This window comes from Paenibacillus sp. FSL R7-0312 (assembly GCF_038004445.1).
Taxonomy (GTDB): Bacteria; Bacillota; Bacilli; order Paenibacillales; family Paenibacillaceae; genus Paenibacillus_AQ.
On sequence record NZ_JBBORE010000001.1, the window covers coordinates 7,088,881 to 7,146,551 of the forward strand.

The 57,671-nt window shown below is 54.4% G+C and carries 42 protein-coding genes (2 of these 42 only partly in view); 5 read left to right on the forward strand and 37 right to left on the reverse strand.

Going from position 1 to position 57,671, the window contains the following annotated elements; translation table 11 throughout:
• The 3 genes from MKX70_RS30685 to MKX70_RS30695 all read right to left on the reverse strand — a co-directional run.
• Window positions 1-1,281, reverse strand: partial view of an S-layer homology domain-containing protein gene (locus tag MKX70_RS30685; RefSeq protein WP_340841471.1) — the 5' portion only. It extends 3,630 nt beyond the left edge of the window; 1,281 of the gene's 4,911 nt are visible here — the first part of the coding sequence; it begins with the start codon at window positions 1,279-1,281; the stop codon falls past the left edge of the window.
• A 130-nt stretch (window positions 1,282-1,411) separates the two neighbouring features.
• The gene (locus MKX70_RS30690) at window positions 1,412-2,950 is read right to left on the reverse strand and encodes a response regulator (RefSeq protein ID WP_340841472.1); all 1,539 of its coding nucleotides are present in this window, start codon (window positions 2,948-2,950) and stop codon (window positions 1,412-1,414) included.
• A gap of 373 nt (window positions 2,951-3,323) precedes the next feature.
• The gene (locus tag MKX70_RS30695) at window positions 3,324-4,061 is read right to left on the reverse strand and encodes an SDR family oxidoreductase (protein ID WP_042233945.1); all 738 of its coding nucleotides are present in this window, start codon (window positions 4,059-4,061) and stop codon (window positions 3,324-3,326) included.
• Between the two features lie 161 nt (window positions 4,062-4,222).
• Between MKX70_RS30695 and MKX70_RS30700 the strand changes: the two genes are divergently transcribed.
• The gene (locus MKX70_RS30700; protein ID WP_231637804.1) at window positions 4,223-5,104 is read left to right on the forward strand and encodes an AraC family transcriptional regulator; all 882 of its coding nucleotides are present in this window, start codon (window positions 4,223-4,225) and stop codon (window positions 5,102-5,104) included.
• A gap of 66 nt (window positions 5,105-5,170) precedes the next feature.
• Here MKX70_RS30700 and MKX70_RS30705 read toward each other — a convergent pair whose 3' ends face one another.
• The 12 genes from MKX70_RS30705 to MKX70_RS30760 all read right to left on the reverse strand — a co-directional run bounded on the left by MKX70_RS30705 (window position 5,171) and on the right by MKX70_RS30760 (window position 26,328).
• Window positions 5,171-5,425, reverse strand: coding sequence for an Atu4866 domain-containing protein (locus MKX70_RS30705; protein ID WP_042233942.1), 255 nt, complete (start codon window positions 5,423-5,425; stop codon window positions 5,171-5,173).
• Between the two features lie 229 nt (window positions 5,426-5,654).
• Entirely contained in the window at window positions 5,655-7,988 is a 2,334-nt protein-coding gene (locus MKX70_RS30710) for a glycoside hydrolase family 95 protein (RefSeq protein WP_340841473.1), read from the reverse strand.
• Window positions 7,989-7,991: 3 nt separating this feature from the next.
• Window positions 7,992-10,064, reverse strand: coding sequence for an alpha-galactosidase (locus tag MKX70_RS30715; RefSeq protein ID WP_340841474.1), 2,073 nt, complete (start codon window positions 10,062-10,064; stop codon window positions 7,992-7,994).
• Window positions 10,065-10,225: 161 nt separating this feature from the next.
• A complete protein-coding gene (locus MKX70_RS30720; RefSeq protein WP_042233937.1) occupies window positions 10,226-10,759 on the reverse strand; it encodes an HAD family hydrolase in 534 nt (177 codons plus the stop codon).
• A 2-nt stretch (window positions 10,760-10,761) separates the two neighbouring features.
• On the reverse strand, window positions 10,762-12,516 hold the full coding sequence (locus MKX70_RS30725; RefSeq protein ID WP_052416111.1) for an alpha-1,3-galactosidase-related protein: 1,755 nt from the start codon (window positions 12,514-12,516) through the stop codon (window positions 10,762-10,764).
• Between the two features lie 155 nt (window positions 12,517-12,671).
• Window positions 12,672-13,901: an SGNH/GDSL hydrolase family protein gene (locus MKX70_RS30730; protein ID WP_340841475.1), complete on the reverse strand. Its 1,230-nt coding sequence runs from the start codon at window positions 13,899-13,901 to the stop codon at window positions 12,672-12,674.
• Between the two features lie 119 nt (window positions 13,902-14,020).
• A complete protein-coding gene (locus MKX70_RS30735) occupies window positions 14,021-15,700 on the reverse strand; it encodes an extracellular solute-binding protein (protein ID WP_340841476.1) in 1,680 nt (559 codons plus the stop codon).
• Between the two features lie 94 nt (window positions 15,701-15,794).
• Entirely contained in the window at window positions 15,795-16,700 is a 906-nt protein-coding gene (locus MKX70_RS30740) for a carbohydrate ABC transporter permease (protein ID WP_042233933.1), read from the reverse strand.
• Between the two features lie 15 nt (window positions 16,701-16,715).
• Window positions 16,716-17,600 carry an ABC transporter permease gene (locus tag MKX70_RS30745; RefSeq protein ID WP_042233931.1) on the reverse strand — a complete coding sequence of 295 codons (885 nt, stop codon included), beginning with the start codon at window positions 17,598-17,600 and terminating at the stop codon, window positions 16,716-16,718.
• Window positions 17,601-18,695: 1,095 nt separating this feature from the next.
• Entirely contained in the window at window positions 18,696-20,987 is a 2,292-nt protein-coding gene (locus MKX70_RS30750) for a helix-turn-helix domain-containing protein (protein ID WP_340841478.1), read from the reverse strand.
• A gap of 257 nt (window positions 20,988-21,244) precedes the next feature.
• The gene (locus tag MKX70_RS30755; protein ID WP_340841479.1) at window positions 21,245-25,210 is read right to left on the reverse strand and encodes a X2-like carbohydrate binding domain-containing protein; all 3,966 of its coding nucleotides are present in this window, start codon (window positions 25,208-25,210) and stop codon (window positions 21,245-21,247) included.
• Between the two features lie 617 nt (window positions 25,211-25,827).
• A complete protein-coding gene (locus MKX70_RS30760; protein ID WP_340841481.1) occupies window positions 25,828-26,328 on the reverse strand; it encodes a MarR family winged helix-turn-helix transcriptional regulator in 501 nt (166 codons plus the stop codon).
• Window positions 26,329-26,535: 207 nt separating this feature from the next.
• Here MKX70_RS30760 and MKX70_RS30765 point away from each other — a divergent pair, with 207 nt between their 5' ends.
• Window positions 26,536-28,170, forward strand: a complete 1,635-nt coding sequence (locus tag MKX70_RS30765; RefSeq protein WP_340841482.1) for an MDR family MFS transporter — start codon at window positions 26,536-26,538, stop codon at window positions 28,168-28,170.
• A 93-nt stretch (window positions 28,171-28,263) separates the two neighbouring features.
• Here MKX70_RS30765 and MKX70_RS30770 read toward each other — a convergent pair whose 3' ends face one another.
• Together MKX70_RS30770 and MKX70_RS30775 are read right to left on the reverse strand one after the other, a co-directional pair.
• Window positions 28,264-28,731, reverse strand: a complete 468-nt coding sequence (locus MKX70_RS30770) for a MarR family winged helix-turn-helix transcriptional regulator (protein ID WP_042233921.1) — start codon at window positions 28,729-28,731, stop codon at window positions 28,264-28,266.
• Between the two features lie 82 nt (window positions 28,732-28,813).
• Window positions 28,814-29,248 (reverse strand): MarR family winged helix-turn-helix transcriptional regulator, encoded by a 435-nt coding sequence (locus MKX70_RS30775; protein ID WP_042233920.1) that lies wholly within the window; start codon window positions 29,246-29,248, stop codon window positions 28,814-28,816.
• 126 nt (window positions 29,249-29,374) lie between these two features.
• Here MKX70_RS30775 and MKX70_RS30780 point away from each other — a divergent pair, with 126 nt between their 5' ends.
• Both MKX70_RS30780 and MKX70_RS30785 read left to right on the forward strand, forming a co-directional pair.
• Window positions 29,375-29,830, forward strand: a complete 456-nt coding sequence (locus tag MKX70_RS30780; protein ID WP_042233917.1) for a CBS domain-containing protein — start codon at window positions 29,375-29,377, stop codon at window positions 29,828-29,830.
• Between the two features lie 206 nt (window positions 29,831-30,036).
• A complete protein-coding gene (locus MKX70_RS30785) occupies window positions 30,037-31,242 on the forward strand; it encodes an ROK family protein (RefSeq protein WP_042233915.1) in 1,206 nt (401 codons plus the stop codon).
• Between the two features lie 155 nt (window positions 31,243-31,397).
• Here MKX70_RS30785 and MKX70_RS30790 read toward each other — a convergent pair whose 3' ends face one another.
• The 17 genes from MKX70_RS30790 to MKX70_RS30870 all read right to left on the reverse strand — a co-directional run bounded on the left by MKX70_RS30790 (window position 31,398) and on the right by MKX70_RS30870 (window position 53,042).
• On the reverse strand, window positions 31,398-31,910 hold the full coding sequence (locus MKX70_RS30790) for a GNAT family N-acetyltransferase (protein WP_340790236.1): 513 nt from the start codon (window positions 31,908-31,910) through the stop codon (window positions 31,398-31,400).
• A gap of 668 nt (window positions 31,911-32,578) precedes the next feature.
• A complete protein-coding gene (locus tag MKX70_RS30795) occupies window positions 32,579-35,665 on the reverse strand; it encodes a glycosyl hydrolase (RefSeq protein ID WP_340841483.1) in 3,087 nt (1,028 codons plus the stop codon).
• A 9-nt stretch (window positions 35,666-35,674) separates the two neighbouring features.
• Window positions 35,675-36,676 carry a glycoside hydrolase family 130 protein gene (locus tag MKX70_RS30800; RefSeq protein WP_042233911.1) on the reverse strand — a complete coding sequence of 334 codons (1,002 nt, stop codon included), beginning with the start codon at window positions 36,674-36,676 and terminating at the stop codon, window positions 35,675-35,677.
• Between the two features lie 50 nt (window positions 36,677-36,726).
• On the reverse strand, window positions 36,727-37,563 hold the full coding sequence (locus tag MKX70_RS30805) for a carbohydrate ABC transporter permease (protein ID WP_052416103.1): 837 nt from the start codon (window positions 37,561-37,563) through the stop codon (window positions 36,727-36,729).
• A 13-nt stretch (window positions 37,564-37,576) separates the two neighbouring features.
• Window positions 37,577-38,479 (reverse strand): carbohydrate ABC transporter permease, encoded by a 903-nt coding sequence (locus tag MKX70_RS30810; protein ID WP_042233907.1) that lies wholly within the window; start codon window positions 38,477-38,479, stop codon window positions 37,577-37,579.
• Window positions 38,480-38,586: 107 nt separating this feature from the next.
• On the reverse strand, window positions 38,587-39,969 hold the full coding sequence (locus MKX70_RS30815) for an ABC transporter substrate-binding protein (RefSeq protein WP_042233905.1): 1,383 nt from the start codon (window positions 39,967-39,969) through the stop codon (window positions 38,587-38,589).
• Between the two features lie 195 nt (window positions 39,970-40,164).
• Window positions 40,165-41,808 carry a response regulator gene (locus tag MKX70_RS30820; protein ID WP_340841484.1) on the reverse strand — a complete coding sequence of 548 codons (1,644 nt, stop codon included), beginning with the start codon at window positions 41,806-41,808 and terminating at the stop codon, window positions 40,165-40,167.
• A gap of 2 nt (window positions 41,809-41,810) precedes the next feature.
• Window positions 41,811-43,619 (reverse strand): cache domain-containing sensor histidine kinase, encoded by a 1,809-nt coding sequence (locus MKX70_RS30825; RefSeq protein WP_340841485.1) that lies wholly within the window; start codon window positions 43,617-43,619, stop codon window positions 41,811-41,813.
• A 37-nt stretch (window positions 43,620-43,656) separates the two neighbouring features.
• Window positions 43,657-43,812 carry a hypothetical protein gene (locus tag MKX70_RS30830; protein WP_156123015.1) on the reverse strand — a complete coding sequence of 52 codons (156 nt, stop codon included), beginning with the start codon at window positions 43,810-43,812 and terminating at the stop codon, window positions 43,657-43,659.
• Window positions 43,778-43,915, reverse strand: coding sequence for a hypothetical protein (locus tag MKX70_RS30835; RefSeq protein ID WP_340841486.1), 138 nt, complete (start codon window positions 43,913-43,915; stop codon window positions 43,778-43,780). The genes MKX70_RS30830 and MKX70_RS30835 overlap by 35 nt, the downstream gene beginning before the upstream one ends.
• Window positions 43,916-44,884: 969 nt before the next feature.
• On the reverse strand, window positions 44,885-45,886 hold the full coding sequence (locus MKX70_RS30840; protein WP_042233899.1) for an SGNH/GDSL hydrolase family protein: 1,002 nt from the start codon (window positions 45,884-45,886) through the stop codon (window positions 44,885-44,887).
• Complete coding sequence (locus tag MKX70_RS30845) at window positions 45,883-47,298, reverse strand: FAD-dependent oxidoreductase (protein ID WP_340789332.1); 1,416 nt, start codon at window positions 47,296-47,298, stop codon at window positions 45,883-45,885. The genes MKX70_RS30840 and MKX70_RS30845 overlap by 4 nt, the downstream gene beginning before the upstream one ends.
• Before the next feature lie 28 nt (window positions 47,299-47,326).
• Complete coding sequence (locus tag MKX70_RS30850; RefSeq protein WP_340789334.1) at window positions 47,327-48,337, reverse strand: glycoside hydrolase family 130 protein; 1,011 nt, start codon at window positions 48,335-48,337, stop codon at window positions 47,327-47,329.
• 36 nt (window positions 48,338-48,373) lie between these two features.
• Window positions 48,374-49,273 (reverse strand): carbohydrate ABC transporter permease, encoded by a 900-nt coding sequence (locus MKX70_RS30855; RefSeq protein WP_340789335.1) that lies wholly within the window; start codon window positions 49,271-49,273, stop codon window positions 48,374-48,376.
• Between the two features lie 13 nt (window positions 49,274-49,286).
• Window positions 49,287-50,186 (reverse strand): carbohydrate ABC transporter permease, encoded by a 900-nt coding sequence (locus tag MKX70_RS30860; protein ID WP_340789337.1) that lies wholly within the window; start codon window positions 50,184-50,186, stop codon window positions 49,287-49,289.
• 69 nt (window positions 50,187-50,255) lie between these two features.
• Window positions 50,256-51,674 (reverse strand): ABC transporter substrate-binding protein, encoded by a 1,419-nt coding sequence (locus MKX70_RS30865; protein WP_340789339.1) that lies wholly within the window; start codon window positions 51,672-51,674, stop codon window positions 50,256-50,258.
• A gap of 132 nt (window positions 51,675-51,806) precedes the next feature.
• Complete coding sequence (locus MKX70_RS30870; protein WP_340789341.1) at window positions 51,807-53,042, reverse strand: glycoside hydrolase family 130 protein; 1,236 nt, start codon at window positions 53,040-53,042, stop codon at window positions 51,807-51,809.
• Window positions 53,043-53,273: 231 nt separating this feature from the next.
• On the opposite strand from MKX70_RS30870, the gene MKX70_RS30875 reads away from it, so the two are divergent.
• Window positions 53,274-54,779 carry an FAD-dependent oxidoreductase gene (locus MKX70_RS30875; RefSeq protein ID WP_340789343.1) on the forward strand — a complete coding sequence of 502 codons (1,506 nt, stop codon included), beginning with the start codon at window positions 53,274-53,276 and terminating at the stop codon, window positions 54,777-54,779.
• A gap of 11 nt (window positions 54,780-54,790) precedes the next feature.
• On the opposite strand, the gene MKX70_RS30880 is transcribed toward MKX70_RS30875, so the two are convergent.
• The 3 genes in view from MKX70_RS30880 to MKX70_RS30890 are tightly spaced (each overlapping or abutting the next) and all read right to left on the reverse strand, a layout consistent with a single transcriptional unit that may run on beyond the window.
• On the reverse strand, window positions 54,791-55,618 hold the full coding sequence (locus MKX70_RS30880; protein WP_340789344.1) for an AraC family transcriptional regulator: 828 nt from the start codon (window positions 55,616-55,618) through the stop codon (window positions 54,791-54,793).
• On the reverse strand, window positions 55,615-57,252 hold the full coding sequence (locus tag MKX70_RS30885) for a response regulator (protein ID WP_340789345.1): 1,638 nt from the start codon (window positions 57,250-57,252) through the stop codon (window positions 55,615-55,617). The genes MKX70_RS30880 and MKX70_RS30885 overlap by 4 nt, the downstream gene beginning before the upstream one ends.
• Window positions 57,242-57,671 carry the final stretch of a cache domain-containing sensor histidine kinase gene (locus MKX70_RS30890; protein WP_340789347.1) on the reverse strand. The gene runs 1,325 nt beyond the window's last position, so the window shows 430 of its 1,755 coding nt (coding positions 1,326-1,755); its start codon lies beyond the right edge, outside the window; the stop codon is at window positions 57,242-57,244. Before MKX70_RS30890 ends, MKX70_RS30885 begins: the two co-directional genes overlap by 11 nt.

Here is a 57,671-nt window from a genome sequence, read left to right on the forward strand (position 1 = left end):
CTCGACGATAATCCGGTCAATATCCGGCGCATACCAATTGCCGTCGGCAAAAGTAATGGTATTCTCGCCTTCGTTCAGCGGTAGTGTAAGTTCATACATGCCTACTGTATCCCAGTCCGGAGTCTTTGGCAGTTCATAATACTGCTCGGCACCGCCGTTGGCACGGACATAGAAGCTGCGCGGATCGCCTGAAATATAGGCTACCGTGACCTGGTAATCACCTGTCATAGGGGCGGTTATCTTGTTGAAGGTCAGGGAGCTTCCGCCATTCAGATACCCTACCTTTTGCCCGCCGGAAGCCTTAGGGCTGTCCGAAACCCGGGCCTCGCCGGTCAACCCGTTACCCGGAGCTTCCGCTTCATAGCTGACCGTGAACGGAATCACTTCGATCTTGTCCATATCCGGGGAATACCAGTTATGGTCCGAGAAGGTGATCGTGTTCAGTCCCGCCTGCAGTCCCGCCTCCACATCATAAGTTCCTAACGTATTCCAGCTGGCCGTCTTCGGCAGATCAACTATCTCGTCCGGACCCTGATTCACCTGCATATAGACAGGCCGGGGATCGCCGGAAATATAAGATATCCGGATCAGATAGGTTCCGGCTGCCGGAACAGTGACGTCCGTAAACTTCAGGGAGCTGTTCTGATACAGATCCGTTACCTTTTGGCCGCCGGAGCTGATACTGCTGTCTGCCACCTTGGCATTGCCGGTTACGATATTCCCGGCTGCTTCAGCCTCAATCACTGCACCGTGCAGATTGTTCATCCAGTCGCCTTCACCTTCACCCGGACCGGTAGGCGCCAAGCCGCCGATTACGATCTTGTCGATGTCCGGTGAATACCAATTGTTGTCATCGATCAGGATGGTGTTGGCTCCGGCGTTCAAGGATAGCCTCACATCGTAAGTGCCCACCGTATCCCAGTCAGCAGTCTCAGGCGGTTCCTCGAACTGTCTGGCCCCGCCGTTGGCACTGATATTGAAGGGGCGGGAATCGCCGGAGATATAGTACACAGTGATTGTATAATCTCCCGCCGCGCTGACATTGACATTCGTAAACTGCAGGGAGCTGCCCTGATACATGCCCCCGACCTTCTTGCCGCCGGAAGCCACAGGACTGTCCGAAATCGAAGCATTCCCGTTCAAAATATTACCGTCAGCCTCGGCTTCATAGGTGTTCGCATCATCTGCGTATACCGGCCTGATGAACTGGCTCCCGCCGGCCCCCGCCAGGCAGATGATGATAAGAAACAGAAACCCTTTTTTCATAAACTGTCCAAGCATAACATCCCTCCGTTTGGTTGTCTCCATAGCTCTTGTAATCGCTTTCCAAGCTAATTGTAAAAACCGGGAGGGGAATGCACCATATCGCAATCTTACAATTCATAAGGGAAATCATCTTTCTTGCTTACGCTCACATACTTTTACGGAACTCGTTCGGAGTGACCCCCAGATTCTTCACAAACAAGGATATAAAATACGATGTGCTCTCATAGCCGACACGCTGTGCAATATCCTGAACCTTAAGCGAGCCGTCTGCCAGCAGCTCCTTCGCCTTGCCAAGCCGGATGCGTGTCAGATAATCGTGAATCGTCATACCGGTCTTATCCTTGAAAATAGACCGTAAATAGTTCGGCGACAAATACACCTGCTCCGACAGGCTGTTGATCGTAATCGGCAGATCATACTGCTGTTCAATCACGGTACGGACCTTGTGGACGAGCTTTGCATTTTTGTCCAGCAAACGCTCACCCAGCATGCTCACAGCAGTTTCCGCCGTACCCAGAATCAGATCTTCAATCTCATGCAGCGTCAGCGCATTATAGATGGAATGATACAGCTCCGCGCGCTTGAAGCCTTCAGGGGCCGGCTCGTGCAGCGCCAGCAGTTCGTCCGTCAGATTAATGGCCCAGTCGCAAATGTTTTTTTGTTTGACCCGCAGCGTGGCCAATCCCCCGAAATACCGGTGGAGCTGCTGTGCAGCCTGCCCGAAATCCAGCTGATTGATCGTATCGAACCATTCCTTCCGCTCAAATGGCGGCAGATGTTCGCTGTAGAACTGGCCACGGACCGCATCGCCATGAATGATTTTGCCCGCACCTTCATAGAAGCGCTCGTTCAGGATCACACGCGTCTGTTCATACAATTCATGGATATAGGGGAGAGTGGACTCCTGCCCGCCTACAGCAGCGGTTACTGTGAAATCCAGCGCCCTGCGCATAGCCTCAGCGAGGTCCTCCCAGGCATAGTGGCCCGGCTGCTTCGCAGCTTCCATATAGACTCCTACTTCCCCTTCCTTATAGGGTACAAAGACCGTATCCACATTCTTCATCTTGAAAAAATGACCGAGATAAGCCTCCAGCCTGCTCATCCATTCCTCCAGACTCTGCTGCTCCCCCTCTGCTTCCTTAGGATCAACGCTGAATAATGCCAAGGCATAACGGGTCGTCTCCGGCAGGCGTGCCAGCAGACTGAAGCTGTTCGCCAGTCCGGCGGCAAGTTCCGTATTTTTTTCACAGGAAAGCTCCTTGAGGATCTTGGCTTTGGCAGCCTCTATCGAACGAAGCTTCATCCGCGATTCCTCGCAGAGCTGCTTCACTTTGGTGATAACGCTCTCAATTTCACTCAGATCAAGCGGCTTCAGCAAATATCCGACAGCTCCTGCATGGAGGGCGGATTTCACATAATGGAATTCATCGTGCCCGGTTAAGAACATCACCTGAATCCAGTCATAACGTTCATTAAGGGTATGGGCAAGATCAATGCCGTTCATAATGGGCATCTGCACATCCGTAAGCACAATGTCCGGCCGGGTAGCCTCTATCTTCTCCAGGGCTTCCCTGCCATTGCCGGCTGTGCCAACGACATAGATCCCCATCTCTTCCCAGCGTATATAGTCTCTCAGCGTCTCAAGTTCAAGTGCTTCATCATCTACCAGAAAAATGCTGTACACCGGAGTCCCCCCTCTTTGCTGCCTGCTTCCACTCCAATTATATTCTTTTCCTGCCATTCAACGATGGCCCGGAACAAAGAAAGTCATTTTCAGGTATAGTTCGTTAATTAGGAGTATACCGCTTCTGCTCTAAAATCGTCGATGGAAGTCATTATCTGCGCTGCCTAGAGTTACCGGTTACTCTGGAACAAAAAGCAGCTCTTGCTGGAAATGCGAAGGGTATTACACGCAAGCCTGGCTCTCGTCATATAACAAAAAGCATTAGACTCTGTAGCGATGATTTGCCGTCGTAAGCGGCTGCAATCGCTATGCGAGTCTAATACCTTTATCCTGACAATTTGCTATATTTCTTGTTTCAAAGCTAGTATACGATTTAAGCCGGGTGCCCCGTTGGTCGCACAATCAATTCATTCACATCCACTTCCGCAGGCTGTTCAAGGACATAGGCAATGGCGCGGGCAATGCCGGAAGCCGGAAGTGGATTAGCCCGGAACGATTCCATCATCTCACGTGCTGACTCATCTGTGATAGTATCAGCTAATTCCGATTCGGTAACTCCAGGAGAAATAACTGTTGTACGAATGGTCTCCCCCATCTCCTGGCGTAGGCCCTCTGTGATTGCTCGGACCGCGAACTTGGTAGCGCAATACACCGCTGAATTTGGAAAGACGGTATAGGCACCGACAGAGGCGATATTAATGATATGACCAAAATTCTGTTTCTTCATGATCGGAATTACAGCTCCGATTCCGTGCAGTACACCACGAACATTGACATCAAGCATGAGGTTCCACTCCTCGATCTTCAATGCATCAAGCGGTGACAGCGGCATCACGCCAGCATTATTTACGAGAGCATCAAGACGTCCGAATTGATTTATGGTAAATTGGACAATCGCCTTCATCTGCTCAAAATCGGTTACATCAAGTAGCTGGTACTCCACCATACCACCCTCATTTCTGATTTCCTCCGCCAGTTTTTGCAGCCTGTCCGTCCGTCGTGCTCCGAGCACTACCTTCGCGCCGCGCTTAGCGAGCCATCTGGCGGTTGCTTCACCGATACCACTGCTGGCACCGGTAATAAGCACTACTTTCTCTTTTAATTCAGACATGCAGCATCTCTCCTTTATGAATTATTGAAATAAGCTCGTTGTTACATCTTCATTATGGCGGTAACTTCCTACCCTGAGTTAGCCGAAAGCTGCTAAAGAATTGCCTAATTCTCCAAAAAGTAATAAAGTATATTAAAGGACCTACAGAATGGAGAATACCGTTGACTGAATTGACCGAACGAATTGAACGTCTTGCCATACAGGACGGAACTATCATTACCGCCTATCACGCTCTTTCATTTGTTCGTTCTTCCGATGTGTCCGAGCCGGTTCCTGCAGTATACAAGCCATCCCTGTGTGTGATTGCCCAAGGCGCCAAGCAAGTACTGTTAGGCCCGGAAAGCTATTTTTATGATCCTGGCAGTTACTTGGTCGCATCTGTGCACCTGCCGATTACCGGTCAAGTAATTGATGCCTCTCCGGAGAAACCATACTTGTCTCTGCAGCTTCAATTCGAGATGGATCAAATACTGGATATAATTCAACAACCTTATTTCACAGAAAACACAGGACATAAATCTCATCGCGCCCTAGTTATCGGCCAGATGAGCAATTCACTTCATGAAGCCATCTTACGTCTAATTCGTTTGCTAGATACTCCAGAAGACCTGCCTGCCTTGGCCCCTTATGCAGTGCGCGAGATTATTTACCGCATGCTGCAGACCGAACAGGGGAACACCATACGGAACTTCGCTCTCTTGGGCAGCCGCGCCCAGCGAATTGTCCCCGTGATTGAACAGATTAACCGGGAGTATACAGAACCCATGCGAGTGGATAATCTTGCGAAAGCAGCTGGAATGAGCACATCGTCTTTTTTTTCCTGCTTTAAAGAAGTAACGGCCATGACCCCCCTCCAGTACCAAAAGCGACTGCGGCTTACCGAAGCCCGAAGGCTTCTCCTTGCGACAATGAGCGATGCTACAAGTGTTGCTTATCAGGTTGGCTACGAGAGTGCCACGCAGTTCAACCGTGAGTACGCCCGCTTGTTCGGTCAGCCGCCCATTAGGGATGTACGCAGATTCCTGGGAATGAATCCGCAATAAAAAAAGCACGCACATTCTCTTTCTTGAGAGTGCAGTGCTTTTTTCGCTTTTTATTGAATATTTATTCTACTCTTTCCGGTAAAAAACCATGCCCCCGTGATAGAGCACCGAATCGCGAAAATCACCGTCAGCAGTGAAGCCTGTATCATCCACATATTCGATATGATCGCCCAGAATGGTATAGCATCCCTGATAAGCATGATTTCGATTCCCGCGCGCCTCATCATAACGGCCGTTAGGCAGCAATTCATGCCGCACATAACCATCAGTAGTTTCCCACATCCCGATATACGGATGGGGAGGTGTTTTGTTGATTTTCATTTCAAACATTCCTTTCTACCATGACTTCATATTTGGTTCCGCAGTTTTATTATTCCATTCAGGTCCAATGCTGGGGTAGCCGAAATCTATGATTTTATTGCCTAATTCTCCAGCATTGGAATTGAGAAGAACAAAGGGCAACCAAAATATGCATCTTCGCTGTAGTGGATGTCTAAGGTCTTTTTAATTTAATTGAAAAGACGGGGGCAACCTTCGCCCCCCGCCTGTATCATGATAACAGCTCCAGCCGGCTGTCCAATTTGTAGCTTCCGCCTGTTTCTGCCAGGAAGGAAGTTCTTTGATCTCCCCAGCGTACCGTAACCATTCCCGGAGAGAAGGTGCGGACCTCGGCTGCTGTCAGCCGGCCGTCATGCCAGGCAACGTCCACTTCGGCATTCCCCTTGGCACGGAGGCCGGATACCGCTCCTGTGCTCCAGGCGGCCGGAAGAGCAGGCAGCAGGTGTATCTCATCGGCATGGCTTTGCAGCAGCATCTCGGCAATAACAGCCGTACCGCCGAAATTTCCGTCGATAACGAAGATATTGCTCTCCGCTCCGGCTATACCCGATTTGGAATAGGTGAACAGATTATCGAAACACAGGCCGCCGATGAGGTGGGAGATGTGCTTGTAGGCCTTCTCCCCGTCATGCAGCCTGGCAAAGCCAAGCCCGAACAAAGCCGCGGTGAACTCCACATCCTCCAGCTCATTCTGGAGCATCCGGTTCTCCAGTGTCACTCGGGCTGCCCTGCTGAGCTCCGGTGTCCGGCCGGGAGTGATCCCATTGCCGGGATATAGTGCAAACATATGGGACAGGTGCCGGTGCTCCGGCTGGGCTTCCTCATAGTCCTCCAGCCATTCCTGCAGCTGGCCCTTCTTGCCGATCTGAAGCGGCGGAAGCTTAGATATAGCTTGCCGCAGCATCCGCTGGAACGCTTCATCCCTGTCCAGCAGTTCCGCCGACATCAGGCAGAATTCAAACAGCTCCCGCACCACAATCTGATCCATGGTCGGTCCCATGGACAGCTGCTGCGCTCCTTCACCGGGATCACCGGGATAGAAGCTGTTCTCCGGCGAATTGGCCGGGCCGGTAACCAGCCATCCGTACTTGGGATGGACACACATGTAATCCAGGTAGAAGGTTGCAGCCTCTTTGAGTACAGGATAAGCCTGTTGCTCCAGGAATTTATGGTCAAGGGTATATTCATAATGCGTGATCAGATGGGTGGCGAGCCATAGTCCGCCTGTTACATTGAGTCCCCATGAAGTCTCCCAGCCCGGAAGTGTGAATCCCCAGACATTGGAGAAGACATGGGCGACCCAGCCCCCGCTGCCATACAGCTGGCTTGCGGTCGATCTTCCAGCCTGTGCCAGCTCTTCAATATAGCGCATCAGCGGAAGATGACTGTCCCCCAGATTCGTAATCTCCGTAGGGTAATAATTCATCTGTGTGTTAACGTCCAGGTGATAGTCGCAGCTCCAGCCCATCCGGCAGGCTTCACCGTCATTCCAGATGCCCTGCAAATGCAGCGGCAGCGGTGAATCCGCCCGTGAGCCGGCGATTGTCAGATAACGTCCGTACTGCAGGAACAGCGCGAACAGCTGAGGATCCTCCCCGCCGCCCCGGGCCAGGGATTGAATACGCTGATCGGTAGGGAGATCCGCCTTGTCTGAGCGGCCCAGCTGAATACTTACCTTGTCGTACTCCCGGCGGTAATCGGCAATATGCTCTTCCCTCAGCAGTTCGTACCCCTTGCCCATTGCCTGCTCCAGTGTGCAGCGGCTGTCTGATTCCCAGTCCGTATCTGTACGGCGGTAATCGGTGCTGACGGCGAAGTAAATCCGCGCTTCATCGGCTCCGGTGACTGTCAGCTTGCCGTCCCCGCTATGAATCGTACCGCCGGATACCGCCACCTTGACCAACCCTTTGGCATGGACCCCGCAAGCACCGTTGCTGTGTATACGTTCTGTTGCCTGGCTCTTGAATTCCAGCGTTTCATCATCCACGGCTGCCGCTGTGAACGACTCCGTTCCGTTCACCAGACTCAGCGTAAAGGACACTTCGCCCGGCAGACCGCTCCAGATTCTTGAAGCCACCAGATTGCCGGCATGCGAGGCAAAGACCTCACGGTGCAGCGCTGCGCTCTTGCCCTGATACACGGCTCCAGCCACCGCGTTCGTCAGATTCAGCTCCCGCCGGAAGTGCCCGGTTTCCGCTGATACCTGCTCTTGCTTCTGCTCCGCGAAATCAATCACCACCTCGCATAATCCGAGGTTCGTACCGAAATTCTGCTTCTTAGGCTGCAGATGCTGCTTGGCAAGACGGTCGCCACCGTCGTAGTCGCCGCTGAAGAAATGCTGGCGCATCTCTTCCAGCGCAGCCTTGCCCCCTCCGGAGGCAGGCACCGGGTCAGTCTGTCCCGACCAATAGGTAACCTCGCTCATGCTCCACACTTCACGGTGCGGGGCAGCCATCACTACGGCCCCTAATCTGCCGTTACCCAGAGGCAGCCCCTGAGCCCAGCCCTCCGCGGGGGCCGAATACCACAATCTATAGTCGTTCATCCCTCATTCTCCTGTCTGTCCTGTCTTTACAATCAGCTTGTAAATTTTCGATTCTGCCGGTTCCAGTGTTATTGAAAGCTCACCACCGGATACTTCTCCTTGCGTGCCTTCCCACAGATCCTGAAGAATGTAAGCCGCCTGGGCATCCAGCCCGGCGCGCGCAAGCGGGACGGATTTATGCGCATCCTGTGCATCATCGAAGTTGAAGACAGCCAGATAGAAGGCTGCCTCTTCAGCAGCTTCAAGCACGAAGACATCGGAAGCCCGCTCGCCCAGATCGCCTTCAACCGGCCGGAAGGTCTTCCCGAGACGGGCCACATCCATGATATCCTTGTTACCGAGCCATGCCTTGGCCCGGATGGCCGCTTCCTCCTTGCGGAAATCATCGCCCAGCAGCAGAACCGTACCTGCAATGACCGAAGCCGTCAGCCGGCTTCTTCCCTCATGCCATCCGGTCGGCTCCTGGTTGAAGCTCTTATACAGCACCGAATGGTCGGGATCGTTATAGCGGTATAGCGTGTTATTCATCCACCAGCCATGCGTCAGTGAGTTGAGCAGGTACTCCGTGTCCTTAAGCGTACCGAAGACGTCACAGGATACGCGGCGGCTGTGCGCGAATGCATACGGGAACAGCGGAGCGATAGACAGGTTGATGAAGAATGGTCGGCCTGCCGCTTCCGGTGAGAGCTTCTGCTGCAAGTACGACATCCCGTAATGATAAGCCGCAATCCCGGTGGTGATCTCCGGATTGTGGTGCTGTCCCTCCAGCGCACCATGCGCGAGGAAATCCAGCTTGATATACTCAAATCCCTCAGCAATGAATTTGTCCGTGAACCAGTCGATTCTCAGTACGCTGCCCGGATGCGTAGGATCAATAGCCAGACCGCCGTCCACATCGGGCAGAACCTCGCCTTCACTGTCCCGCAGAAGGATATCGGCGTACGTGTATTTGCCGTCCGTCCCTTCAACAGGCTTACCGAACTGGGCGGGACTGCCCCAGAAGGCAAAAGGCGTCCAATAGGTGCCGGGCTTATGGCCGTTGTTCCGCACCACGTTCAGCGCATCCGCCATTTCGGCCGGTGTCAGCTGGTCCCAGAAAGCATCGAAGTTGATGTACAGCGTGTCCTCATTGTGGAATCCGAGCGGCTGTACTTCCTGTTTCAGGAAATCACTGGTTGAAGTGTACAGGTCATAATCCAGGTTGCTCATCGCGGCGGACCAGCTGTTCCAGCCGGCCGGCACCCCTCCTGCCCATGGCAGCGGAGCTTCGATCCAGATGTTGGCCCGTCCGTAGGCTTCCAGACCTTCTCTGTAATCCTCATAGAAGCCCAGCCATACCAGCGGTGATTCTACACGCGTCCCCTTAACATATCCATGCGGCTGAAAGTCGCGGGTCATCTCGCCTGCGGCACCGCCGTACAGCTCCAAATCCAAGATTCCTCCGGCTTGCCCGCTTTTCACCTTAATTCCGGTTTTCCATACCTTATGGGTGAGGGAACCGAGAATTATTCCGCGGCGGCTGTCCGGCCGGAACAATGCTGTTACTTCGTAGCTCTCCGTCTGGAGCGGCGGCTTCTCCACCGTATATCTGACCCATTTGTCATTGTCATAAGGCACCCGCAGCACACTTACATCCGCCGGTCCGGACTCCCCGTCCAGGGACACTTCCCCGGATTGAAGGACTGCCATACGATTGATCCGGAGCTCCGAATCACTGGCCATTACGCTCTGCAGCAGGACAAATGCGGATTGCTCATAAATATAAAAATGCTGCTCCAGCTGCGGAAGCTCTGCCGACTCGTGCAGGACAATCAGATGAATGCCTCTGCCGAATCCGTCCTGAACAATCCCGTGCTGCTCCTTCAGCTGATGGCTCTCATAGCTTCCGGTATGATATTCCCGGCCGTTCCAGCGGTATGCGCTGCGCATCCCCCTCACTTCGGAGGAATTCCTGCTGGTGCAGGAAGCCTCCCCTGTCGCCAGATCGATGTCCAGCTCCAGCAGGCCATTATTTATACGGACCAGAACCCCTTCTTTGAGTTCTACGTGTACGCCAATTTCGCTGTCAGTTCGCATGATTTGCCTCCCTTTTATGCGTTTTGAACCTTGCAGGCGGCAGATCTCCCGGACCTGCACTCAAAGTCTGATCTCATTATAAAAACAGAACTATCCGGTTGCCATGCAGCGATCTTCCGATCTATAACGCGATCTGACGCATTTCCCCCAAGCCCCTTCAGTCAGCTTGGCCGCAGCTCCGCGACTAATCGTTCCACCAGCTCAAGCAATTGCAGCGGTTCACTGATTGTATAATCCGGTACCTCCTCTTCATCTGCGGGGACCAGGGGATAACGCGGCGTCCAGCTGAGAAACACGCTGATCATCCCCAGTGCATTGGCTCCCCTGATATCCCTACTGAGGTTATTGCCCATCATCAGAATCCGGGAATAATCGGACGGCCCCAGCCCGAGCGCATCAGCTGCCGCTCTGAACATTCTCGGATCCGGCTTCTCTACCCCAATATGCCCTGAATAGATCTTCGCCGAAAAATATTGATCCAGTCCATTCTGCGAATAGATATTGTCAAAGGACCGGACCTCTCCGTCAGCAACCAGCGCGAGCAGGTATCCCCGCTCGAAAAGCGTCCTGACCAGCATATCCGCCCCCGGAATGAGCTGTGCACAGATAACAATGCCCTCCCCGTCGCGAAGCTCCGTGCCTTCATCGATAAGCGTGTCTCCGCTGTCCAGAAAGATAACCGGCTTCTTCTGCATCTTCACTGCTCCTCCACATCAAATGAATTCCCAGAGATGTCTGCCCCGCTGCAGGCTGTCAGCCGGATTGCCTCCTCAAGACTGGAGTGCTTATCCCTGCCCTTATCCCTGCCATCTGCCGCCAAAGCAACAATATCGTTGTGCCTGAACACCAGTCCCTGCGTGCTTTTGGCACTGAGTACAGGGGCATCCATAATCTCAAAGATGTTATTCTCTATGCATATATTCCGGTGCACCGGTGCATCCCTGTCAGCTTCCTTATTCTCCGGAGCAATGTCGATGACAGGGGCTTCGCGGCTGCCGCATGCAATGAACCGGTTCCCGGTAATCGTCATATCCCTGACTGCCCCGGACTCATACCAGGACTCCGCATCGGCAGCGACCAGAATGGCGCTCATCTGCATCCGCTCAAATCCATTGTCGCTGATTACCGTATTGCGCCGGGTAGTTGCCAGAATCCCCCGGGTCGGAATCCGCGCAAAAGCATTGCCCGTGATCTCCAGCTCGGGGGTCCAGGTGACATTCTCAATGACATCGGTCCCGCCGATACCCGGCGGGACCGGCCCGTCCAGCGTCAGCATCAGTTCACGCGGATTCAGCTGAAGAACACTGGCAACCCGGCTGACAGCATAAGCTGTCAGGGAATCCGCGCGGACGAACTCAATCTCGTCCCCCGGGTGAAAAGCTAGGAAGCCATACGTTTGCGGATGCATGAACCGGACCTTCAGCGCATCCTCCGCCAGCTGCCCCACAATCCGCAGATAGGTACCGTGAACATTAATGGCATCATCGTGTGCTCCGATAAAGCGGCTGTCTTCAATCAGAATCCGCCCCTTACAGCCTGACAGATGAATGAAATCGGCGAATCCGGCTACGGTCCGTCCGGTTTCAGGACGCGGTGACACATCCAGCTGCAGGAAGCTGAGATCCCGGCTGAACTGGCCTGCGATCCCCAGCCCGTGCATGAAATGTATCCCTACGTTCAGAAACGTAACGCCGGAGCTCTCCGTGATGAAGATTCCGGCCTGATCACGGATGCCGTCCCTGACCTGCAGGACGTTCCCCGGGGCAGCATCCGGCTGGAATGCGAAATAGAATCGCAGCCTGTGCGGGCTGATCTCCTCGACATGCCGCGCCTCTGCCAGCCAGTTCTCAGTCCGCCAGGTTATGTTCTGCAGGAGATCGCAGATCTGCATCGGACCTTCACGGAACCGCCAGCCTTCGCCGATCCAGTCCAGCCTGCCGCCGTTCAGTTCATACCGTGAATCCGGATGAACGGTGACTTCGCAGCAGTCAGTACCGCAGCAGTCCACGGTCATCTCGGCTACAGTAGGCCGGCTGTAATCCAGATGCAGGTTGCGGATTTCCAGGTCCGTGCATTCGTCCAGAATCAGCATAGTCTGCTTGCCGTGGAAGACGAATAGCGAGCCGTTCCCTTCCAGCGTCAGCTGATGCTGCCTCTTCAGCAGCAGACCGGCGGTCTTGGTCACATCCGGATGTTCTTCCTCACTTGCCGTGTTGGTGATGCAGTAAGGAACCCGGAGTGCGTGATCCGGGTAGAAATGATAGCTGCCCTGCGGGCAATCCAGCAGCACCGGTCCTTCCAGCCTGCCTGCGGCTTCTATGGCCCGCCGCATCGCAGGCTGGGTATCCCCGCCTGAATCCGGAACCGCGCCGAAATCGGTGAGGCGCAGCACCGTCCGGTGAACCGGCTGGTCATCGTCTACGGGATGAACTACGTGATGAATATCCTCCACCTCCCTGATGAATGGTTATGAAGCAGACAGCACATTAGCTGCAGACTTGCTGCAGCTTCTGAGTAGCTTTAGTTACAGAAAACAGAGATAATTCAGCTGCCGAGCAGCACTAGTTACAGAGAACAGAACTGCATCAGTTGGCTGAGCAGCACTAGTCAATTATAGAGCAGCTTAAGTACCCGCAGGCCGGTCCCGGTACTCCGACTGTCCTTGTGCTCAGTGTTGCGGACGGTAATCCGCAGCACCCCGCGTTCCAATTGAACCGGGAATAACGCCAGGATAGGACGGTAAGCATTCAGGCACCAGTCATCGAACAGATTAATTTCAGCGAAAAGTCCGCCGTTCAGCGAGTATTCCACAATACCCGAGTCCGGCCCGTACAGCAGCACCAGCCCGGCACATTGTCCCGTCACCGTGAAGGTGAATTCCTCCTGCGGATCATCTGTATGGGCATGCTCCGTAGAGAACCGCCAGTTCATCAGCGGCTCCCCAGGCTGGAGCTCTTGTATGCGGAAGCCTGCGGAATAGGCAGCGGCACTGTAATCCAGCAGCCCGCCATATTCATAATTTTGGCTGTCCAGCGGAGCGGGCAGCAGCGCCTTTTCATCTGCTTCCTTTATCAGCAGCGCATTCTCTTGCATCCCTGCCTCCTCTCCAGGCACCGCCACTTCCGCTCCCGCTTCCCGCCCTGCTTCCTCCAGCCATCCCGGCTGAACGCCGCATGGCACTATCGCCTGGTGCAAGTACTCCTGCACCAAGCCGGCATACAGCGCATGCCCAGCATCCAGCGGATGATATCCATCCGGAGCGAATCTCTTCCAATTCAGCTCACCTGTGTGGATCATGGTGTACACCTTTGCCGCACAGTCAATCGACGGGATGCCATAATGATCGGCCACCTCCTCATGTACGGCGATATTGAACGGCTTGTAGCCGGTCAGATTCTTGTCGGCTGCCGTGTACACAAAGATCAGCTCCGTCTCCGGTGACAGCCGCCGACACTGGCGGACAATTCCCTCCATACCGCGAATGGACTCCTCACGGTCCTCCCCGTCATTGACGCTGAATTCTACAAACAGCAGATCTATCTCCCCGTGCCGCAGCACATGCTCCTGCAGCCGGTGTGCACCGAAGGTGGAGGTAGTCCCGCCGACCCCGGCATTGATGCAGCGCACGGGATGGCCTGCATATAACTTTTGCAGGTACGCCCCGGTCAACGCGCGCCAGCTGGTGGCATCCGAATCTGAAGCGCCTGCCCCCTCCGTAATTGAGCCGCCCAGAAAAGCGGCCGTAAGCGGGGCATTCCCCGCAAGCTTGCTTCTCATCCCGGGCAGTCCCCGGCGCGGTGTCATACCTGGATTGCCGCCGCTGTTCTTGTAGCCCATGAGTTCACCTCCAGAAGCAATAAATGGATACAGCATACCTACAAACAGCAATGCCGGCCAAGGAGGCCGGCATCCGTTTTGCAGCATTCAGGCCGCCCGCGTTTCCGCACTATCCGGCTTTATTTCGCTGACACATCATAAGCCTTCTGCAGAATCTCCAGGTAGCGGTCCAGCTTCAGATCCTTCAAGCCTTTTACATAAGCATCCCAGTCTTTGTTCAAGTCCTTGTTGCCGGTGATGAACTGCAGTTCGTTCTGCTCAATGTAGTTTCTCAGGTTCGTCTGCAGCATACTGGCTTCATCGATGTCGGTCGGATCAATCCAGATGGACCACAGCGGGAACAAGTCCTTCGGCTCATGGCCCTGATACAGCAGCGAAGCATCATACAGTCTGCGTTCGTAGCCGTTCGAAGCATAGATATCGGTTCCCTGGACAAAGGTATCGCGGTATTCCTTCGGCATATAGAAGTGGCCCATTCCGCTCCAGCCTGCATTGCGCGGCGCTTCGCCTTCTTTCATCGGAATCTGCTTGATCACCGGTGTAACATCTTTGCCAAGTGCCACATCGCCTTCACCCGGATCGGTCCAGTCAATGCCTTTCATCCCGCTGGCCGAGTTGGTCTGGCCTTCCGGCGTGAACATATAATCCACCATTTTGATCAAAGCAATCTGTGCTTCTTCACTCGCTTTGTTGGTAATGACAAACTTGGCTCCCGGCGATACACCGCCTGCATCATGTGTAGCAAATGAGACTCCGGAAGGACCGGTAAGCGGAGCGAGCGGGTTGTAATGCGCTGAACGCGTGTTGCCCGGATCAATGTTGATGAAGATGGCAGGGTGCATGCCCGCACCAGCGCCAAGAATTTCCGCATCGGCATTCTCGCCGATTTTCTTGAACGCTTCAGCATTCTGGGTGAAGGCCCCCGGATCAATCAGCCCCGCATCGAACAGGGATTTGATATAGGTCAGGCCCTCTTTCCATTCCGGCTTGATGGCTGCCGATTCGACCTTGCCGTCAGGTGTCAGGTTGAGGTAATTGCGGTCATCGTCATAGACGAAGCTGTTCATCAGATAAGGAATAATCCGTACACCGAAATCTTCGGTGGAACCGCTGAGCGGCACTTCATCCGCTTTACCGTTGCCGTTCGGGTCCTGTGTCTTGAATGCTTCAAGCATCTGCTTGAACTCTTCGGTAGTTTTCGGTTCTTCCAGATTCAGCTTTTTGAGCCATTCGGTGTTAATCCACATTTTATTGGGATAAGAGCAGTGGAAGCATTCCGTGTAAGCACCCAGCCCGTAAATATTGCCGTCCGGCGCCGTGTTCAGCGTCTTCAGCGCAGGCGTTTTTTCCATCGCTGCCTTAATGTTGGGTGCATACTTGTCAATCAGATCATTCAGCGGCACAAGAACGCCCTGCTGGCCGTATTTCAGCACATCGCCCTGCGAGAATTCATCAATGTAGGCAGTGAGCAGATACGCATCGGGATAGTCGCCGCTGGCCAGCGAGATCTGGCGTTTCTCTTTGGCTCCGTCAGACGGGTTGATCTGCCAGTCGAACTTGATGCCAAATTTGTCCTGAAGGAAGGTGGTGAATTTATTGGTTGGAATATCAATGCCCGATTCCTGAACGGCAAAGACGCTGACTTCAACAGGCTCCGTTGCCGCCGGTGTATTTTCGCTTGCATTCCCACTAGTGGCCTGGGCGCCCGAAGAGCTGTCTGTATTTTTGCCCGAGCATCCGCTGATCACAACAGTAAGTACCGTTACCAGCATTAACAAACTAATAAGGCTTTTCTTCAAAATCAATCACTCCCTTTTTTTGAGTTGAACAGGGTGGATATTTCTTGCTGCCGGCGGATGAACTCACCCCCTTTGCAGGTGTATATGCCAGGCCTCAGCCCTTAACGGACCCGACCAGCATCCCTTGAACGAAATAACGCTGTACAAAAGGATAAATCACCAGCACAGGCAGCGTAGCCACAACAATCAGCGCATATTTCAGAAGCTCCGCCATCTGCTGCCGTTCCACCATCGCCATCGCATCCATCGCTCCGGCACTGTTGTTCTGGATAATAATGCTGCGCAGCACCAGCTGAAGCGGGAACAGATCCGCCGACTTCAGATAGATCAATGCATCGAAATAGGAATTCCATTGTCCGACGGCGTACATCAGCACCAGCACCGCAAGGATCGGCTTGGATAACGGAAGCACTACGCTGCGGATGAACCGCATGTCACTGCAGCCGTCAATTTCACTGGCTTCAAGCAGCTCCTCCGGAATCGAGGCCTGGAAGAAAGAACGGGCGATGATCACCTGCCACACCCAGATAGCATTCGGAATCAGGAGCGCCCAGCGGGTATCGATCAGGTGCATCTGCCGGACCACCATATAGGTGGGGATCAGCCCGCCGCTGAAGATCATCGTGAACGTAATGATCATCATTAACGCATTCCGTCCAAAAAACGCTTTGCGCGACAAAGGGTAAGCAATCATAACCGTCAGGGTTACGCTGATCAGTGTGCCGGCCGCCGTATAAAAAATTGAATTGGCATAGCCGGAAACAATCTCATGCGTACTGAACAGCACCTTGAACGCCTTGAAGGAAATATCGACGGGCCAGAGCCACACCCGGCCGGAGGTTACAGCCGCCGGGCTGCTGATGGAGCTGCTGATAATGAAGATAAGCGGGTACAGTACGGCTATCACCACAAGGATGAGCACCGTATAGACCACAGTGAGGAAGATCCGGTCACCGGTGGATTCTTTGATTTTTTGGGAAATTGCTGGTGAAGCGGCCATACGAGCACTCCTTTCCTACCAGATGCTGTTGTTCGTGATTCGTTTGGCCAAGCCGTTAACCGTGAGCAGCAGGACCAGATTAATTAAGGAATTGAATAAGCCGACGGCGGTAGCGAAGCTGTAATTGGCATTCAGCAGGCCGATCCGGTACACATACGTAGCGATGATCTCGGAATTGACGATATTCAGCGGATTCTGCAGCAGATATACCTTTTCAAAACCGATCGCCATCACGTTGCCCACATTCAGAATAAGGATAATCACAATTGTCGGCACGATGCCCGGAAGGTCAATGTGGCGGATTTTCTGGAACCGTGAAGCTCCGTCCACCTTGGCGGCCTCGTACAGCGTAGGGTCGATGCCGGCCAGGGCGGCCAGATAGATTACGGCGCTATAGCCTGCGGTCTGCCAAATATCGGACCAGACATAAATTGAGCGGAACATGCCGGGCTCCCCGAGGAAATTCACCGACTGCAGCCCGAAGAAATTCAGGGCAATATTGGCGAAGCCGAGGCGCGGAGCGAGAAACAGCATAATAATCGATACCATCACCACCGTCGAGATAAAGTAAGGAGCGAAGGAGACCAGCTGGACAAACCGTTTGAACCGTCCGCCGCGGATTTCGTTGATCATCAGTGCCAGCAGGATGGGAATAGGGAACCCCGCCAGCAGCAGGAAGCCGCTAAGCAGAATGGTATTCTTCACCAGCGTCCAGAACATCGGATTCTCGAAAAAGAGTTCAAAATTCCTGAAGCCTACCCATGGACTGCCCCATATGCCTTTGATCACGTTATAATCCTTGAACGCCAGAACCGCATTCGCCATCGGATAATACTTGAAGATCAGAAAAAACAGTAAAGGCGGAATGACCAGCAGATGGAGCTGCCAGTGCTTCAGCATGCTTTTTCCGGCGTTCGAGAGCCAGCTCTGGCCTTTGCTCCGGGGAGCCGGCTTGTTGTTTAAAATCAGATTTTTCTCCAGATTAATCCCCCCCTAAAGTTGTGCCAGCGTGTACTGCGTTGGATTGTGCTCATGATTGTACCTCGTGCAAAAATCGCTTCGGAAGCGTGTGATTGGTTTCCGTATTACTTTGTTGGTTCATTTTGCGTAAAACTTGCTGGGGAAGCAGGTGTTTAAGTTTGAATGGCTAAATTGTGTGATAGCGCTTTCTCCACGACTCGATCATAAGGTCCGGTGGCGGTCTTGAACAGGTACATTTCCGTATTTTGCGTACAGTTCACCCGGATTCCGGGGGCCATTGCATACGCTTACATCCAGGATTCCGCTTATCCCTTGTCCAAATCAGGGGCACTTCTGCTCCTCATTTCCTCCTCCCGCCCACTTTTGGCGGAATCAGGGGCACTTCTGCTCCTCATTTCCTCATCCCGCCCACTTTTGGCGGAATCAGGGGCACTTCTGCCCCTCATTTCCTCATCCCGCCCACTTTTGGCGGAATCAGGGGCACTTCTGCCCCTCATTTCCTCATCCCGCCCACTTTTGGCGGATTCAGGGGCACTTCTGCTCCTCATTTCCTCCTCCCGCCCACTTTTGGCGGAATCAGGGGCACTTCTGCTCCTCATTTCCTCCTCCCGCTCACTTTTGGCGGATTCAGGGGCACTTCTGCCCCTCATTTCCTCCTCCCGCCCACTTTTGGCGGAATCAGGGGCACTTCTGCCCCTCATTTCCTCCTCCCGCCCACTTTTGGCGGAATCAGGGGCACTTCTGCCCCTCATTTCCTCATCTCGCCCACTTCCGGCGCATTTAAAGGGATTTATCCCTCTCATACTGCCATCCCGCCCACTTTCCGGGCATTTAAAGGCAGCTGCTATTTCCGGCTACCTCAACTTGGTACTAATTTAAAATGAGAAAATTTGTTTTATCAACAGTTATCTGAATGGTGTTCTTTTCTAACGATGTACTTTACCAGAAAATAAAAAAACGACCGCGCGTCCGGACCATGGACAGCTGCAGCCGCTTGAGCATGTGAAATCAGTTCTATTCGCCATGCGATTGTCGGTAGGTGCTCGGCGAAATGCCCGTCAGCCGCTTGAACGCCCGCCGGAAAGAATGCGAGCTGTTGTAGCCGACTCTGGCCGCGATCTCATCCACCGTGTACCGGCTCTCTCTCAGCAGGATTGCCGCCTCATCCATCCGTACCTTAATCAGGTGATCCGAATAATTCACCCCCGTCACTTCCTTAAACAGCTGCGAGATATATTTCTCGGGCCGCTCCACATGCTCAGCGACGCGGTACAGGGTGAGCTCAGTATCGGCGTACATCTCTGCGGTATACTGGTACATCTGCTTGATGATCTGGGTGTGCGCATCCTTCTTTTTGTTGGTGATGAATCCGCAGAGCTCTCCGGTCAGCTCAAGGAATTCTGCCTGAATACTCTCGATCGGCGACGAGGTGTCAATGTCGATAATCTGACGTTTGATGCTCTCACCGAGCGGGGACTCCATGAATATTTTTTGATCCAGCAGCTTGAGGAAGGTGCCCTTCATCTCCCCGATCAGCTGATGCTTCATCTCCATAGACAGCTCGCGGGGCCCCAGATTCTGCGCAAAAGTAGCGTCAATAATCCGCTCCGCCTCGGCCAGCTCGCCGGCACGGATCGTACTGATCAGACGCTGCTCCGTCTCCAGAGGATAATAATAGGTCGTATTCTCAATCTGCACCTCCTGATGGCGCATGACTCCTTTACGGTTCGTATATACGGCATATTCCAGTGCCTGTCTGGCCTGCTCGAAGGACTGGCTAACCTCAGTAACCGACGAGAAATACTCCCCGAAGCCGCCCTGCACTGAAATGCGGTATTCCTCAAACACCCGCTGAACCCACTGATCCATCAGGAGCTCCATCCCATCTTCCTTGCCCGCCGGCCCACCGTCAGCTGTGCTGGAGAAGAACAGGATGACTATTTTGTCCGAACCCATATCTGTCATCGGGAGCGGACCCGCCAGCTCGGCAAACGTCTGCTTCAGCAGGAGCCGGGCCGCATTCAGCTCATTCAGGATTTCAACACTGTCCATACCGGAATACCCTTTGATCTGCAGAATTCCCGCATACCCGGTTCCTTCACCCAGTCCGATATCCGCCTGCACGGCTGCCGAGACAATCTCTTCCCTGGATTCAAATTCCCCGGCGATCAGCCGTTTAAGAAAAGCATCCCGGACCAGCGGCAGCTGACGGTTAAGCTCGGTCTCCAGCAGCTTGTTCTTCGTAATCATGTCGGCGATATTCCCGCTCAGGAAGTCGAATTCATTGCGCTCGGGGCTATCCTCCTTGCCGAACTGCTCCTTCATCACGGCCAGCAGACGGTTAATCGGCATACTGTTTCTGTAGGCAAGCACAAGCCCGGCCAACAGACCGAGGAACAGGGCGCCAACCGTAATCAGCCAGGTCATATGCTTAATAGTATTCGCGTTCTCCATCAGCACACTGCGGGGAATTCCTGCCTGGTACACCCAGCCGTTCGTGCCGGAGCGGGTCGTGATCACGAGATCATCCCTGTAGAACTGGCTTACCTTATCCGCGTCAAAAAAAGGATCAGCAGCCAGCTTATCCACGTAAGCATCATTTTGCCCCTGCAGCACTATCGTATTGCCCTCTGCATCGCTGATATGTACCCAGCCTCCATCACGCTCGGTCAGCCCGGACAGCAGACTGGCGATAATCTTCTCGTCAATATTAACCACCACGACAGCCGGCGAAGAATTATTGAAGCTGTCCAGCGGCAGCGACTGCATGTAAGTAATCACTGACGTTGACGTACCTTTACTTACGTATGCGCTCAGCGGCTTAATCTCACTCCGGTGCGTACGGTCCAGAATCTCCTTTTTCCAATCCTCCAGCGGGAGATCCTTGTAGTGATAGATCTCGTAATAATGATCCGGGCGGTAGGAGGAGCCGGCAGTCAGCACCAGATCATAATTGGCCAGATAAATATAATAGTCCTGCAAAAAATCATTCGTCTGTCCGAAGGTCAGGACATTGCGCATCGCTCTCCAGATCCCGAACACATTCGTTTCACGACCTTGTTCATTCATCAGTACATTCAGTTCCTGATTTATGGCCAACTGCCGGGTAAGCCCTTCAACCTCAGCCATGCGGCGCTCCAGAATCTCCTGGCTTTTCTCCAGCTGGGTCACGCTATTCTCAATCGAAATGGACTGGGTTACAGAGATTGAAGTTTGGTACGACATGTAGCCCCCAATGCTGGGAATGATTAAGATGACCAGATAGGAGATCAGAAATCTGCGGAACACCTTGGAGTACTTGGGCATGGTAAGATTCTCCCCTCTATTGGTAGCGCTATCATAATATTAGCTTAAAACAATTTGCCGTCCAGTCAAGCTTTTGTCCTGCGCCCCCGCATGGCGGCAATCGGGAATTTAATAAAAAGCAGCGATGCAGGCCGGCATCACTGCTTTTTATTAGTAATTCCGATCTCGCTGCAGACCACTGCCGCCCGGCGCGAGATTCGCGCGAGCGGCAGTGCAAGCGGATGATTAACATTAGTCAGATGTTAGAAATCTAGGAATCAGGAGCCGCTGAACTGCTCACCCCCTCTGTCTGCAGGCTTCCAGGCATGATTCACCGAAGCCTCCATGATGTCAGCATAAGCCCAGTGGGTAAGCGGAACATCCCGCCACGGGGTAACTGCCATCCCGCGTAATGGTCCTCTGCCGGTAAGTCTGTTAATCACCGTAACCGCCTCTGCCCGCGTTAACGGATTGCCGGGCTTGAAGCTGCCGTCGCTGTAGCCGCTCAATATTCCGGCACCCTGCGCCTTCAGGATGGCTGCCTCTGCCCAGTGCCCGGCAATATCCGGGAATCCGCGGCCTGCCGCCGTGTCTGCCGTGTCTGCCGGTATCAGTACGGCTGCCAGACTCGCCATCTCGGCACGGGTAATCAGCTTCCCGGGCCTGAAGCTGCCGTCACTGTAGCCAGTCATAAATCCGGCTTCGGCCACAGCGGATATCGCCGCCGCTGCCCAGTAATCTGCGCTTACATCACTGAACGATGCCGCTGTTCCGCCTGCCTCCGGAGTGATGGCTGCGAACAGCAGTGACGCCATCTCGGCGCGGTTAATTTTCTGGTCCGGCTTAAACAAGCCGTCCGGATATCCTTTGGCATATGCAGCATGCTGCTCCTCTGCAATGCCCGGCGTAGAAGACGGAGCCACTGCTGGAGACGGTGTAGGCGTCCCGGTCACTGCCGGTGAAGCGGTTGCTGCCGGAGCCGGATTGCCTCCGGTTTGCGCGGTGGCTCCGGGCTGTGGTGTGGCTGTAGCTTCCGGCGTTGCAGCAGGTTCCGGCGTTACACTTGGAGCCGGTGTTGCCGTCGGCTCTTCACCCGGACCCTCGTTAGCAGCCGGCAAGGTGATTCTTAACTGATCGGCCAGCATAAGACTGCCTGATTTCTTCTCGGCCTTCAGCACATGCGAGCCTGCCTCCAGTCCCGTAATCACGACAATACTCTGCAGGATCTGCCGGTTCGCGCTATAGGCGCTGGCTGTCTGCCGCAGTTCGCCGTCCACGTACAGCTCAATGTCTCCCAGTTCAGGGCCTGTCGGCCCTACGAGTGAAATCCCGCTACCCGTGAAGGCATATTCGACATAATCACCATCATGCTCTGTGTAATGCACATCGTTCTGATAATCACCGCTGAATTCAAAGGTCAGCGTAAGTGTTCCAGCCGGCTGAGCGGCCAGATAGGACTTCGCGAGCGTGACTGTACTGCCGGAGAGTGTATAATCCGTACCCTCCACCAACGTGTAAGACCCTTTGCGGATACCCCCGAACAGGCCCGGCTGCCGGAGCAGCGTCACGTCTATATCGGCCTGAGCCGCAGCTGCCTTGTCGAAGACAGCTTCCACAGGATTAACGAGGTCGGGAATTTCCACTTTCAGCATATCCAGCAGCATGAACCGGCCTGACTTCTTCACTGCCCGCAATGTATGAATGCCTTCCGGAAGACCGGAAATGCTGTACAGATTCTGCTGGGCCAGCCGGCCGTTCCGGTACGCGCTTACGGTTTCTTTGAATTCTCCATCGACATAGATATCCATATCCCCCTGCGAGCTGTCTACTTCGGTATACAGACTGATCCCTGTCCCGCTCAAGGCGTACTCGAAGGAATCACCATTAATCTCGGTGTACTGCACATCATCCTTGTAATCTCCCATGTTTCTTCCTGTACTGCGCGACCAGGAGCCATTATAGGTAATTCCCGGATCATCATTGTTGATCTGTTCGTAGCGTACTGTAGAGGAGCCTGTGATCTGGACAGTGAACAGCTCGCTGCTTCCTCCGTCGAAGCTAAGCGCCAGCTCCGTCCGGCCGGATGGCTGGTTGAACAAATACTCCTTATTCAGGATGACTGTGCTGCCGTCAGCGGTGTAATCGGCGCCCGGCAGCAGGGCAACGCCATTATTCGTGATTGCCAGCAGCGAGTCGCTGCCGGCCGCCAGTGCAACCACCAGATCCGCCTGGTTGCCGGGGGCCTTGTCGAAGCTGCCTGCCTGCGGATTAATCAGCTGGCCTGCCGTAATCCGCAGCGCATCAAGCAGCATATATTGGCCGGAGTCCTTGACCACCCTCAGAGTATGTTCACCCTCCGCCAGCCCAGTTGCGCTATATACTATCTGCTGGGCCTCCTTATCTCCGGACGTATACGTGCTCACCCGGTCGGGACTTGCGGCATCGTCCAGATACACCAGCATATCGCCTTGTGCCGGGTCCTTCTCCGTCAGCAGCTCAATTCCCGTACCGCTAAAGGTATACTGAAAATAGTCCCCGTTCTGCTCCGTATAGTGCACATCCGCCCTGTGGTCTCCGGCAGATCTGCCGGTCGAGGCTGACCAGGAGCCGCTGTAGGCAATAGCCGGATTGCTGTCGTTGACATAGACTGAACGGGTAACCGAAGCTCCGCTGCCTGTTCCCGGATCACTCGGATCTGCTCCAGCTTCCCCTCCAGCTCCGCCTCCCTGTTGCCCGCCGTCCCCCGGCTCTCCTTCACCCGGAGCCGGGGAGGAATCCGTGATGCTAATATTCATATCCTGGCTGCCGGGGACCTGCTCCTTCCCGCCGTTACGCTGCCAGGAGCCGGTGTAGCGCAGTCCGGTATCATCATCGTTAACAATCGAGGTGCCCTCCTTGGCTGTCACTTTGAACATCCGCGAAGCATGCGGTTCAAGCGCACCTGCATTGTAACCGTCCTCGAAGGTTCCAAGCTCCGTGTGGCTCCAGAGATCGCGGACAGAAGCGGGACCTTCGAGTCCGATATCGCTCCACTTCACCTCCACTGCTGCACTGCGGCTGCCGAGATTGAACAGCGCCACATTGTAGGTACCGTCGCCGTTATTCGCATACCAGACCTGCTGCTTCGTATCCATCGACACCGGATGGGCAGGACGCCCGGACTGGTTGACGGCAATGACCTCGTCATTCGTCAGCAGCTGCAGGCCATAGTCGTCAAGCCGGGTCATGTCGTTGCCGATATAGAGCTGCGCCGCAGACACCGCCCAGAAGGTCATGGCTGTCTGCCGTTCATCCTTGGTCAGACCGTCCATTGCTCCGTTCCCGACATTCAGCGAATCGAAGTCATTCCATCCGCCGGGACCGGCATCCCGCCACCATACGGCAGCATCCGGGAACAGCCGGGCGATATTGGCCCACTGGGTTAATCCCACATTGCTGTCGTAGGCTTCAACATCCCACTGGATCCGCCAGCCGTTGGCGTATTTCTTCCAGAAGTCCACATAATTATGATCGAGCGCCCAGGAGAGCTCGAACCAGATGTCATGCCGGGCCAAAGCCTTGGACCAGGCTTCCACATCGCCGCGTGCATCAAGACTCAGATTGTTGATTCCCGACCCCGGAGTTACGCTGTCAAATTTGACGAAGTCGATCCCCCATTCGCCAAGCATATCGGCGATGGAATCAATATACTTTTGCGCGCAGGGGTTGCTGAAATCGATCTTGTAGCTGTAAGCATTCCAGGCATCCACGATCTTGAGCGGCTGCACGGCAATGTCCTGCATCCGGCATTCACCGGCAGTTCCATAGATTTCAAGATTCTGATTATAGGCGTCGATGGACAACCCGGGAATCAGATAGATTCCGATCTTCTGCCCATTGTTATGGACATAGTCGATGACATCCTGAAAACCGTCCGGATAGCGCTCTGTACTCGGAATCGGCCTGCCGTATTCATCCATACTGCCGTTCCAGCCTGCGTCAATATTAATATACTCATAGCCGTGCTGCTGCAGCTTCTCATGCATGGCATCCGACTGCTTCTTGATGCTGTCCGCCGATATCCAGTTCCCTGAAGGCTCATACACCTGCATACTGAAGCTGCTCCAGCCCATATAAGGCTTCTGCGCCAGTTCCTTGTCAGCTGCCTCTGCCACATTCTGCCCGGTTCCCGCAAGTCCGGTTTGTGCGGCTGTCATGCTCAGCATCAGCAGGCACAAGCCGATTTTCTTACCCAAAGACTTCAAATATCCCAGCTCCCCTCGGCAATTTATAAAGCGCTTTCTATTTCTGCCGCAACTTGCTCATTGCATGCTCTCTGCTTACTCATGGTGGAACGGCGAATAATGGTAGCGCTTTCCATACGAGTTGATCATAGGCGGTTGCCGCCTTCCTTGAATAGGTACATCTGCGGTGTTTGGCGTACAGCTGCCCCTGTTCGCGGGGGACAAAACTCAGGCGGGCATCCAGTTTCCCTGCAGTTATTGCTCCTTGTGATGGTGAATGGTGCTCGGAGATTAGTTGAATTTTCTCCGCCTAATTTTTCCTTTTCCCTCGTTCTTCTCCGATCCGTGTGGCAGCAAGTGCTATTTCTCCAACTAATCTACCGTATACAGAAGTTCCTGCGTTAATAGATGTCGTTTTTCCACTTAGCTGCCCTTCTCTTCTTTACGTGTGGACCCAGCAGAAATTGCCTGCTGTGGAGAGGACATTGCACAATCTGCGGTACATCAAGCAACAGAAAAACCGCCTGAAATCAGACGGTTAACAAAAGTGGAATTTATGGTTTAAAGTCTTCATCGCTTACAGGGTTACAGCTTACAGGGTTACAGCTTGCAGGGTTATAAATTACCCGGATTCCGGCTCATTCGGACGGATTCCCCATCACACGTGGCCGCACCTCGTTCACGGCTTCCATCAGACGGCCGCAGGTTGAGATCAGCTGATCAATCTCCTCCCCGCCCACCTTATCGATAATCTCGGCCAGCACACCCGAATAACGGTCCATTCTGCTGCCGAATACCGCCTGGCCTTTGGCCGACAGGCAGATATAGATGACCCTGCGGTCGGTTTCGGACATTACACGTTCAATGTATCCCTTCTCTTCCAGCGCACTGACCATTTGTGAAGCCGTCGGCCGGCTGACCTGCATCAGCTCACTTAACCGGGAGACCATCAGGCCGCGGTACGGGCCTCCCCGTTCCTGTTCATCCGCCTCCTGCTGCTTCATGGCTGCATGAATGACAAACATCGTTACAAATTCTCCATGCGGGATAGAGTCTAGGCTCTGCTGACGGGGGGTTAGGCGTTTTATATTTTCCAGTGCGATAAGCAGCTGCCTTTCCCGGCTGTCCTGGATACTCATGAGACACCTCCGATCTATACCATTAGATTACCTACCTAACATGTGAAAATCAATACAAACCGCTATTCTCTGCTGGCAAAAAAATAAAAATATTGTGGTGTTTAAACTATTTGTGTATTATACATAAAAGGTAGTTTGGCTACCTAATTAGACTATCATAAAATGCCAAACTATAATACGTTCAGGATCAAAGGAGAGTACCCTGCCATGGAGCATCTCACGCAAAAAAAGAAAGTAACCATTATGGTCGCCTTAATGGCGGCGATGTTCTTCGCGGCGATCAATCAGACGATTGTCGGCACCGCGATGCCCCGGATTATTGCCATCCTGGGCGGAATTGAGCATTACACCTGGGTAATCACCATCTATATGCTAACCTCCACCATTGCCACGGTGCTGGTCGGTAAGTTATCCGATATCTACGGCCGCAAGCCCTTCCTGCTCGCCGGGATCGTTATTTTCATCATCGGGGCCTTCCTGTCAGGCTTGTCTGACAACATCTATCAGATGATCACCTACCGCGGGATACAGGGCGTCGGCGGCGGGATTCTGATGTCGGCCACCGTCACTGCCGTAGGTGACCTGTTCGCTCCCCGGGAAAGGGCGAAGTGGACGGGAATTATGATGGCCATCTTCGGATTCTCCAGCGTAATCGGCCCTACCCTCGGCGGATTCATGGTCGATCATATGGATTGGCGCTGGATCTTCTGGATCTTCCTGCCACTCGGAATTGTAGCCTTCATCATGATCTGGAGAATGTTCCCGAAAAGCACGCGCGCCGTTTCCGAAACGATCGACTATCCGGGTTCCATCTTCCTGTCCCTCAGCATCGTCGCCCTGCTGCTCGGCTTCTCCTGGGCAGGCACCAAATATGCCTGGAGTTCACCGGAGATTCTCGGACTGTTCGCGGCTGCCATTGCCAGTGCAGTCATTCTGATATGGATCGAGCGCAAGGCCAAGAGTCCGGTGCTCCCCCTCTCCCTGTTCAAGAATTCGATTGTCACCCTCTCGATGATTATCGGCTTCCTGATGAATGCGGGCATGATGGGTGCAATGATCTATCTGCCGTTCTTCGTGCAAGGGGTCGAGGGCGTGTCCCCGACCAATTCCGGCTTCATCAACATGCCGATGTCGCTGATGATGATTGTGCTCAGCACACTGGCCGGCCGCTGGATCTCCAAGTCCGGTAAATACAAGCGCTACGCCATGATCGGCATGCCGTTTATGGTCGCCGCCATGATTATGATGGCCTTCATGAACAGCATCGTCATGGCTGTGGCCAGCATGATCGTGTTCGGGATTGGCCTCGGGCTGGCCATGCCGGTATTCACGCTGACCGTACAGAACGCCGTGGCTCCGCAGATGCTGGGCGTAGCTACGGCTACCAACACCCTATTCCGCAACCTTGGCGGAACCATCGGGATTGCCGTTATGGGTACCGTGATGAACACAACCCTTACGCATAAGCTGGAATCTGTGGTAGCCTCAGGCAAAGGCCCTGACCTGTCCAAGCTTGATCCGGAAGCCGCTAAGCAGCTTACAGCCTTCATGAATCCGCAGCTGCTGCTCGACCAGCCCAAGCTGAAGGAGCTGCACACCACGCTGCCGGAGCAGATCCGGCCGCTCTTCAATCAATTGATTGAGATGCTGCGCGGGGCGCTGAGCGACTCCCTGACGGTAGTGTTCCTGAGCGGTACTGCGCTGCTCGTTATTGCAGCCGTGCTTGTTCTGTTCCTGAAGGAGATCCCGCTGCGTTCCAGCGAATCTAAGACAGAGGCTGCCGCAGAGGAAGCCGGTGCAGGAAGCAAGCTGCGGAAGGAGACTGCGACCGCAGGGCATTAACAGCTCCGGAGTTCATCCTGAAAAAACAAAGAGATGTCCCGCAGCTGCAGCTGTGGGACATCTCTTTGTTTATACAATGCTCAACATTACTGTTCAGAAATCATTCTGCTGGCTGTTCAGCTGCTCGAAATATTCGTACACCCCGTTCAGCAGCTCGCTTAAGGTCTCGCTTCGTTCTTTGCCGAGATGGTCAATCATCCCCTGGAAGGTCTCCCGGGATTTCGCCACCGCCATATCGGCAAGATGCGCTCCCTTGTCCGTTAAAGTAATGTCGCTGATTCTGCGGTCCTGGCTATCTGGCGTGCGGACAGCGTATCCTTGGGCAATCAGGCTGTTCACCATCTGCGTGACCGTGGGAGAAGTCACTTTGAGGAGCTTGCTGATATCGGAAACCGTCCGCCCCTTGCTGCCTTCCTGCTCCATGCCCTTCTTGATCGAGACCAGCACACGGATTTCACTCGGCTTCAGTCCCCAGAGCGTCGTCTTGCGCCAATTCATCCGGGCAAACTGCTGAAAGGCTTCTATTAAATCATCAATATGTTCATATTTATCTTCGTTCATCGGTACACCCCATAAGCTTTATTAACTTAAGTATAGCCCAAATTAGCCCAAACCCTCCACTAAGGAAACAGCACTGCCCTGATTAATCCTCTTCCAGAAAAGCCGCATTGAATTTCCGCAGCAGCTCGCCGAAGGAATCTCCCTCTTCATCCGACCAGTTTACCAGCAGCTTGCCCATAATTTCCTGCCGCATCTGCCGGTTCTCATCCAGAATTTCTCCGCCCAGCTCCGTAATCTGCAGGGTATAGGCCCGTCCATCCACAGGGTCTGGTACACGGATGATATATCCCTTGTTCTCCAGTGCAGCTGCCTGCCTGCTGACGGTGGAGATATCCAGCTGGAATTCATCAGAGAGAGCCTTCACTCCGGCAGTTCCGTTATTAAAAGCAATCTGATGCAACAGCAGGTAGGCCGCCCGGTCGAGATTGCCGATTTTTTTGTACGTGGTAAGCGAAGTCAGCCGGCGGACAAGAACCGCCATTTCCAGCTCTATCGTCTCTATTGAACGTTTCTCCATGCAGTCCCATCCTCTTCTTCATCATCTTCTTCTTCATTGACATCATTCTTTCCACTTGTATAATACAAGTATATACTTTCATTATGCAACTTATTTTTGCATACATACTTTTCAGGGGGAACCTATATGAAAGCCCATGAGTTCATGATCCGACAGGTCTACAAGGTCAAGCAGGAAGACACTGTACGGACTTTTATCGAGAAATGCATCACCCACCGGATCAGTGGCATGCCTGTAGTCAATGACCGGAACGAGATTGTCGCTTATTTGAGCGACGGAGATATTATGCGCTATATCGGCAGGCATGAGGATCTGATTGTGGATTCTTTTTTCCAGATCAATGTATTCGTCGGGGATAATGATGAGTTCGAAGAACGGACGCGCAAGCTGCTGAGTCTGAACGTTATGGCCATCGCCAAGAAGAAAGTGGTCACGGTGCACTACGAAGAGGACATTGAACAGATCGCCACCATACTTGGCAAAAAGCAGATCAAAAAGGTCCCCGTTGAGCGTAACCGTGTGCTGGTCGGCATCATCAGCCGCGGCGATGTGATCCGCCATTCCTTCAAGGCTCTGCTCTAGCCCCGGTCCCGCCTGCAAGACAGCGTTAGCCGCCACTGCCCGCTACTGCGGCTGAACCGTCCCCGCCACCAAGCAGGAACACCACCCTTATATCCTCACCTTCTTCTCATCTTGGGCTAGTTGCGGGCACCCTACCTTTTGTGTCATTGTTGAAGTAAGTGTAGTCTATTCACAGGTCTAGTACATTCATAAGGAGAGAACCGTCTTTGCTGCTTATTCATGAAGTTATCGCCAATCCCAAAGCCAGAGAAATCTATTTCACCATAAGAAAACACGGTACCGTCTCCAAACATACTCTGCTGGACGAAAGCGGACTGACCATAAGCACGTTAACACGAATACTGGACGAATTGCTGTCTATGAAGCTGCTGATGGAAGTCGGCTTCGGCGAATCTACCGGGGGCCGCCGTCCTATCCTCTATGAGACCAACCCGGCCTATGCCTATCTGCTGGGGCTGGAGATCTCCCGGACCCACGCTAAGCTCGTATTGATGGACTTTCATCTGCAGCTGCTCGGCGAATATACTTGGAATATGGATACCGCCCTTACCCCGGAGCACCTGATGGAATCCCTTCATGAAGAGGCGCGGCGTCTTCTGGCCTCAGCCTCCCTTGACTTTAGCCGGGTCGCCGGACTTGGCATCGGTGCCGTCGGTCCGCTGGACCGCAAAGCCGGAGTGATTCTGAATCCGGCACGGTTCGCAGCCCCGGGCTGGTCGCAGGTACCTATTAAGGAGGAGCTGGAGCAGCGGCTGGGTGTGCCGGTATATCTGGATAATGGAGCCAACACGGCCCTGCTCGGCGAATACTGGGCCAGCAGCAACCGGATGCAGCATCATCTGCTCTACCTCCATGCCGGAATCGGCCTGCGCTCCGCCATCATGAATGATGGCCGGCTGCTCTATGGCATGATCGATACCGAGGGAGCTGTCGGGCAGATGATCATTGAAGGCTCCGGGTTGCCGCCGCATATTCCCGGCGGCAACGCCGGTGCGTGGGAGAGCTATGTGTCCATCCACACCCTGGAGAGACAGGCGCGCGAAGCGTGGCGGCTGGGCAGCAGCGAGTTGCTCCGAGGCTGGGCAGAGAGTGCGGAGCAGCTGGAGTTCGCTCATTTAATAGAAGCACTTCATGCCCGCGACCCTGTGGTTGTCCGGTTATTTCATGAGATGGCCGTCTACTGCGGCATCGGGCTGGCAAATCTGATTAATATCCTCCACCCCGAGGAAGTCATCCTCGGCGGCCCGCTATTCCTCGCGGCAGAGGATTTCTATCAGGAGGCAACCCGGATCGCCCTTGAGCGGACCTATTACCGCGAGCAGTATAACGTCCGCTTTACCCGCAGCAGACTCGGTGAACGCTCCGTGGCAACGGGCGCATGCGCCATGGTGCTGCAAGAGCTGACGAACTAGGGGAACAGGTGAAAATAAAGTCTTAGACTGCCGCTGTTGTCGTTCAACTAACACTTCCCGTTAGTTGAACGGATGCTTTGCCATGAGTAGTAAAACTTTCATAATAGCATTTAAAGGCATATTACATTATCAATTGTTTTCACTGTGTATAATGCTTATTTGGTTCGCTCTACAGAATACAGAAGAAATTCCATATCTATATTCCTAAAATTCTTAGTATCTTTATCAATAATATTCATACCATTTCGAACAGCAACTTTTTGAGAGGCTATGTTTGTGTCCCTAATAATAGAATAAACCCTATTTGCATTAAGAACTGAGAAAGCGTATTCCTTGCAAGCAATGGCCGCTTCTGTTGCGTAACCTTTGTGCCAATACGCTTTTTGAAACAAAAATCCTATTTCCAAAATTTCTTTTTCTCTCCAGCCTTGCATTGTCAAGCCACATTGACCAATCATTTCGTTTGTTTTTTTTAATACAACTGCCCAAAGTCCAAAACCATATTCTTCATATCTTTTAAGATGTCTGTTAAGCCAATTTTGTGCTTCTTCTAAGTTGAATGCACTTTCATAAGCAGCACACATTACTTCCTCATCACACAATATTCCGCACAATGCATCATAATCGGACTGCACCATTTCTCTAATTAAAAGACGTTTTGTTTCTATAAAAAATCTCCCACCTTTCTATTCTATCAATAGCCTTTCAACAATTTCATTCCTGCCCGTGAGCTTAATCAAGCATTGTCAGTCTAATACTTTATTTTCTTTTGACATCGGTAATCACACTTACGCATCGATTATCACTCTAACACACCGATTATACTCTAGCACGCCGCTCATTACTCTTGCACACGACAATCACTCCTAACGGTGCATCAGGGTAATTTCGGGGTGGGGCTTATCGGGTACGATTATTCTCAGTGAGTGCTGGCGCCCTGTGGAATGCCGATGTTCGCAGAGTGCTTGCGGGCTCAACAAACCAGTCGGCCTGCCCGCCGGTGACGCGGACTGAGATTCCGTTATTCGGGCAGATCAGGCAGATTTGCCGGCTAAGCGGACTCAGATTCCGTTAAGTGAGCGAATTCACCTGTTTCGTGGCCCGAATCTGCAAGATAAGCGATTCTCTGCAGTCCGCTTCAGCCTCATATAGAGGTTTTTTGGAGATATAGCGTCCTCTCAGTCCGCTCAGCTATTAAGGTATGGAACTTTAGTAGCACACAGCAAATCTAATCTATTGGAGCTAGATCTTATCTTCTTAACAAAAACACCTCAGGATTCCGCTTAACAGGGAGTCCAGAGGTGTTTCACTTTGTTGATTTTGTTGCCTGCTGCCCTTAGCCCCGGAGCACAGGTGCCGAAGATAATCCGAAGCGGACAAAGCCATACCGGTCCTGATAGACATGCGTGTCAGGCTCCAGGTCTTTGTCGGTCCAGCCGGGCTTATCCTTGAAGCTGTCCGGACCTACCTTGTAGACCTCACCTTTGATATGATGATGCGGTCCGAGCAGATTGCGGCAGCTGCCGGTCAGTTCCAGCCGTATCCGGTTCTCTCCTGCATGCAGCAGCCCCGAAATACCAGCGGTATACGGCTCCCACAGGAATCTCCGCACCTCTGTACCGTTGATGAACAGCCGGGACACAATGGTGTCCGGAGGCGAGTAGAAGGACCAGCTTGCCGGAAGTGCTGTGCCTTCATTAATACGAACGTTCTGCTCAAGCGTGAGGATGCCGGCAAAGAACGGGAAGCCCTGCTGGACCAGATCACCGGTTGTTACGGATTCGGGCAGTCGTGTCAGCTTGAAAGGTCCTTCCGTGAACACGGCACGCCGCTCTCCATACGTATACGGCGCAGCAGATTCTACGCCAAAAGCGCCAACGATATATATACTCTCAAACTCCTGATCAATTGTCAGATTATTGCCCTCCGCTTCAAACTGCTTCGCCTTCTCAAGCTTGGCAAGCAGCTCACCGCTGGGACTGAACCGGGTACTCAATTGCAGAATATTCTCTCCAGCAACCACCTTTCCGGCGATGGGCAGGGTGCGGAAGGAGATATCCCGCCACCAGCCGCAATCCGCCGAAGAGAGCGGCTGTCCGTTCAGCATCAGTTCCATATCTTCAGGCTGCTCCAGAGCCAGATACAGCTCCTGCACCTCCAGCAGACTGGAATCCGCCTGGAAGCGGAACTGCAGCTCAACGGCAGCTGCCCGGCCATACGCCAGCAGCTGCTCCTGAATGAAGATAACCGGCTGCTGAGCGGACCACTCACCGCCATCCAGCCGCATACGGGCGGTATCCAGCGTCAGACTGTTCAGGTCAGCGGCAGCAACTATCCATTCCGGGCCAAGCTCCAGTACTACAGCTGCTTCTCTATTCTCCGCTACCTCCCGGCTTTCTGCCGCTCCCATACTCTCCGCTGTCTCCCTGGCCTCATCCGCATCACCGTACTCCTCCACCTTCAGCAGCAGGGAATGCGCAGCATAGAGCGGCAAGGCAACCCGCATACCTTGTGCAGAAGCCTCGCTATCCAGTTCAGTGATGCTCCCGGTTTCCGGGTCGATCAGGGATACCCGGCCCCGCTGGCGCAGCTCGATGTTCACATTGCCGCAGCCTTCCGTCCCGGAATTGACTATATAATAGACCACCGAATCTTCCAGATTTACCGACCGTACATTCAGCGTATCGGATGCAAGCTTCCTGCCTGCCTCACCGGTAATCTGCACGAAGGGTGCCGAGACCGCTGTTACCGCGCTGCACAGTGCTTCCGAATTCCATTCCGGCTGGACCGCATGCTGCAGCAGCCATTCCAGTTGCATGCTGTCCTCTCCGCTCACGAGTGCCGAAGCAGATCCACAGGCAACCAGATGACCACCCTGCTCAACGAACTCCTCCAGCAGCGCTACCGTTACCCGGTCCAGCGTCAGGCTCGGCGGAATAATTACAGTGCGGTACGCCGCCTCCCCGACGATAAACCGTCCTTCACTTACGCGGCCATGGCGGGCAATTATGCTCTCACTGCCGTAATCATGTTCGATAAGTTCCTGGCAGAGCCAGCGGGTCAGCCGTGCAAAAGCCTCATGATAAGGCACAATCGCCGAAGTGCTCTCTCCGCATTGGGCCAGCCACGCGGACCTTACCGGGTGAAGCAGCAGCACCTCCGCGCGGCCCGTTCCTTCCGCCAGAATCATCGCCAGCCGGGCGAAATAATCATTGAAGCCCCGGTAATCCTTCCACCACGGCTGCTGATAGAACAGGGAGGGCGGATAATCACGCTTGCGCAGCCCCCGGAGCGAATAGCCCTGCAGATGCTGGCAGAGAAAATTGATACCGTGGACGAACTGCCACTCCCCGATCCGCTTCAGATCCTGAAGGCTGACATTCCAGCCGGAGCAGCCGAAGCTCTCGGTAATCGTCCGCTTCTTCCCGGTCTGGCGGGCCGCCGAGCTGACCTGCTTCGGAACCAGCGGCTCCTCCCCGACGAACCGGCCCAGCCAGTCACAGCCGGGAATCTGCAAATATTCGTAGAAGGCCATCGGATCGCCGACGGAAGTAACCTGATGCATCAGCTCCTGCTCGTCGACCACATGACCCGTGGCCGCCCAGCCCTTAGCGGCGCAGAAATCGCCGATCTGCTTAGCATAGGCTTCGGTGAACATGGCAGTCACCGTGCTCCAGTAATCATAACGGGCTTTGTTTGAGCTGCTCTGGGGGAAGAACAGCGCGGGCAGAATCTCCTGCACAGCATATCCGCTCCGCGAGGCGAATGCCTCTTCCAGCTCGAAGGACCACGGCAGCCTGCCTCTGGCGAATTGCGGCTCATCCGTGAATATGCCCGGCAGGGCAGCGCCTTCCGCCTCGAACTGGCCGAATGCCTCCCAATACCGTTCGTAGGCGGCTGTAATGAACTCACCTACCGCCAGCTTGCTTAGTGTATCGGTATAATACGGATTCACCTCATAATACATGGCGAGATCCGCAGTACCGCGATCTTCCGGCGGCAGCAGACGATATTCGCCCGAAGCTGCTTCTAGCGAATAGCAGGCAATTGCCCTTTCCACCGGATAACGGAACGGCGGCTTCTCCCAGGCCAGCATCTTCTGCTGATAGGCAATGCCTTTGGCCGGAACCTCACCGTCCGCGAAGCCGCTGGGCCAGCCGTTCTCGTCGTAGAACCAGGCGTTCATGCCCAGCTCCCGGCTCTTCACAATCGAGAGGCGGATCGCCTCCATCCAGGCTTCGCCCATGTACGGGGTCTGTAGTCCCCCGCGGGCGTGCATGAAGAACCCGCCGATCCCGGCTGCATGCATCTCTTCGATCTGCCGCTCCAGCTCAGCCGGCTCCAGCTTATCATTCCAGGACCAGAACGGCGCAGACCGGTATTCTGCCGGAGGTCTGGGCAGCTTCTCCCATAGCTTGCTCATCGCCCGTCCTTAGCCCTTCAGGCAGTAGCTGATCAGATCGTCCACATGAGCCGTAGCCAGGCATTCAATCGTATCCGCAGAGCCGTAGTAGATTTTGACCTCACCGTTATCCTCAAGAATCATCCCGCCCGGAAAAATAACATGATTGCGGAAGCCCCCGTCAATCTCATAATCCGTCTCCGGCGCCAGCAGCGGCTGCCTGGCCATCCCAATAATTTTACGCGGATCTTCCAGATCCAGCAGCATGATGCCTGCCGTATAACGTTTCTTCCAGGTAGGCTCCCAGCCGTGTTTGCCTCTCGCCGGGTCAATATCCACCGCATGGAAGGTGGTCAGCCAGCCCTTGTCCGTTCTGACCGGAGGTGCAGCGGGACCAACCTTGTCATTGGCGAACGGCACCTGCTCGACAGCGAGCAGCAGGCTGGAATTCCCCCAATACCTTAGATCCGGTGACTCGGAGATCCAGGCATCGAAGCGGTCCTGCCCCCCGCGGCTGTATACGGTGAAGGGACGCTCCAGCCGGACATAATGGCCGCCGATTTTCTCGGGGAACAGCACCATATTGCGCAAATCCGGTGTGGATAGGCTGAGCACCTCGAAATGCTCCAGATCATCGGTAACGGCTATCCCGCCGCGGATGCCATGCTTCGTATCGACGGCAAAGCACATATAGCAGCGTCCGCCGATCACCGTAAGGCGCGGGTCGTAGGCGCGGATAATCTCTTCGTCATGCATTTTGAATACCGGCTTCGGGCCGGCTGTCCAGGTCAATCCGTCATCACTGTAAGCAATGCCAAGATCGGTCGTGTGATGCGGCTCAATCGTCTGTTTGTCCAGCGAGCCGTAATCGTTGCGGAAGATCATCACATATTTGCCGTTAAATTTCGTTACACCAGCATTGAATACCAGTGCGGTAGGGTAAGGGACCTTGGATGCATCCAGCACCGGATTACCCGGATAGCGCTGAATGAACGGGGCGGATTGCAGAATAGCAGGAACCTGTAAAGTCATGGGGTATACCTCCTTGAATATAGTTAAGCTCATGCAGCATCAGCAGGGATCTACCCTTTGAGGGAACCCGCCGTCATCTGCATAAAGGACTTGTTGGCAAACAGATAGGCAATGAGAATCGGCAGGATGGATAAGCAGGCGCCTGCCATCATGTAGTGGGTCTGGGAAGCCGCAGATATCCCGTATTTCAGGTTCGCCAGGCCGACAGTCAGCGTCTGCAGCTCCGGCTTGGTCATGGTGAACACCAGCGGCAGCAGATATTCATTCCACGCGCCCCGGAAGGTGAATAAGGCGCCTACGCCGAGTCCCGGCCCCAGCAGCGGGAGAATAATTCTCCAAAAGGTACGGCCCAGGGAGCTGCCGTCAATCAGCGCGGCTTCATCCAGCTCTCTGGGAATCCCCTTCATGAAGCTGAGCAGAATGAAGAAGATGGAAGCATGCGCGGAGATCAGGATTAGAATGACCCCCCAGAGGCTGCTGTGCAGATGAAGCTTGACCATCAGATCGAATTGCGGACGCAGCACTACCGCCCCCACGGCAACGAACATGGTGAAGGACTGCAGGCCGATATATATTTTTTTGCCGAAAAAGTCCATCCGGTCCACCACATAAGCAGCCATGGATGAGACCAGCAGTGTGCCGGCCACCGCCGACAGGGAGATGATCAGGCTGTTCAGGGTGTACCTGGAGAAGTTCGCCTGTTCCCAGGCTTCGGAATAGTTGGAGACATGCCAGCTGCTTGGCAGGAAGGTCGCTCCGGTGGTCAGCTCGGCATTCGTCTTGAAGGAGCCCAGTAGCGTAATCACGACCGGAATCAGGGTTATAAAAGCAAAAGCCAGCAAAAATATCCAGAGCACAGTGTTGCCCAGTATGGTTCTTATTCTCATCTCACGTCTCTCCTCAATCGGTCTGATTCATTCGTCTGGATGCATAGAAATAAATGAGTGAAATCATCCCTACGATTAGCGCGGACACGAAGGCGACCGCACTGCCATATCCGAACTCCTGCACCTGAACCGCCGCACTGCCTCCGCCGACAGGGAAGAATAATTTGTATAAGTACAGGAACATCACCTCAGTCTTGCCTACCGGACCGCCTTCGGTCAGGACCATAATACTCTCGTAGCCCTTCAAGGCTGTAATAATTGCCAGCATAATAACCATCTGCATGACCGGACCCAGCATCGGCAGCGTTACATAGCGGAATTGCTGGATTCTGCCTGCCCCATCCAGGGAAGAGGCCTCATACACATCCTCAGGAATATTCTGCAGACCGGCGAGGAAGAGCAGCATATAATTCCCGACCGCCCCCCACGCTGCAACGAGAATGACGGTGAGCATCGCATACTTCGGCCCCAGCCAGTCAACGCCGGTGTCCGACAGATTGAACTTGATCAGGAACTGATTCAGAATTCCGTTATAGGAGTTGAATATGGTGAAGAAGACTACGGCCATAACAGCTGTACTGATGACGGTCGGCATGAAAAAAATCCCCCGCAGCAGCTGTCTGCCCCGCAGCCCGCGGTTCAGGATGGCGGCCAGCAGCAGAGCCAGCGGAATGGTGATCAGCAGCTTGCCTCCTGCGTAGATGAACGTATTCACAACCGAATCCCAGAACTGGGTATCCTTCAGGATGCGGCTGAAGTTGTCCAGCCCGGTAAACCGTGCGGTTCCATAACCTTTATAGTCATAGAACATGTAGCGGAACGCCCAGGCAATCGGGTAGATTCCGAGCACAAGTGTCAGAAAGGCACTTGGAAAGATAAAGCTGTATGAGAATAAGGCATTTTTTGTTTTATTCATAGGGTCTCTCCCGGCTCCTTTCCCTTGCGGTCAGGGCAGCGGGGATGGAGAAGGCTTCTTCCCCCATCCCCGCTGCCCTGACCTGTATCTGTATGCTAAACCGCTGATTATTTGGCGAACTTGCCGCCCAGGCTGGCCGGATCGAAGCTGGCATCGGGCTCAGCTTTTACACCATCATTCTTAATTGCGCTATCCAGCGCAGCATTGTAACGTTTGTTGAGGTCAGCGATGATTGCTTGCAGGTCGCCGCCGTTGAGCATGTACTTGAAAAAGGCGTCATCCGATTTCATGCCCTCGGGAGCAACCGCCGGATAGACCGGCCATACCCCGTCATACTTGTTCGGCAGGAACCCTTCAATACCGCTTACATCTGGCGTTTTGGCTACCGAGCTAACCGATGGAACCATGGAGATACCGAAGCCTTTTTCCTGATAATCCGTCAGCACCTGATCTTCATACATGAACTGCATGAACTTCCATGCCGCTTCCTTATTCTCCGATTTGGAGCTTAGACCCAGCCATTGGCCGCCGAGGAAGCCGGAAGCGCCCTTCACATTGCCGTCGATCGTAGGAGCCGGTGCTGCTGCCCAGTCAATTTTGGCCGGGAACTGATTCTTGTAGACGCCCGGCTCAGAGGAGTAGGACAGATACATCCCGATCTTGCCTTCTGCAAACTGTGCCCGCAGCGGATCGATATCCAGGGATTCTACGCCCGGAAGCATGCTGCCGTCATCCTTAATCTGCTTGAACGCGTTGATAATAGGCTCGAAGCCGCTGAAGTCGTACCGTGCTGTCTTGAAGTCATACCCGAAGCCGCCGAAGCCGCTCAACTCCGCAATCACCCGCGCCGAACGCCCGAACGCACTGCCGGGACTCTTGAAATTCTGTGCAAAGCCGTAAGCCCCGTCCGCCTTGCCCGCTTCCGTCAGCTTCTTGGCTGTATCCACCAGCTCCTGAAGTGTAGTTGGAGGATGCTCAATGCCTGCTTTGGCGAACAGGTCCTTGTTGTACACCAGACGCATCGTCGTTCCGTAGTTCGGCAGACTGTAACGTTTACCGTCGAATTCGTTCAGATCCGGCATAGCCGGGAACTTCGCCTTCAGCTCATCGGTGAGGAATTCATCAATAGGAGCGAGGAAGCCCTTTTTGTAGAACGTCTGGATGGTATTCTCCTTCACCCGGATCACATCCGGCGCATCCGAGGTCTGGAAGGACAGATCCAGCGCCGTGTCGAAGTCGTCGCCCTTAACGACCAGTTCCACCTCAATTCCGTCAGTGTTGGTTTCGTTGAACTCGGCAACCTTCTCCTTCACAAAATCGGCATCATGGCGGTCGCCCGTCCAGTAGCTGATTTTAGTCTTTTCCCCTGAACCTGAACCGCCTGTTCCAGCATCTCCTGTGCCTTCTGCTGCATTGTTGCCGTTGCCGCAGGCTGCCAGGCCAAGTGCCATAACCAGGCTTAAAGATGTCATAAGCATACGCTTCATCATTGGTAGTGCCCCCTTATTTATCGCTGCTGAATTTAACTTACAACCTGATTATAGATGGGGTAACGCTTACACATAAGGCGGGTAAGCCCACATTGAGGGCAGGTTTTTGCGGGAGTTGCTGAAGTGGCTGAAGCTGCCCTGTACACAAAAGGGAGCGAATCTCCGTTATGGCGGAAATCCCTCCCTTGTTCCTGTTTATTCTTTTCCCAGGTAATGCAGTTTAAACTCCGACGGGGTCATGCCCGTGTACTTCTTGAACACCTCACTGAAGTAACGCCTGTGCTCATAACCAAGATCGAGGGCAATCTCCTGCACCTGCAGGCCGTCAATCAGCATCGCCTTGGCCTTCTCCATCTTCTCATGCATCACATACTGCTGGAACGAAACCCCTTGCACCTTCTTGAACAGGTTGGAAAAATAGCCCTGGCTGAGGCTGATCTGCTTCGCAACCTGCTCCAGCGACAGACTGGTATCCAAATGCTCCCGGATATATGCCTTGGCCTGTTGAATAATCCGCGTGGATTCTACAGATCGCGCTTCTTCCACCAGGGAGCAAGCCGCCCGGCACAGGTGATCAAGCAAGCCTCGGATATCCTGCAAGGACGGATGCATGCGGTTCCTCATAACTTCAATGCTCCGTTCCAGCGGCTCTACCTGCTCATACGGGAACTGCTCCAGCATAACGCGGCAGATCCGGAAGCTCAGCTCATAGCCCACGCTTTCAACATAACGCGGCTCGGGCAGCAGCTCATTGTCCAGCAGCTCTGTGAACAGCTGATCCAGCACCTGCAGGCTTTTGCCGCTATTCCCGGAACGCAGGGCAAACAGCAGCTCCTGCTCGGCGGCTGCGGAATAGCTGTGAAGTGCGAGCGGCTTATTCTCGATATCGCCGTAGTTGTATACACCGTTGCCGCCGGTATAGAAATGATACCCCAGCGCGCTGAGCGCCTGCCCGTACGCCGTTGCCAGTTCATGAATCGAAGATACGCCCAGCCCCATGCCGACCGAAAGCGTATTACGTGAGAATTGGCTTACGTTCATGCAGCAGGCTTCCGTGATCCGCGCAGCGGTGTCCGGGTCCGATCCGTTGATAATGCAGACATAGCGGTCTGTGGCCTCACGGATAATCACCCCGCGGGTCCAGGCGGAAATCGTCTCCTCGAGAATATTATGCAGGCTGAACCGCAGCAGCTCGATCTCCTGCACAGGCTGCCCCATAAGCTTCTCCGCAAAATGATCAATCTCGGCGACAAACACGAAGAAATCATGCTGCGCAAGGGGGATGTCCAGATACGCCCATCTGGACCGGGCATCTGCCTCCGTCGTCTGATGATGCAGCAGGAAGGTCAGATATTCCTGGCGCAGTATGGGCATGCTTTCTTTGATTTTGGATTCCATTACCGCAAGTTTGGCTGTCTTCTGCCGCTCCTGCCGGCACAGCTCCTTCGCCTTCAGCACCACATTCACAATCTCATCCAGAGAAAAAGGCTTCTTCACGAAATCAAGTGCACCCAGCCGGATCGCTTCCTGGGCATAGGTGAACTCGGAATAGGCACTAAGAATAATAATCTTGCAGTCCGGCAGAAAATCCAGTATCGCCCGGGTCATCTGCAGCCCATCCATTCTCGGCATGCGGATATCGGTCAGCACAATATCGGGCCGGGTCTCGCGGATCATCCGCAGCCCCTCCTCTCCGTCCAGCGCGGTGCCGGAGACCTCAATACCATGCTCCTGCCAGCCCGGCTTACGGGAGATCATCTCCACTACACTTCTGATATCGTCGATAATACACAGCTTGAACCTCTCCGGCTCCTGCCCCCGCTCCAGCTCCTGTTCCATCTTTATCTCTCCTCCCCTAGCGGAATCCACAGATCCGTCCGTGACCCCTTGCCCGGTGCTCCGTCTATTTCCATGCGGGCGTCAGCCCCGTAATACAGCGCCAGCCGGTGCCTGATGTTGAACAGGGCATAGCCTTTTTTGGACAAGGGTGCAGTGTTCATGCCCTGCTTCACGCTCGCAGCATCCAGCCCCCGTCCATTGTCCGCAAGGGAAATATGCAGCATGCCCTGCTCCCTGCCCACCGTAATGTCAATTCTTCCTCCCCCGGACCGGTCGCTGAAGCCGTGCTGGATGCTGTTCTCCACAACCGGCTGCAGCACGATCTTCGGAATCTGGCAGGCCAGAAGCTGCTCATCCTCCACGCTCACGGTATATTCAAACAGATCTTCATAGCATTTCTGCTGAATCGCGAAATACTGCCGGACATGGGACAGCTCATCCTCCAGCGAAATCAGATCCTTGCCTCCGCTGAGGCCGATCTGGAACATCTGGGACAGCGCCAGAATCATCTCATTCACATCGTCGTTCTCGCCCATGACCGATTTGCAGTAGATCGTATTCAGCGTATTGTACAGAAAGTGCGGCTCCATCTGCGCCGTAAGCGCACGGATCTCCGCCTGCCGCTTGTCCTCCTCCTTGGATTTCACATCCACGATCAGCGCCTTGATCTCCGACATCATCCGGTTGAACTGGAAGCCTACCTGCGCGATCTCATCCTCGTACCTGCTCTCATACACTACGCTGAGCTGGTTCTCCTCCACTCTGCGCATCAGCCGCCGAAGTTTGAACAGCGGCTTCAGCAGGGCTGAAGTCAGCTGATTGGAGATCAGCCAGGTGGTCAGCAGAAAGACGGCGATTACATACAGCGTTGTACGCTGCACCCTCTGCAGCTTGCCCAGCAGCAGGTCCCGCGACTGCATGCCGGAGATGATCCAGTCCGGTGAGACTGCCGATCTTTTATAATTCACCAGATACTCCTTGCCGTCATAGCGGTAGGAGTGGTCCTGCGGATCAGCATCTTCCCCATTTGCCGCCAGCAACGGCTTCCAGGGGAACTTGCCGCCGAACGGCCAACGGGATTCTACCACCGCATCCCCTTCGCCGCTCAGCAGGTAATAATTCCGGCCAAGCGGCTCCCCGCCCTGATTCAGCAGGCCGTCAATCCGGCTCTCCTTGATGTTGACCACGATATACACATTGCTGATCGGTGTGTATGGATATTCATAGATTCCCCGGACCACGAATGAGATGACCCGCTGGTTGCCCGTGAACAGCCGGTCAAAATGCCCTTTGGCCCAGTAGCCGCCCGGCTGCTCCTTGCTGAGATCATATAATTCCGAGCCGTAGAACGAGTTATCCTGTGCGCGGATCTGCGTGGTGGAGTAGAAGTCGCCGATCGGTGTAACGATCAGCACGTTCTCGATAATCGGCTGATTGAACGTTGCCTGGGAGAGCACATATTGCAGATCCGACAGATGCACATAGTAATTCGACACATCATGGCTGAATACATCAATCATCATTTTCCGGTAGGCATCGCTCAGCATCAGGGACTGCACGGACAACGCTACATCGTTCAGCCGGGAATCGAGCAGCTGTGTGGTTTTGCTTACCGTCTCCTGGCTGCTGGCATAAGCATTATCCTCAATCTCCTGCGCGGCGGTCCAATACGAGAAGCTGCCCATCGCGCTAATTGATAGCGTTATCAAAACAATAAAAGAAAACAGAATCCTCTGCTTGATCGATATCCGGTAATACCTGCCTGCGAGCTGCCGCCAGACTTGCCCGCAATAGGCTATGAATATATGCATAGTTCCCCCTTCTTCAGTACTGGTCAGAAAACCGGAATCAGATCAGCCATTTCAGCAATTCTCCGGCAATCCGCTCATGTCCCTGCCTGTTCGGATGATTCACATAGGCTTCGAAGCTGCGGAAGGTATCGGATAGCCCGGTGCGATAACCCGGTGCCCTACTCTCCGGCCATCTCCCGGAGCTGCTCCGCATGCTGCACCAGAGCCTGCCAGCTTCCGTCCCTTGTACCATACGACCGGTCCCGGCCCGGCGTCAAGAGAATCCCCTTAATGTTCTGCACGAGCTCCTTGCTCAATCATATCCCTCCATGCGTCCCGCGCCGCCGCCAGTCCGGTGCTCCGGTCATTAAGCGCGTAGTCCAGGGCAGCCAGCCCGGGCCGGTGGCTGAGCACTTCGGGCATGATAGTATCGGATGACGTAACAATAGTGGTTACAGGCTTTGCCAAATTATACTTTTATACTTGTATCATCTTACTCAGCCCGCCGGAGAACCAAATCTCCATGAGAGTCGAATCAGCTGGAGCTTACCGATTATTCATTCTCTCAACTGAAACTTGTCGAGCGATGGCAGGTCATTAAACCAGCCTGCCCGCCTGCGAAGCGGACTGATATTCCGTTGTTCGGACAGATCAGGCAGATTTACCGGCTAAGCGGACTGAGTACCATTGCCTTAACAAGGAACAAAATCTATTCGATTTTTCCTATACATTTGGTCCAGTTACCTTCGTGATAGCTCCAACTTCTTTAGGGGGCTGTGGAGCTTGTGTTCGGTTTTTCGCATACATTTGGTCCGGTTACCTTCACAGTAGCTCAATGTGTTCGGTTTTTTGCATACATTTGGTCCGGTTACCTTCGTGATAGCACATTGTGTTCGGTTTTTCGCATACATTTGGTCCGCTTACCTTCACAGTAGCTCATTGTGTTCGGTTTTTCGCATACATTTGGTCCGGTTACCTTCGCAGTAGCTCAATGTATTCGGCTTTTCGCATACATTGGGCCCGGTTACCTTCCCAGAAGCACATTGTGTTCGGTTTTTCGCATTCACTGGCCACCTTTGGCCCGCTTACCAGGGGATTCAATGGGATTACGGATCTGCTCCTAATTCCAAGGGACTTATTGTCCACAATTGACAAATATCAGAATCCCCTATACAACAGGAAAGGCAGCAGTCCCCCTTAACCGGGAGGCTGCTGCCTTTTTATGGTTGTCTTTCACCTGCTGTTATACTCGCCCAATGAATCCGCTCAGGCGCTCCACCGCCGGGCTACAGCCGCCCACCCTGAAGCGCAGCCGCCAGCCTGTCGCCGAAACGGCTTCCCAGCAGCTCGTAGCCTTCGGCTCCCGGATGCAGGCCATCCGTCAGCAGGTCCCCATCTTCCGGGCCGAACCATTCCAGACCGTCCAGGTAATGCAGATGGCGGTCTCCACGCGACTGCAGCAGCTTCACCGTATCCTTAATCTCCCTGCGCATCAGCGGCAGGGTGAACCCGAGCTTGTTCTCCTTCGTCTCCCGCTCCTCCGTCCCGTAGATCGGAGAGATGACCGCCAGCGGCGTCTCCTTGTGCTTCTCACGGATGGTCTCCAGCATGCCGATCAGCAGCGGCTTGAACATCCGCGGACTGGAGGCTGCTGCACCGTATATATTGACTCCGACGCACAAGGTAATCAGTTCAGCCGGCAAATCGCGGATCAGCCGGCCCGCCATCGGCTCCATTAGGCAGTTGCCGGAGAAGCCAAGATTGGTAAGATGATAGCCGCATGCCCCGGCGGCAATTACCGGCCAGGTGCGCGAAGGGCTGGACGCTGCCACACACTGGGTGATGGAGCTTCCATACGTCACCCACCGCGGCCGGTTGTCCGGCAGCGGTTCAGCAGCAGCTTCATCTTCGATCTGCAGCCCGCTAAGCGTAATGCCGGTATTCTGCGGTAGATAGATTTCCAGCTCCTTTATTCCCGGCGGAAGCCCGGTGAACAAGGCTTCCGTGTCACCCGCAGCAAGCCGGAGCGTCTGGAGCAGCACGCTGCCGCTGAGACAGTCCAGTGCGGCAGCCTCCGCAAGCGGACTGAACGACAAGGCCAATGTCCGGGAGCCGGTGGCCAGCCGCAGCCGGATACCGGAGCAGATTTCCGCCTTGCCATCAATCCCGTCAGGCGGATACAACTCATAATCCCGGTAAGGAATACGCCAGGGCTTGATCACCTCCTCCCGGTGCTCCAGTGAAACTGCGCCGTGAAAGCATTCATCTGTCAGAGGAAGGCTCTTCAATGCCCTTCCCCCGCTTCCCTTGCTTCCCTGCTGTCCGCCGCTCCGGTGCCCGGAACGAAATCCTCCCCCAGCCACACATCCTGCTCCAGCAACCGCTGCTGCAGCTCAGGGATCGAGATGCTGCGGGAATCCGCGCCATCCCGGAGCGCCAGCGATGCTGCCGTCCCGCAGGCCTGGCCCATCGAGAAGCAGTTCGGCATCACCCGCAGGGAGCCCTGAACCGCCCGGTCCGAGGACACGGAGCGCCCGGCCACCCACAGATTCCGGATGCCTACAGGAAGCATGACCCTGTAGGGCACGCCGTGGGAGACTCCCGGCGGCAGATGATTGAAGGTCATATCACTTTTGCTGGTAGCCAGGTGGATATCGATGTAATAGGCATTGCGGGCGATATCATCCGGGAAGGATCGGGCCGCAATGAAGTCGTCCACGGTTAGCCTATAATCGCCCTGAATGCGCCGCGTCTCCCGGATGCCAAGCTGCTCACCGCTCGCCACCAGATGTGCCGCCCCGAAGCCCGGCACATACTTCCGGAAGAATTCCAGCTGCCGCAGCACGGTCCGGCGGCCTTCGATAGCTCCGCGCGTAAGCTCCTCGGCCTTCGTTCCGTCTACACCAAACACATGGCCGAAGTTGACACCCACCAGATAATCACTCACCCAGGCCAGGCCGGAAATGGACTTGCGGCCTTCCGGCAGCACCCCTTCAGCCATAGCCAGCTCAACCGTCCGGTGCAGCTGACTCGTATCCCCCGTTTCTTCCAGGAACCGGCTGAACTCCCTGCGGTCCACATTCGCCAGCAGATAACACATGCTGCCCGGCTGAAGCTCCCCTTCCTCGCCGCCTTTCTGAAAAGGAACGCCCGACAGGGCAGCGATGTCCCCGTCACCCGTACAGTCGATAATATACCGGCAGCGGATGAAGGACCGCCCCGATTTGTTGACAATAATCACGCCCTCGACACTCTGTCCATCCGGTGACAGCACAACATCATAGACAAAGGTATGGAACAGCGGAGTCACACCGCTCTCAAGAATGGCATCGTCATAGACGCGTTTAAGCACTTCAGGATCAATCGGCACCCAGTCCAGCAGACCGCTGTATTCCTTCTGATAGCCGGGCCCGCAGGCCTGCTTCATCCGCTCCATCAGCTTCAGGCCGAGGCCGCGGATAATCGGCTTGACCTTGTCCGTGTAAGGACAGAAGGCAGGTACAAGCGCTACAGTCCCCATGCCGCCCAGATAACCCCGCTGCTCTACGATCATGGTGCTTGCACCGCCTTCGGCAGCAGAGATGGAGGCGGCAATCCCTGCCGCTCCCCCGCCGATCACCAGCACATCCACCTCGCGGGAGACAGGCACATCTGCCACCTGTAGCGTTATATGTCCGTAATTCATATCTCCGTGATTCATAATCGCCCTCCTTGTAAAGCCGGTTTAGTTATTCAGTCCCCTTCTCCAGACATAGCCGGAGCAGGTCATCTACATGCGCAGTCGCCAGGCATTCCACCGTATCCGCAGCACCGTAATACATTTTGACCTCCCCGGAATCCTCCAGAATCATCCCGCCGGGAAAAATCACATCGTTGCGGAACCCGCCCGAGGTCTCATACCGCGCCTCCGGTGCCAGCAGCGGCGCTGCCGCCCGGCCGATAATCCGGCTGGGATCTTCAAGGTCAAGCAGCATAATCCCGGCGGTATAGCGCTTCTTCCAGCTGTCCTCCCAGCCGTTCTTCCCCCGGCTGCGGTCAAGATCGACAGCATGGAATGTGGTCAGCCAGCCTTTGTCCGTCTTGACCGGCGGGGCACCGGGCCCCACCTTGTCATTGGCATACGCCACATGCTCTACAGCCAGCAGCAGCTTGTGATTCCCCCAATACTTCAGGTCCGGGGAATCACTCATCCACATATCGAAGCGGTCCAGTCCGCCCCGGCTATACACCGGCAGCGGACGCTCCAGCCTAACGTATCTGCCGCCGATCTTCTCCGGGAACAGCACCATATTGCGGTTATCCGGCAGCGACAGGCTCAGCACCTCGAAGGAGCGGAAATCGTCCGTCACGGCGATCCCGCCGCGCAGGCCGTGAAGCGTATCGACCGCGAAGCACAGATAGCAGCGTTCGCCAATCACGGTCAGGCGCGGATCATACACCCGGACCACTTCCGCATCATGCCAGGACCAGCACGGCTCCGGCTGCACCTCCCAGCTTACTCCGTCATCGCTGAAGGCGAGTCCCAGATTCGTTGTATGGTGGGGAGCGACGATCCCCTTGCTCTCATCCCCGTAGTCATTGCGGAATACCATTACATATCTGCCCTTGAATTTCGTCACCCCGGCGTTGAATACCATAGCCGGCCCGTACGGGACATCCGCAGGCTTCAGAATGGGGTTAAGCGGATGCCGGACCATCACCGGACTTGAGGTAAGTGTTCCTATCGTCAGATCGTTCATTATGGAAGATTCTCCTTTGCATATACAAGATTAGAGCTACCCTTTCACCGAACCGGCTGTAACCTGGATGAAGGTCTTATTGGCCAGAATATACGCCAGCAGCATCGGCAGAATGGACAGGCAGGCCCCGGCCATCATCAGATGGATCTGCATCGCGGCCGAGGAGCCGTAGCGGAGATTCGCCAGCCCGACAGTCAGCGTCTGCAGCTTCGGATTGGTCATGGTGAATACCAGCGGCAGGATGTATTCGTTCCACGAATGGCGGAAGGCGAATAGTCCGGCAACACCCAGTCCTGGAGTCAGTAGTGGCAGGATGATACGGAAAAAGGTACGGATGAAGCCGGAGCCATCGACCATAGCCGCTTCATCCAGTTCCCGGGGGATCGCTTTGAAGAAGCCCTGCAGCATGAAAAAGGTGCTGGAATGGGCGCTCACCAGAATCAGAATAACCCCCCACAGCGTGGTATTCAGATGCAGGGCAACCATCAGATCGAACTGCGGGCGCAGCACAATCGCACCCACCGAAATAAACATCATGGACGCCTGCACCGTCACATAGATCCGTTTACCGGGGAAATTACGCCGGTCCACCACATAGGCGGCCATCGAGGCTACCAGCAGCGTCCCCACTGTAACCATTACACTCATAAAAGCACTGTTCCAGGTATAGCGGGCAAAATTAGCCTGTTTCCAGGCTTCCGCATAGTTGGCGAATTGCAGCTTCGCCGGAAGCAGGCTCCCGCCGGTCATCATTTCCGCCCCGGTTTTCAGCGAGCCGGTCAGTGTCATCAGCAGCGGAAATAAGGTCAGGAGTGCTGTTGCCAGCAGGAACAGCCACATAAGCGTCCGGACCGCTATTCTTCCGGCATAGCCGGATGGCCGGGGCGCCGTCTGCGGCCGTCCCGTCGGCTGCTTGGCTATCACATGTTCGTTCATATCAATAAACCTCCTAATACACCTTGTTCATTTTGCGGCTGAAGTAGAAATACAGTCCGGTAACCGCGCCGACAATCACGGCGGATGCGAAGCCCACGGCACTGCCGTAGCCCAACTGCTGCGCTACCGGTGAACCGGTGGATACAGGGAATAGCAGCTTATACAGATAGAGGTACATCACTTCGGTTTTGCCGATCGGTCCGCCTTCTGTAATGACCATGATGCTCTCATAGCCCTTCAGGGAAGCGATAATCGCCAGCATAATGACCATCTGGGCAACCGGAGCCAGCATCGGAAGCGTAATATTCCAGAAGCGTCTTCCGGCGTTCGCCCCGTCAATGGCCGCGCTCTCGTACAGATCCTGCGGAATGCTCTGCAGCCCGGCGAGGAAGAGCAGCATATAGTTGCCGACCGCACCCCAGACCGCCACGATGATAACCGTCAGCATTGCATGCTTCGGACCAAGCCAGTCAATCGGCTGTGAGACCAGATGCAGCTTCATCAGAACCGTGTTAACCATCCCGTTATAGGAATTGAAGATGTTATAAAAAACAACGGAGATCACCGCCGTACTGATCACGGTCGGCATGAAATAGATGCCCCGGAGCAGACTCACCCCGCGCAGTTTGCCATTAAGAATGACAGCCAGCAGCAGGGACAGCGGCAGGGTCAGCAGCAGCTTGCCTCCGGCAAAGACGAAGGTATTGCGGACCGATTCCCAGAACAGGCCGTCCCGGAGCAGCCGGCGGAAATTGTCCAGGCCTACGAACAGCGCCTCACCGTACCCGGCATAATCATAGAACATATAACGCAGCATCCAGAATAAAGGATAGATGCCAAGGGTAATCGTCAGAATAATGCTCGGCGCAAGGAACAGGGAGTTCTCCCCAAGCCTTCTCCATTTGTAAATCATGCGTTGTCCTCCTTCGGGGAAAGCAAAGGGGCTGCGCCGGCAATCCCGTACAAGCCCCTTCCTAACCTGTTATTCTCCCTGCGGTTTCAGCGGATCAAAGGCAGGGTCCGGCGTAACGGTAACCTCACCCTTCTCTAACGCTTTGGTCAAGGCGGTATTATATCTTGTGTTCAAATCTTCAGTGATGGCCTTGGCATCTCCGCCTGCAAGGATATATTTGAAGAAAGCATCCGCATAGGTAGAGCCCTCCGGAGTAACGCTTGGCACTGCAGGCCAGAGAGAGTCATGCTCGCCGACCAGGAACCCCTCCATGCCGTTAATTTCCGGGTTTTTGGCCTGTTCTACAATGGTTGGCACTACGGCAATCCCGAAGCCCTTCTCATGATACGTCTTCAGAATATCGTCACCGTACATGTATTGCATGAATTTCCAGGCAGCCTCCTGATGCGCTGATTTGGCACTGATGCCGAGCCAGGTACCGGCGGACACGATTTCAGAGGTTCCTTTAATCTGGCCATCCAGTGTCGGAGCCAGGGCACCCGCCCAGTTGATTTCAGTCGGGAACTGGTCCTGATACACCCCCGGCTCTGTCGAGAAGGAGAGATACATCCCGATTTTTCCTGCCGCAAATTGGGCGCGCAGCGGGTCGATGTCCAGCGTCTCTGCACCTGGCAGAATGCTGCCGTCTTCATACATCTGCTTGAAGTACTCGATGGTCTGGGAGTAAGGTGCGAAATCAAACTGGCCTGTCTTCAGGTCAAAGCCGAGTCCCTGATAGCCGCTCAAGGAGAGAATCTCCCGGATCGAACGGTCAAAAGCCGACTTCGGACTTTTGAAGTTCAGCGCGAAGCCATACACACCTTCTCCTTTGCCCTGCTCGGTAATTTTCTTGGCATCATCGACCATTTCCTGCAGCGATACAGGCGGATTCGCGATGCCCGCTTTGGTAAACAGATCCTTGTTATAGATCAGGCGCAGAGTGAGGCCGGTATTCGCTAAGGAGTAGACTTTGCCGTCAATCCGGTTGACATTGTCAATAATTATGCTGCCGAATTTGGTTTTCATGTCATCGGTAAGATAAGCGTCAATCGGTGCCAGATATCCTTTTTTGACAAATTCAGCTGTATTGCCGCTCTTGAGGCGGAGCAGATCCGGTGCCTGATTGCTGGTAAAAGCAATATCGACGCTCTGCGCGTAGTTCTCGGACATCACCGTCAGCTCCACCTGGATATTCTCGCCGTTGGTCTCATTGAACTTGTTGATCAGCTCTTTGATATATTCCTGGTCATGACGGTCGTCCGTCCAGTATTTAAGCTGTACAGGCTCGCTTGCGGCAGAGTTGCCGCCAGCAGCGGCTGTTGCCGCGGGAGCTGCCGTGCCTGCATCAGGTGCTTCAGTTGCCGCACCCTTGTTGTTGTTCCCGCCGCAGCCGGCGATTCCGGCGGCCAGCATGAGGCTCAAGCTGAGACCCAACCATTTTTTCTGCATACATTCTACCCCTTTGATTAACATTTGTATTGTGAGCTCGTTCTCATTATAAGCCCCCTCCCCCGCAAAAGGAGTGCGGCAGACTCACTCTCTAGGGACAGAAATCTATGGTTCTTAGCTGCTGAAGCTTCCTTATCCGGTCAGGTTCCCGTTCTCATCGTAGTTCCGGATATACGCCAGCAACTCTGCAAAATTAACCCACGATATCCCCACCTTCTGATCTGCCGCGCCATAAGACATGATTAAATCATCGCCCACGACAATGCCTCCGGTCGTAAACAGGCAGGGTGTCGGGTAATCCTCCGGCATTTCCCAATCCCGCTCTGCATACATCAAACGGTCGGAGCAGCGGTGAATAACAGCCGGGACATCATTGTCCTGCTCCCTGAGGATCATGAAGGATTGCGTATACCCGAACTGGACATTTTTCTTCGCGTGATAAGGCACCAGCCATTCTCCGTTCCCCAGGTCTACCGGCGGCCAGCTTGCGCCCACACGATCTTCCTCCCAGTCAAAGACCGGGGAAGCCAGCAGGCTGTGCACCGCTTTGGGCGAGGCCAAATCCGCTATGGCTTCCGCTGCCGCCAGATAAATCGAGGGCTTACCCGCCTTCTCTCCCCCTTCAAAGGGAAGGACATTCATCGGCCGATGCAGCATAAGATATTGCATTTTACCGGCAATCCTCATTTTCCGGGGAAATAAGAACACATCACGGTTATCGCTGACATGTCCCTCGGTGAGCGGACCTACATACTGAAAAGCGCTTTCATATTCACCCTGCTTCAGCTTATCCAGATTCAGCTTGTAGAGCACACTGACTGTGTCATTAGCCCGGGTCGATTGAATGAACGGGTCTGCCTCATCTCCGGCAAAGATCCAATCCGGAACATATTCAAACCGCGTCTGTACCGGAGGCTGCTGGCTGCTGAGCCAATAAGGGCCAGGGGGAAACGGCCGGCAGGCCACCGTGACGTATAACTCCTCTTCGATATAAAAGATACGCGGGTCCTCCACACAGCCGTTGGCATAATTCCGCACTTCATTACCGTAAATATCCGTGATATACAGCTCGTGCTCCTCATACCCCAGTGCAGGCGCCAGAGCGGGTCTTGTAAAGTCAGCCTCCCAGGTTTCTCCCGCATCCTTGCTGCTCGCATAACCCAGAAAAATCGGATAGGGATCATGACAGCCCTCTCTTCTTTTGTGCCGCCATGGCCCGGTGGCCCGGAATAGCATATGGATTTCATCAGAATCAGGGTCTTGAATAATAGCCGGATTCAACACCATTTTATCCGCCCAGTCACAGCCTGGTACAGGCTCAAGAGCCGGTTTGTCCAAATAGCGGAATTTCGGTTTCTTCGGTTTCATAGTTTCATAGTTCCTCCTGTTATACATCATGGAATAAGAGCTTTTGCCGTTTTTCAGGAATCACCTTATCATACGAAATCCCTGATTTCAAAAGCCTTTTGCTCTAAAAACAGCTTCCGGACCAAAACAGTAAGATCCGTCAAATCAAAAAGGAAGATCCATCATTCCCGCCTGGCCGGCCAGCGGTTATGATAATTTCTGCAGGTGAAAACAGGCATTAGGAGGGGAACTATGAACCGGGAACAAGTGTATGATATTGTCATTTACGGAGGAACCGCGGCAGGGATTACAGCTGCGGTCCAAGCCGCAAAAATGGGCAAAACCGTGGTGGTGATCGAGCAGGGGCAGCGCATTGGGGGCATGACCAGCGGAGGTCTGGGAGATACGGATATCGGGATGAAGCAGGCGGTCGGCGGCCTGTCCCTGGAGTTCTACCGGCGGGTAGCCCGGAAATATAATCAGGACGGGGCACGCTGGCTGTTCGAACCCAAAGTGGCGCTCGAAGTACTGCAGGACCTGGTGTCCGAACAACCTATCGAAGTTGTCTGCGGTGATAGGCTTGAGCTTCAGGACGGAGTGACCAGACAAGGCACGACAATAACCTCTATACGCATGGAATCAGGGAACATCTATAGGGGCAGAATGTTTATTGACGCTACGTATGAAGGCGATCTGATGGGCAAATCCGGCGTATCCTATACTGTCGGCCGGGAGCCGAATTCAGCTTACGGAGAGACGCTCAACGGTATTCAGCCCGGCGACGAGCTGAACGAGCTTCCATCCGGTATTGATCCCTATATCATTAAAGGAGTACCCTCAAGCGGTTTGCTCCCGCGTGTCAATGTTACCCGCGGCGGCGGCATCGGTGACGGTGACAACAAGCTTCAGGCCTATAACTTCCGCATGTGCCTGACGGACAACCCCGCCAACCGCCTGGAGATCGGGAAGCCTGAGGGATATAACGAGGCCGATTATGAAATTCTGTTCCGGGCCATTGAGCAGGGACAACGCTCCCGCTTCTTCAAGTTAAACCGGGTCACAGCAGAGAAGACGGATTCCAATAACAACAGCGGCATTTCAACGGATTACAATGGAATGAACCATAGCTATGCGGAGGCGGATTATCCGGCAAGAGAAGCCATGTGGGAGGCACACCGCATCTATCAGCAAGGTTATGTCTGGACCCTGCAGAATCATCCGCGGGTGCCGGAGGACATCCGGGCGGTCTACAAGCCGTGGGGGCTGCCGCTGGATGAATTCACGGACAGTGGCCACTGGACACCCCAATTGTATATCAGGGAATCCCGCAGAATGATCAGCGATTATGTGGTTACGGAGCATGATGTCAGATTGGACAAACAGGTGCCGGATTCCATCGGAATGGGCTCCTTCGCCATGGACTCGCACCACACCCAATATTATGTGAACGAAGACGGTCATGTAAGCACAGAGGGCGGATTCTATGTCAGACTGGCTGCGCCTTACCCGATAAGCTACCGGGCCGTTGTGCCGAAACGGACGGAGTGCACCAATCTGATCGTACCGGTATGTGTATCTGCTACTCATGCCGCCTACGGATCAATCCGGATGGAGCCCGTATTTATGATCCTTGGACAATCGGCTGCGGCTGCTGCCGCACTAGCGCTTGATGCAGACGGGATTGTTCAGAATGTACAGATGGAGAAGCTGCATTCGATCCTTCTTCAGGGGCATCAGGTTCTGTATACAGATGTCTAATCTGTGCATCCCTACGGATGGAAGCGGAACCCGAATCTGCGCCGGTATTCTCCCGGGGAATGTTCAAAGTGTCCACGGAACATCCGGCAGAAATGGGCATAGCTCTGGAAGCCCGTTTTGTCGGCGACCTGTTCAAGCGTCAGATCACTGTACAGCACCTGCTGCTGCGCAAGCTTCAGCCTGACGCTGATACAGTAGGCGAACATAGAATGGCCAAAAGCAGCCTTGAACAGATAGGAGCAGCGGGAGACACTTAACCCGGCGGAGGCCGAAATCTGCTCCAGGCTAAGCGGTTCGTGGGCATGGTTGTCTATGAATAACTTAAGCTTGTACGCGGTATCCGCTCCCTTGGTGCGCGCATTGACCCCAATCACATGCTCCAGGGTCAGGCAAAACGTTCTCAGAAGATAGTCCAGGATCTCGTCCAAGTTCTGCATGATTTTTTTCTTCTCGCTGATGATATGCTTCCATAGCGTAAGCACCGTATCGTCAAAACCGATATTCGTTTTTACGGGCAGGCTTGTGTTAGCCCACCACGAGTCCAGCCACTCCCCCTTGCCGGCCAGGAAATAGTCCGAAGCAGGCTGAGTCTCACCCGCTGCTGTTACGCTCCGGGGCTGAACGTTTAGTCCGTAGGGCTGACCGGGAGGATAAATGAGCAGGTCTCCGGGGATGATGGTCTCGTAATTGCCCGCCACCAGCGCCCGGCAGGTTCCTTCCGCCTGAAACCGGAACAGATAGTAGGTCAGCCCCTCTTCGTACTTCACGGAGTGGGGCTCCGTGTGTGCGAAATAATTAGCATAAATGACGCCGGTACGTTGCGGATCGGCCTTCGTCATCGGTAAGGTTTCTCTTCCGGCCGGTCAGGATGATAGCCCGCCCTGAATTCCGAAGGTGTCTGCCCGGTGATTTTCTTGAACATTTCACTGAAATACCGCCGCTCCTCATAACCTGCTGCCAGGGCGACCTCCTGCACCGGCATCCCCTCTACCAGCAGCGCTTTGGCCTTCTGGATTTTCTCCGTAGTCACATACTGCGTGACCGTCATACCGGTCACCTTCTTGAAAAGACTGGAGTAGTAGCTCGCGCTAAGATGGACGTAAGCGGCGCAATCCCCTACCGTTATATCCTCAGAGAGATGGCTCTGAATATAATTGAGTGAGGCATAGATAACCTTCTGCCCCTCGGACAGGCTGTTCTTGCGCACCAGTCCGGCCCCTTCCACGCATAATTCCAGCAGCTGCCGCTGCAGAGAGGCCAGCGGCAGTCCCGCTGTTCCCTGAGCGGCCCTGAACCTCTGGATCAGCGGCTGAATATCCGCATACGGAATCAGCTCATAGAAGCTCCGGATCGCCGAGGCAGCCAGCTCATCGTACAGGCTGAGCAGATAATCCGGATTCTGCCGGGAGACAAGACTCTGGAGGCCCGTCGAGATATCCTCCAGAATGGCCGCTGCCTTGCTGGCATTGCCGGAGCGCAGAGCCAGCAGCAGCTCGTCCTTGTATTCCAGGGACAGCGGCTCCTGGCTGCCGGCCGGGAGAATATCGTCATAACGGATGGCTGCATTGCCTTCTGTGAACAGATGATAGGCCAGCGCCCGGTTGGCCTGCAGATAGGAATCGGGCAGCTCACTCGTCTCCTCCACTCTGCCTCCGACCCCGACCGAAACGGTGAACTTGGTGTAGCGTTCAATATTCCGGCAGCAGCGTTCGGCGATCTCCACTGCACTGACCGCGCTGCAGTCATTCATAACCGCCAGATAGCGGTTATGTCTGGCGCGGAAGACTACGCAGCGCGCATGCTCGGCAATCGTCTCCTGCGTGATATTGAGCAGCGAGAAGCGGATCAGCTCCACCTCGCGGATGGACAGCTCGGCTGCCCGCTCCTGAAAGTGATCAATCTCAAGCAGCATGACCACAAACCCCTGCGGGTTCAGATCAATATTCAGGAATTCCCAGCGGGCCGCCGCCTGCTCCCAGGCTGTACGGTGGCTGACCAGCAGGGCGAAATATTCCTGCCGCAGTACCGGCAGACTCTCCCGCAGCCTATTTTCCATCTCCCGCAGGGTAAGCAGCTTCGACCGTTCTTCCATAATCTCCGCCTTCGCCCGCAGCACCGCCTTCATAATATCCTCTTCGGTAAACGGCTTGACGACAAAGTCAAAAGCGCCAAGCTGGACAGCCTGCTGCGCATATTCAAAATCAGCATAGCCGCTGATCAGAATCACCTTACAGTCCCGGTGGCGTTCCAGCACGGCCCGCAGCATGGACAGCCCATCCATCCTCGGCATCCGTATATCCGTAATTACAAGATCCGGGCGCAGCTCCGAGATCATGTCCAGCCCATCCTCCCCGTTGGCTGCCGTACCCGCCACCCGGATACTTTGCTCCGCCCAGTTCATGCAGGTGAGTCCTGCGACTACGCTTTTGATATCGTCTATAATGCACATGCTGATCACACCATTATCGTCCATCCTGATGCTCCTCTCTCTTGGGTAAAGATATGATGACCGCCGTTCCCTTGCCTGGCCCGCTGTCCACCCGGAACACCGCACTGTCCCCGTAATAGAGCTGCAGCCTGCGGATCAGATTGGACACGGCATACCCCTTATCCGATTCCCGCCAGAACAGCGCACGAACCTGATCCTCCTCCATGCCTGTTCCATTGTCGCGGACTGTAAGGCACCAGCGCTCTCCCTCGTCCAATATCTCTATATCAATCACTCCGCCGCTTTCCAGATCACGGAAGCCGTGCAGAATGCTGTTCTCCACCAGCGGCTGAAGCAGAATGCGCGGAATAGCGAGTGTATTCAGCGCTTCATCCTCTACGTAGATTTCATAACGGAACAACCCTTCATAGCAGCTGCACTGCAGCTCCAGATACTGGCGGACA

Excerpts from the sequence above, each read along its gene's own strand:
- MKX70_RS30695 (WP_042233945.1), bottom strand. The coding sequence starts at position 4,061 with ATGTCTGAATTAAAAGAGAAAGTAGTGCTTATTACCGGTGCCAGCAGT.
- MKX70_RS30705 (WP_042233942.1), bottom strand. The coding sequence starts at position 5,425 with ATGAAAATCAACAAAACACCTCCCCATCCGTATATCGGGATGTGGGAA.
- MKX70_RS30710 (WP_340841473.1), bottom strand. The coding sequence starts at position 7,988 with ATGAACGACTATAGATTGTGGTATTCGGCCCCCGCGGAGGGCTGGGCT.
- MKX70_RS30715 (WP_340841474.1), bottom strand. The coding sequence starts at position 10,064 with ATGCGAACTGACAGCGAAATTGGCGTACACGTAGAACTCAAAGAAGGG.
- MKX70_RS30720 (WP_042233937.1), bottom strand. The coding sequence starts at position 10,759 with ATGCAGAAGAAGCCGGTTATCTTTCTGGACAGCGGAGACACGCTTATC.
- MKX70_RS30730 (WP_340841475.1), bottom strand. The coding sequence starts at position 13,901 with ATGGGCTACAAGAACAGCGGCGGCAATCCAGGTATGACACCGCGCCGG.
- MKX70_RS30740 (WP_042233933.1), bottom strand. The coding sequence starts at position 16,700 with ATGGCCGCTTCACCAGCAATTTCCCAAAAAATCAAAGAATCCACCGGT.
- MKX70_RS30745 (WP_042233931.1), bottom strand. The coding sequence starts at position 17,600 with ATGCTGAAGCACTGGCAGCTCCATCTGCTGGTCATTCCGCCTTTACTG.
- MKX70_RS30750 (WP_340841478.1), bottom strand. The coding sequence starts at position 20,987 with ATGCCCAAGTACTCCAAGGTGTTCCGCAGATTTCTGATCTCCTATCTG.
- MKX70_RS30760 (WP_340841481.1), bottom strand. The coding sequence starts at position 26,328 with ATGAGTATCCAGGACAGCCGGGAAAGGCAGCTGCTTATCGCACTGGAA.
- MKX70_RS30765 (WP_340841482.1), top strand. The coding sequence starts at position 26,536 with ATGGAGCATCTCACGCAAAAAAAGAAAGTAACCATTATGGTCGCCTTA.
- MKX70_RS30770 (WP_042233921.1), bottom strand. The coding sequence starts at position 28,731 with ATGAACGAAGATAAATATGAACATATTGATGATTTAATAGAAGCCTTT.
- MKX70_RS30775 (WP_042233920.1), bottom strand. The coding sequence starts at position 29,248 with ATGGAGAAACGTTCAATAGAGACGATAGAGCTGGAAATGGCGGTTCTT.
- MKX70_RS30780 (WP_042233917.1), top strand. The coding sequence starts at position 29,375 with ATGAAAGCCCATGAGTTCATGATCCGACAGGTCTACAAGGTCAAGCAG.
- MKX70_RS30795 (WP_340841483.1), bottom strand. The coding sequence starts at position 35,665 with ATGAGCAAGCTATGGGAGAAGCTGCCCAGACCTCCGGCAGAATACCGG.
- MKX70_RS30800 (WP_042233911.1), bottom strand. The coding sequence starts at position 36,676 with ATGACTTTACAGGTTCCTGCTATTCTGCAATCCGCCCCGTTCATTCAG.
- MKX70_RS30805 (WP_052416103.1), bottom strand. The coding sequence starts at position 37,563 with ATGAGAATAAGAACCATACTGGGCAACACTGTGCTCTGGATATTTTTG.
- MKX70_RS30810 (WP_042233907.1), bottom strand. The coding sequence starts at position 38,479 with ATGAATAAAACAAAAAATGCCTTATTCTCATACAGCTTTATCTTTCCA.
- MKX70_RS30815 (WP_042233905.1), bottom strand. The coding sequence starts at position 39,969 with ATGATGAAGCGTATGCTTATGACATCTTTAAGCCTGGTTATGGCACTT.
- MKX70_RS30820 (WP_340841484.1), bottom strand. The coding sequence starts at position 41,808 with ATGGAACAGGAGCTGGAGCGGGGGCAGGAGCCGGAGAGGTTCAAGCTG.
- MKX70_RS30825 (WP_340841485.1), bottom strand. The coding sequence starts at position 43,619 with ATGCATATATTCATAGCCTATTGCGGGCAAGTCTGGCGGCAGCTCGCA.
- MKX70_RS30830 (WP_156123015.1), bottom strand. The coding sequence starts at position 43,812 with ATGCGGAGCAGCTCCGGGAGATGGCCGGAGAGTAGGGCACCGGGTTAT.
- MKX70_RS30845 (WP_340789332.1), bottom strand. The coding sequence starts at position 47,298 with ATGAATCACGGAGATATGAATTACGGACATATAACGCTACAGGTGGCA.
- MKX70_RS30850 (WP_340789334.1), bottom strand. The coding sequence starts at position 48,337 with ATGAACGATCTGACGATAGGAACACTTACCTCAAGTCCGGTGATGGTC.
- MKX70_RS30855 (WP_340789335.1), bottom strand. The coding sequence starts at position 49,273 with ATGAACGAACATGTGATAGCCAAGCAGCCGACGGGACGGCCGCAGACG.
- MKX70_RS30860 (WP_340789337.1), bottom strand. The coding sequence starts at position 50,186 with ATGATTTACAAATGGAGAAGGCTTGGGGAGAACTCCCTGTTCCTTGCG.
- MKX70_RS30865 (WP_340789339.1), bottom strand. The coding sequence starts at position 51,674 with ATGCAGAAAAAATGGTTGGGTCTCAGCTTGAGCCTCATGCTGGCCGCC.
- MKX70_RS30870 (WP_340789341.1), bottom strand. The coding sequence starts at position 53,042 with ATGAAACCGAAGAAACCGAAATTCCGCTATTTGGACAAACCGGCTCTT.
- MKX70_RS30875 (WP_340789343.1), top strand. The coding sequence starts at position 53,274 with ATGAACCGGGAACAAGTGTATGATATTGTCATTTACGGAGGAACCGCG.
- MKX70_RS30880 (WP_340789344.1), bottom strand. The coding sequence starts at position 55,618 with ATGACGAAGGCCGATCCGCAACGTACCGGCGTCATTTATGCTAATTAT.
- MKX70_RS30885 (WP_340789345.1), bottom strand. The coding sequence starts at position 57,252 with ATGGACGATAATGGTGTGATCAGCATGTGCATTATAGACGATATCAAA.